The following is a 43708-nucleotide window of genomic DNA, read 5'->3' as shown; positions in this document are numbered from 1 at the left end:
CGGCGACAGAGACTTCAGACTAACAATGCAAACCTGCGTCGCTGCGCTCCGACTGCCCGGCCGGATGACCGTGGAATAGGTGGCCGGATGTTGGTGGACTGAGTGGCCGGATGGCGTGGAATGCCCATGCAAGACCGCAATTTGGGAAATTGCACACCACTTGACCAGGCATTTGCGTTCGACTTGACCACCCGCTTAGCGAGTTATTGGAGGACTACAGCAGCGCTACGGGGGTGGGCACTACCTGGGGTGTGCCATCAATGATGCACATCCATCCCCAAGTCCTGAGCGCCGACCCCAAGCCATCGCGGCGAGGGGGCTAACAAAATGTTCGCAATCATCTGGTGTACGCAAAAGCAGCCGACCCACGGGTCGAAAGATCGACGCCTCTACCCTCCACTACTGCCAGTGTCTCTACGTTCGTAGCGCTCAGGTCGCAGGTGGTTCGAAGCTGCCGAGGAAACGCGGTGTATTACCTGTGACGTACTCGCCCATCGTGCGGTTGATGAGGTTTTCAACATTAAGGATCTTGGCGGGATCCTCGGTGATGAAACCAAAGGGTATCGGCACTGGGGACAACGCCGGCAAAATTAAATGGTAAACCACGACCGCGCATTTGCCGTGAATGACGATTGCCTCAAGCGGCGCCAGTTGCTCTGACTCAACAAAGCCACAAAGCAGCAGTCTAGCCTTATTGCAATCTGCTTTTGCGCGCTTGATCGCCGGCCAATCGTCACTGGCAGAAACCGGGATAAGCATTTTGGCGTCGAATACAAGTTTTCCATCATTCGCGCCTCCCTTGCTTTTTGTTTTTGATAAATCAGAAAATGCACTGCACATCTGCTCATGCCTGGCCGAGCGTCCCCAGAGCTCATGTGAAGCCGGAGCCATCCAGGACAGGCTGATCGGAGCAGCGTGGGATTCACTCTGAACTGCTTTCTGATGTTTGCGCAGCACGGAAAAAACTCTGTCCCAGTTTTGCTGCAGCTGTAGCGATCCAAAAAGTCGCAGCCCGGAAGACTCTCTAACCTGTGCAACGGCACTCGCGCTGTAGTACAGGGCAGAAAGGTCCAGACCATTTGAAGACACGAAGTCGTAGGCGTCCGAATCGCCCAGGATGTCGGCGAGCTGCAGAACCTGATCGAGGTTTTCTCTGCCCAGCATTCGGCTCAACTGCTCCGTACGCTGACGCATGTAGATCTCGTTTTCCCGCAGCCCTTCCTTCGCGACAAAGCGTACCAGCCGAGAGTCGGCATCAAGGCTGACGCGCTCTTCTATTTTCTCCCAACCGTCTCTTACTTTTTGCACACCCGCAACTTTGTAGAGCTCCGGCGGCCCAGCATCCTGCGACTGCCCACCCAGGTGTCCAGCCCGATGAATGTCGTAGATTTGCCGCATGAAGGCACCGACGGCCTTCGTGCCTGACTCAGAGAGCGTATCGCTGGGTGCCTGCAATTCCAGGCACCTTTTAGAATCTGCATCCCCTAGACTTTTCCCCAGGCATGTAAACGTTAGGAGATCAAACACGAACATCTGCTCGCGCTCTTCCTTGCGTTTCACAATCGGTGACTCATGGTTGCCTGCGAACAAGCTACGGCCCTTATCCGTCAACTCTATTCGTCCATCCGGGCGCGTTTTAAGCTCGCCCGTTTGTAAAAAAGGTGTGATTGCAAAACTCAGCTCTTGAGCTGTAAACCCAAAATAATTGCCGATTTCAGCTGGCAGCAGCGCTGAAATCTTGAGCAGTCGCAGAAGAAATTCCGGTACAACCGGTAACCCCCCTTTGTCCACAAGGGTGTACTCGATACGGAACTGTTGCGCAGGGACCACGACGTCCAGCTCGAATAGAACAACTGGGTTAAGCTCCATCAGACAACCCTCCTGGCCGGCGTCACTGGTTTGATGCAATAGTTGATCGTGTCCTGTTTCGTCTGGATAAAGCTGGCTACGTGACCTAATGGAAGCCTCGCGTTCCTACCGCTCCACATTTTCAAACTGCCTACGATGACCAACCGCTCCATCGCGCGTGACATCGCGACGTTGATACGATTCGGGGTCGCCAGAAAGCCAGGTGATTGATCCGCTTTGGCCCGGGTCAGTGAGACGATGATTATGTTGTTTTCTTTACCCTGATAACTGTCGACGGTCTCGATTTTTACGAGCTTGCGGAACTCCTCCGACCAGTTTTTCTCGGCAAACCTCTTTCTCACCAGTTTCCTCTGGTCGAGATACATGCAGATGACCCCGATTGGGGGCTCTTGCGATTCGGCCATCTCCTTAGCCATGCCCGCACAAAATTCGGTGTCCTCTGCGATTTCTTCCAGCAGTCGGATGATCGCGTCCGCTTCAGCACTGTTGGACAGGCTCAGCGTGCCGCTGTCGTAGGCTTTTTTGCCTAACTCGCTGGTGTCGACCCAAGTGACCACATGTGACAGGCACTCGGGCACGTTTTGCGAAAAATAGGCAGGACTTGGTCTGTAGCCGTTCTCAAGGTCAATGTCGTAGAAGATCTCGTTAACTAGATCGCCAATCGCTGGGAGCATTCGATACTGCGTATTGAGCGTCGCCCGTGTGGCACGACCATACGGGGATTGGAACACTCGCTCGAAGTCGCTTCGCATGACCTGCTGGAATTCGGCTGAGCTCGTGGTGACACCCAGGGAACGGGCAATGGCTGCCTTATGTTCTTCCTCATACGTAGGGCGCAGCTGGTTGTGGTCGCCGACTAGCAGGACCCGAGAGCCCACCTGCATGGCGATCGCCAATTCACTCGGCGCCGATCGAGCAGCTTCGTCGATGATGACCCAGTCGAAGTGGGTTTCTGAAAGCTTGAGATGTTGCAGCCCAATACCCACGCACGTTCCGCAAACCAATGTCCTGGACCGCATCAGGAACTCATCATAATTGGCCCTGTTGCTCGACAGACGCTCAACGTACTCCTGAGAAAGCTGAATCAGGTCAAGGCAGTGTTTAAACTCTGGGGGCCTAACTCCATGAACGGTTTGGACATGGTCATAGACGCGCTCCAGTAATTCTTGGGGAGTGCTTTCGCCCTCAACCAGTTCGCCAAGAAACAAGGTGGCATTCAGATTCAGCTCGCCCATCAGAGAGGACTTCAGCGTCTGCAACGCCCTTCGATCTGCCCCGTTGCCCTTTTGTGCACGCTGAATTTCCTCGTCCAGCTTTTTCAACGACCGAACCAAGTGGAACACTCGCTGATTCACATCCACCATCGTCTGGACGAAAGCTTTGCCCAAACCCAACGACGAAGCCATGGAACCCACGCGTTCCTTCAGCTCAGCGCTAAACCCATTTCTCTGACGGTCGACAATGTTGCGAGAATAAACGTCCAGGAGCTCCTCAGAAACAACCTGGTCGCGGTTGCTGAAGCGTACAACGTTGAGCTCGGTGTTCAGTCGACGGCAGTGCGCGCGGATCCGTTCTGCTGCAGTATTCACAGCCTCATGAGACTGGCTGACAAGAAGGATGTTTCGCACTCCGACCTTGCTGATCAGGTAATGGATGAAGGCCGCGATGAACTCAGTTTTACCTGTCCCTGGAGGTCCCTGCAAAAGGCCTACTGGCCCTGTAGTGATGAGCTGCGTGAACGCGGCGCGCTGGGCTTCGTTCAGCCCGATGACCGTACCACTCGCTGTGGTGCGTTCGTACACTGCAAAGTCCGAAACGGTAGGCTCTTCAGCATACCCCCTTGGTGCCAGCTTGCATTTCTCGTCGAAGTAATCCATCAAATCAGGCAGCACTGACTGCCGGTTCAGGATCCGCTCCATCGCACCACGACGACGCGTCATTGATGTCTTGTTCTGCTGACTTTGGATGAACAACTGGGAGCCTGCCTGTACGCGTTTTGAACGACTGGAGGCAGGGACATAGACTGCATCACGCACGCTCATGCCCAGGTTGATCTCACCGATATCAATGTCCTTCTCCCCGTCCCGGAGGATCAGCCGGATGTTGTCTCCCGCTTCAAACCCCTCAAGGGCCTTTGCATCCATAGAGTAGGGAATCAAAAGGCCTACGCCATCCTTGTGAAAGTGCGGCTCTTCGGAAACACGGAAAGAAGGCTGGGCCTCAAGCTCGGTGGAGGTGATGGTTTTCCATATTTGACTGACAGGGAAACTGCGCAACTTTACAGCTTCTAGCTGCGCCTCATCTATGGCAAGCCCGTTGTCCTCGTCCTCACCGGTAATCGAGTCCGCAACACTTTCACCGTCCTCAATCGCCGCTTGCTTACGCACTTCGGCGTCATGCACCTGTGCGGCTAAGCTTAGAAATGCCTCGTCTTTGGCCAGAAGCTTGGTCAGCTCATAGACATTGACGCTGGTACCGCCCGAGACGCTGAACCGAGCCTCTATGTGGTGGTTTGCCTGACGCGCCAGATAAGCCGGAACGCGCATCTCCTGATTGGCTTTGAACGCATTTACAAAATGCCTGGAAGCAGGATCGAACTCAGCCGTCAATTGCCCTCCGACACCCGCGAACGTCACCTCAAGGGCTTTGGTGGGGGCTCTTTGGTAGGGCTTCACGACAACAAATACTTTCCCGTTGTCCGGCAGGATCTCAAATGCCTCGCCACTTCTGTTGCGTAGAACGACAGAGACGGTTTCGATCGTTTTTGCAGGTGCGAAAGCGGCCTCCAAAGCGTCCTTAAAACGGTCCAAAGAAAGAAAGCCCGATTCTGTATCCATTTCGTGCGCAACGGCTGCTCTCAGGACGGGAATATCCTTCTGCGACGGCGCGTCCCAGTCCATGTCCAGGAGCTCAAACACCATTCGCATCACAGCGAAGTTGTCTCGCTCTGCTGGTGTGCAGTTTTCCAATACGGGGCTGTAGCGGGTGTTGACCGGTGATGTACCTGAAGCCGAGAAATCTGGACAGTCGAGCAGGTAGACCTGGGTGTTTTCAGGGGCCGAACCGACATTTACTTTAACGTTGTGTGGATGCAGATCGCCGTGACTCAATTGCTGGCCATGCAAACCATCAACTGCGTCGATTAGCCCATGGGCGACGACGATACGGGTCTCAACCGACAACCCCTTCAGCTCATCCCAGTGCTCACCGTCGATATGCTCCTGAGCCAGGAATGGGTTGCCGCTGCGATCGTAACCAAAGTGTTCAATTTTTGGCAAAAAGGTAAAACCGCTGCCCTTCAGTTGCTCCAGGACTTCGAAGAAAGCCATCAACATCGGCCCTTGACCGTCCTTGGGATCCCGGGCGTTGATTGACGGCCACGATTTCACGACCAAGGGGCCCGATCGGTAGATCAGTTTCTCAGCCGTGTCGGTGATAGGCTCGTCGTCCTCCCGGTACGCGGAGCTCAGTCGTAGATCGGTAGAGAAAACGTCAAGTCGCCGGTTATCAAATTCAAAGCTTGCGGAGTTATCCGGTGTGGAGTCGCTCAATGCCTGCTGAAATGCGCTGGCGTGATCGAATCGCTCCTTCGGATCATTCTGCAACGCTTGTACGAGCACCTTGGCAGGCCAGTCTTCTGATGACTCAACCTGAGCTTGAACACCCGCAACGTAGGCGACGTCGAGCTTCAGAGGCATTGGCCTGGCCTGAAGCAGATGCCAACCCATCAGCCCGAGCGCGAAGACATCACGACGAAATGGCGTGCTGCCTTCCATCGCGGTGTTCTGGTCTTCAGGGAGCGCGATAGCACCGATGCTCAGCAAAGTACGCAAATCGCCGAGAGTACCTACAGGCTGATAGTAGGCGCTGATGAAGTTGGAAAGAGCGATCGATGACGATGGAGAGAACCACACGCTGTGGTCACCCAGATCACGGTGAGCAATTTTGAATCCATGCAGCCCAGCAAATTGAGCCAGAAGGATTTTAAAAAGCTGGACGCGCTCATGCGCAGTCATCCGCTCTACAAAACGGTTTATGAACTCGTTTAGACGGTAATGCCCGTCGGGCATTTCAAGCAACTCGGCATATTGCTCGGTGACACTGTCGGGGCTGGTATTACGCTTCGGGCGAGCGCAGCGATTCATCAATTCCTGATCTCGCCGACGCAGGTGGACCATTACATCCCTCTCGCGCGAGAGGATTCGGTATCGTCCTTCAGCCGTTCGAGCACGGGTGTCATCGAGCTTCGAAAAGTCCCATAGACGGACCATCGCACGGTCATCCTTGTTGTGGATATTGACCGCGTCGTACTCTCGGTAGACGTCTGTTGGGTGCGTGAATACCGCTTGCGACTGCGCACGGTAGTCGTCGACAACAAGCTCTTTGGGCTTTACCGTTCCTTCATTGATGATGCCGTCGAAGAAGCCGAAATGCTCGTTCAAGCCGATATTCGAGCGCGCGTTGAATCGGTCTTTAAACCGCTTAGGATCGGCCATTTCCAGAAAGTCGTCCAGCACCATGACGTGCTGCATCTCGACCTCGGGAAGATTCAAAGTGCATTTTCCGGTGAGCACAACGCAGAAGTCGATCCAAGGCTCTTTCCCGCCAGGCAGCCGAGACTTGAGACCCTTGATTCGTTTCCTCAACTCATATGTTTTCCTACGGGTTTTGTCTACCGGGGATACTTCTGTTTCCTTCCCGTCCTGGTGCCATTTACCGCCGTGGTTGGTGATCTCACCGCGCCAGTGCTTAAGTTCGACAACAAGAACGAGGCTGTGGGTAACGATGACGAGGTCGAACTCCCCGTCTGCCCCCCGCGAGTTCGCGAAACGAAAACCTGCGTAGCCGCGCCAAGGCCATACGCCATGGCCTGCCTCAGGCTTCTTCAATTGTTTCAGAACGTCAAACGACTTCCCTTTCGTAGAGCCTGCCACCGGTTCCGGAGGAAGCTCTTTGGGCCCAAATGCTTTGGCCATCTTGTCGATAGCGTCGATCTCAAAAGAAAGGAGACCTCCTTCCCAATAGCGTACGTCCATGCAATCCCCGAAACGTTTTTATGATGGAGTCAATCTGCCATACGTTAATGGAAATGGCGGCGCACTGAAATGTAAGATCGGGTGATTTAGCGATTTGGGATCCGTTTTTTTGGGATCCGCCCAACCTACAGTCTTCGCTTTCTTGCGACTCACTTCAACTTAACCCGCGCTCAAAGCTCGGCGTCTTGACGATGTCAACGGCTAACTGCGCCACGATCCCTTCACTCCCCACTGACGGGCTAAGCGATCGCTAGATCCGGCAACTGACCATCCCTAGGGCCGTCTGCTCTTGGCTGACTTTTGCCTTTCGCCACCGTTTGCTTTGGGTCGATTCCAGCCAGTAAGGAGATCATGCGCACTGGTCAAGTCGAATGCAAAAGGGTGGTCAAGTCCATGCAATTACCCACAATTCCGACCGCGCAGATATTTAGTAACAATCAATCAATGACGCAACTGATATAAGTCGGCCACTCTCCCCCCTGATGCATATGCGCATTTGAATATTTTTCAATCATCTGCCTGGCCTGTTCGTGGTGTGAGGTACCGAAGTCGAAATTCATTTGATCCCTATATGGCATGCGGCCTCTCCAGTAGCCCATACCCTGATCCAGCAAAATCTTGCTGACCCTACCCGACGCCCAGCTCACCGTGATAACCCGGCAGTGAAGCAAGTCACGGGGGCTGCTCATGATGTTGATGTTGATGTTCGGGACGATATCAAACTGGCTCTTGAGCCAGAGCTCGAGAATGGCCTGCTGATTATCCGCCCGCATCCAATCATGGCTGAGCAGATAACTTGGCTGGTTACCGCTCGGCGCCAGAGTTTGTACTGATAACGATTGCAGATAATCACTACGGAACAGTTCCAGGAAGCCGCTTAGCAGCATCAGAGACCACGGCGACTTCAGGTAGCGATCCGAGTAGCTGATGGACACTGCCTGATCATTGGTAATCAGGGTGGCCAGCTCCGGCATCTGGGCGTCGATCAGGGTAGTTAGGCGTCTTCTCAGAGTGTTGACTGGGCCATCGAGCTGCGAGGTGATTTCAACAATGCGCGCTCCCTGCTTGCGTTGGTTCCAGCCACTGCTGTCGATGGTATTTCCTGGCACTGCTGCCATCAGTCTGCTGGTGACCCAGACCACATCAGAATGACCTTGTAGCCAATCGCCCCCGGGAACTCCAACACTGTTCATGCTGCTATACAGGCTTCTGACGCCTGCTTGAGATGACAACTGGGCAATCAGGTGGGGAGCTTGCAGATTTGTAGCATCCAGCTCGAGTAGCTCAACGCCCAAACGTGCAAGCAATGCTAGGGTTTCCTTTTGCTCGGCACTCAACAAAGCGGAATCGGTAATGCCGATCCTGACTTTGAGCCGCTCGGCGATTGCCCAGGTAAGCACCTGCTCCCTAAAACGTGGATGGTCGAGATCCCAGTTCACATGGTCGCCGTGTAGACACACTAGGATCGATCCTGTTTGATCACGGCGATCCAACGAACTAACGGCGAAACTCAGCTCACGCAGCGGGCCAACGGAGCAGTGGCGAGCGCCATGGATGTTTACGAATACATCTGGAAGCCCAAGGTGTTCAACCAGTTGAGACTCACTCAGCCATTGCAGCGCCAGTTTGCGGTCCAGTTCCTCGCGCTCGACACGGCTATCTTGGCTGGCTAGGCAATGCGAGCAGACATTCTCGCAGTCGACTGGGCAGCGCAGGCGCTCCAGCGCCTTATTCAGTAGCAGAGCGAGATCGCTCAGGCCGGCCAGAACGAAACCGGCACCACCGCTGACTTCATCGAACAACTGGATGACGGAGCGCCCTTGCCTGCTGTCTCTGTCGCGATCCAAACGATAGCTGAAACCCATCTCTCCGCTGGCAATACCGAGTCGGTCGGCGATCACATCGCGCATGGCGACGCCGATAGTCGCGGCGATCAGACGCCCCTTGATTGAGTCAAGTAGCCATTCTCCAGTGAGTGGGTTCCTGAGGAATATTTCCAATACATCGGTGCGAATCTGATAACCAAGATGCAGACCAGCCTTGACCGCTTCGCCCGAACAATCTCTCTCCTTGCGGCTGCCGGCAACTCCGCCAACCGGGCGGTGGGCTTTATCGGGCTGCAAATCCTTAGGCACTTCGCCCGAGGCGAGGATGGACTCGGCACGTCCACAGGTCATGCAGACGGCATAACCTTTTTCATGTTCGCCGGATGAGTGATGGAAAACACTGCCTTCATGACCAAAGCGCACAAAGCCGCAGCGTTCATCAGGCAGCGCAATGCTTTCTCCAATCAGCTGGATGCGCGGTCGCTCGACGCGGATGAACTTTTGCGAAGTGACGTCGTTGGTGGTTTCCTCGTAAAAGTCGGTTACGAAGCCGCCCGGACGAAGCACCATGCGGCGCTCGCTGGATGGAATCGGCGTCGTGCAATGCGAGCAGCACAGCCCTGCGTCGTTTGCATAGGCGTTTTCGATCACCCCAGTGCTACCGCACTCCGAGCAGCGCCAGGCGATATCGAACTTTTGTGCCTCGTTGACCTGTCCATCAGCATGCCACTGCAGGCTGACACCGGCGGAACGATAGACGCGTCCATCGATCACTACCTGTGCGCCGGGAGCATATTCACGAATTGCGATATTCAAGCTGCGTGATGGCATTTCCTTGTTGTCGAAGATGCTGTCTTCGCGACTAGCATCCTCTTTTCTATGTTGATGCAAGAAGTCTTCGACATTGTAAGTTTTGAGGCTCACTACATCCGTAGGAAAGCCATATCCAGGCAGGAATGCAGAGGACGCCAGATAGCGAAGCAGGTACTCATTCTCGTGGCGCTGTTTTTCCAGTGCCAGTGCCTTCTTGTAAGGCCCGTCGCTGGCGGCCTGAAGCTTCTGATTAATATTACGATACTCACCTAACCAGCGTTCCTCGAGATCGTGCAACGCCAGTCGGGCTCCACCAGTGATTGAGCTGAGCGAGCGGCCCTCCAAACAGGTGCCACGCACCAGTTGCTTCACCGGACTACCATATTCCTCGGCGCTCGCCGTTAGCCAGGCCTTGAAGTGTTGGCAGGGCGAGTCGTCCGGGGCGAAAAACCAGTGCAGGGTAAGCTTGGTACGATCGCCATCATTGCTGCTGTGCATGCGCAGGAATAACGCCAGCAACATAGAGTTGACATGCCGCTGCACAATACGCGCTGAGCTGAGCGTAATGATTGGGGCCGGAATGGCGGTTACGAACGGCCACTTAGGATTGGCGAAGGCTCGCTGATTATGTGGGTCGGCCTTGCAAAGCGTATAGGCAATAGCCCGCGCTTCCTTGCGTCGTCCGGCCCGGCCGGCGCGCTGCAGATAGTTGGCTGGATGTGGCGGTAGGTTATTCATCACCACGGCGGAAATGCCGCCGATATCCACCCCCATCTCCATGGTGGTGGAGCAATTCAGCGCGTTGATGTCGCCACGCTTGAACTCCTCAACATAGTTATCCAGCCGTTTTGCCGACTGTTGGGCCGAGTGTTCAGCTGTCCGATAGTAAAAACCACCCTCGACTGTACGGTCGCTGATATCAGTCCACAGTGACTCCTGACGTAACTGGGCAATTATTGGATCTTTTGCGACCAATTGACGGATCTGCATTTGCTTGCGCAATGGGCTGCCATCGTCCTTGAGACTACTAAAAGCTGGTAGCTGGATCTTTTGGCAACGGTAATCCTGGCTCTGTATTTTTTGCGGCAGATAGGGCGTCAGACCACGGAAGGTGGTGTCGAAGATACGCCGAGTCAGCGGGCAGACCCAGCCCTCGGTAGGCAGCGAGAAGGTAAGAGTTTCCAGGCGCAGACGATGGCCAGTATCGGAGGCCTCCAGAATGCCTGCACTGACTAGTGCCGTCCATGCCGCCTCTAGCCAGCTGTTGATCTTGTCGGCATCCGCACTCAGGTTGCGATCAAGGCCGGTTGCCAGCTCGAGCAGCTTGATCAGACGATTCGGCGTCCCAGGCTTGATCTGTGGCCATTTTCTGATGGTGTTGCTTTCCTGCACGTCCTCCCTCTTAGGCGAATAGAGCGCCTTTGGGCTGAAGCGGCTGCCCATCCAGCGACGCATTTTGGTTTCCATTGGGATGAACGTGTTTTCCCGGACGTAGAAATCGAGGGCCACTTTCAGGAAATCGCGCCAGTCTTCCGGTGTCAGAGAGCTTCTGGGATCATTAGCATCGCCTTCTGCGAGAGTGGCCCGAGTATCGACCCACAGCGGCGGAGGCGCCGAAACCTTGTTCAACCCCTGGTAGCCAACCTTGACTAGCCCCAGCGTTTCTGTACTGTTTTGATTCTTGGGCCGCCGGGCGTATTCGCGCGCCAGCAGTAAACGCGCCATAGTCAGACCGCCTTCATAGCCATCAAATAACGCCGGATTGGCATAGCGGTTGTAGCGCAAAATGAATTGGTCAATATCCTTCGCTGCTGCAATGGTTTGGGCCATCTGCTGCCAGGGAATAACTCTGGCCGGGCTTACCAGAGAGGCGCCGCTCTGCAAAAGCTCAGCTTTTTTACGCAGATCTGCCGCCGTACCGGCCAAGCCCTGTTTTTCCAGGCTGTCTGCTAGAACGAGCATTTCTGCAGGACTGCCGCTAGGAGTGTCTTTGGGAGCGGCGTCGACCTTGGCTTGCTCATTTCGCAGACTTTCGAACACCAGCCCCCGTAGCCGTGAACGCTCTGCCTCCTGCTGCATTCTGACTGCCATTCGCGCCGTGCCCTGGCGGCTGTCAGTGAAGGTGATCAGCTTGCGTCCGCGCCCCGGCAGTTCCTCGGGGGAACGGCCATTGCAATCTTCCTTGTCAGGATCGGGGCAGAATTCCAGAACCGTCGGTACGGCGTTGGCAACATAGAAGGGCGCACCGAGGTATGCCTTGCGTATAAAATCGTTGGTGCCAAATGATGAGTGATCGCAATTGCTGCAGCAGGAGTTTGCCTCCTCTACCAACACGATGCCGATATTGCGGGTAGCGTTCACGCCACCCAACTTCTGACTTTCGAGGTCCAAGTTGTACGAGAAATAGGGGTCGTGTGCTGCCTGCATCCCAGCAATGATCAGCCCCTTACTGCCGGCGTCGATTCTTGCCACTTCGGCAGGTGAGTCCTCGCCGCCCTGTTCGTGGTTGAGAGCGAACTCGTCACCCGCATAGGGACTAGGCTGGTGCAACTCACCGTTGCGATCCTCGGCCAGAAGGTGAGGTGTCTTGCAGTCATCACAGAAACCCAACTCATACACCGGGGCATGGCACTCGCAGCGTGCTCGCTGGTTCACATATACGTTACCGAACAACCAGTCCTGCAGATGACTGGATTTCGCTCTGCACTGTGGGTCGACACAAGCCCAGAGGCCATGAAGCATGCGCTGGAACAGGTGAACCCGAAGCTTGAGAAACGGAGGCTGGCTTTTATCCGGGTGAGTACCGGTCATGGTGTCGAGCCAGTCGAGCACCTCCCGCTGCTGTTCGAGCCGGGTGCCTCCCTGCAAATGCCCAGCAACCTCAGCTATCAGGTCGTTAAGGTCAAGTGGCGTGAGAGCGGTGATCACGACGTGACGCAGGCGCCGAGCAATGTTGCTCTGGCACAATGCCTCAAAGCGCGTAGGAGATACTTCGGCGTCCGGCTCGATATCGCAGATGGTCGTAAGGGCGATGTCTTCGCCTGGCGAGTCGAACGCAAGATCTGGCCAAACGCGCGAGCCGCCTATGACCTCAACCTGATCAAGTGCAACACCTGCAAGGTTTGCCAGATAGTGTTTCAGTCGCTCTTCGGCATCAGCGCCAGCTATAGTGGCCGAGGTAGCGATGAAACGAATTTGCTCGGACTGCATTCCAAAAGCCTGGACTACCCGGCGAAGCAATAGGGACAGTTCGGCTGCTTGGGAACCCACGTAGGTATGAGCCTCGTCGAGGACGATCCAGCGTAGTGACTGTTGCTGCTTCGAGATCTCCAGAATCGGGCTGTCGACCTGGCGTACCAGCATGTACTCCAGCATAGTGGCGTTGGTCATCAGGATGGGAGCGGGCTCCCTGCGTAGCAGTTCCCGCGACAGGATCTGATTGGGCTTCTGTTGCTGTTCCTTGCGGACTTTGTCGGCGCGCTCTTCGGTCTTGCCGTTGTAAAGGCAGAAGCGGATGTTATCGCTGTACTTGCGAGTCCAGGCGTCAAGGCGCTCCTGCTGGGAGTTGATCAGGGCATTGAGTGGGTAGAGGAATAGAGCGCGGACGCCCACCAGGGCTGCCGCACTGCACTCATGCTCGCGAACCAGATCTTCTAGGATCGGCACCATGAAACATTCGGTCTTGCCCGAGCCGGTGCCGGTAGTGATGACGGCCGAGCGCGGTTTTTCGTCGCGCAGGGTACGCCAAGCCTGCACTTGGTGAACGTAGGGATGTGCAGTTCTCGGGAACTGGTAAGCCGGCGCATTCTCCAATGTATCAAGCAGGCAGGATGACAGTAGCTGCTCATCCTGCAGATCCTGCAGGCGCAGCTTGGACTCCTTCCAGCCAAAAGTGTGCTCGAACACTGGTGGGGCCAGGAAACAACCGTCGGCCCCAAGCTCGTTCACCATACTTTGACTCAGATGCTGACGAAGGCCCGGATGATTGATGCCCAGAACACCCAGCGTCGCCTCGCGGGTACGTTCAAGGCTTTGCTGAATCAAATCCCTAAAAAAATGCATTGCAACTCCTTATGCCTCGTTCTGCGAGGCGAGTAAATAGGACACCACCAAGGCATGTACCGGTATGAACCAGCCTTGGCGGTCGAAGTCGGCAACCAGACGGATAGCAAATTTCAAATAGGCCGGCGTTGCTGGCAAGTCGGTGATTTTGGCCCGTCCAGCGGTGACAAAAGCCATGAAGATCGGTAGATAGGCCACTGCATCGGTGAACTCCGCCAGCGAAAGAGCTTTCACCAGAGGCGGCAGCAACTGCCTGTCAATCCAGCTGGAAAGTTCGCTGCCCAGCAAGGTAGGCCAGTTCCGATTGGCTTCATGCAGGTGCCTTAGGCCCTGATACCAAGCCGGCAGAACCTGCTCCAGAGGTAGCTTCTTTAATGAGCTGCAATTGCCAGTGCTTAGGTAGTCCCCAAGGTAATCGAAGCCGGAAACGATGCAACGCAGTGCCTCGGCGCGCTTCGAGACGAGAGTATTGACCAGTGCGTCAGGAAGTCCGGTCAGTCGCATATAGTCGTGGAACAGTCGATAGGCCTGTGCCCACAGTGGAAGCGGGATGGTTTCCCAGATGACGGAGAGTTCATCGCGGATGCGTGCGCAGAACGACTCATCCATCTCAAGGCGAAACACCGAGAAACTCAACGCCTCTTGATTGCGCGAAAGAGCCTTCCAGGTTTCGAAGGAAGAGAGTGGCAGGTGGCGGTAGTTCTGCTTCAAGTCAGCCAAGTACTGCCAGCCGCTGTGGTTGAAATCGTACGCCATGGCTGCAATCTGTTGGTCGATGGCATGCGGATTGTGCTCAGGGTGAAAAACCTCTGCAGCACGGTGCAGTGAGCATATTTCAGCGGCGGTATCCAAGCCATTGACAGGTACCACGTATAAAGCCGGGCGAAAGCGAATGCTTGAGGATTCTGCCGGGTAGATCAGCCACGGTCCACGGGGCTGCATGGCTTGCGGTATCTCAAAGCTGCCGATGCCAACGGCTTCGCTGGTCCTCTCGGTCAATTGCAACGGGGTACGCTTGGGGTCGGATAGGAGCATGGCTTCAGCCTGCACGCCATCCAGTACGGAGGTATTAGAAACGCCACTCACGTAGAAGGCATGCCGTCCCTCCCACTGCAGCTGGCCACCATAGCGGCGTATATCGAGCTTCAGCAGCGGTTGTTCAGTTTCCAGAGAAAATCTGATGTAGGCATCCTGTTCATCCACTGCCCCCAACATGTTCTGCATGTCGCCTAAGTAGCTGAACAGGTTGAGCATTACAGGTGCTGAGCCAACCCGGATGCTGTATGTCCGCTGCGGATGCGGCTGTTCCGCGCATATCAGCTCCAGCTGCATATGGAAGTTCTGTCCCTGGGTAAGACCTGAGGTCAGTGAAATGCGATGGCCCATCAGATCGGCCAATATCAACTCCCTGGCTCGCGACGGATTGCCATATTGATCCAGCAGGCGTGCCCCCTGGTAAGGATAGGGCAGGTGAAGCTGGAGAGACGGCAGTCCTTGGCCTAATTCGAGAACAAAGGTCGAAGGGGGGGCCTCACCTTGGTGGCGCATGTAAAGTGAATTTTCGTCCCGTTCCACTACCAGAGCATTGCTGACGACGTGTAAATCTAGTTGTGCAACCCCTTTGATCTGGAGACGTGCAGGCTGTTCTCGTACTCCCGGGAATAGCGAAAGATTGAAATCTCTGGGTAGGACACCGAAACGGCGCTGCAATAGTGTCTTGCCCGAGCGGGTGCGTAAGGTATAACGAGCTGAGCCACAACGGCTGCTACGTTGACGGTCCAGTAGCTCGCCATTGACGAACTCAAGCAAGTCCTCTCTGGCATGAGGGTAGCCTTCAGGCAGTTCTAGGTTGGGCCAGCCAAGGTAGACCATCGCAGGAGAGCTTTCGTAAAGTGCAAATATACCCGTGAGAGTTGGTTTAGCGTCATCGTTGTCTGCCTGATTCAGCTCGACCTGATAGTGGTCATCCCCCCTTACCAGAGATAGGTTGACGTTTGCCTCCAGCCAGAGGCCGTTCTCCTGATCCTCGAGCAGAAAATTTGCAGCGCCACCTTCGCAATTGGTGGCAAAGCCCGGGGGGACTCGGAGTCGAACCAATCCGGATGACAGCGAGCAACTGGACGAAGCGACCAGTTGCCAGCGTTCGGAGCGATTCTCGAAAATCAAGGGTATGTCGTGGTAGTCGAGGGCACTACCATCGAAGAACTGGCAATGAACCATTCGCCCGTTATCCAGCAACCGAAGGCTCAGCGGCTCGTCAAGTCTGCGACGTTCGAGTGTGACCTGAGGGTTGGAGAAGCGGACCTTGAAGCCTTGTTCAGTGAGCTGGCCGTAAACGGCGGGACCTCTGGCCAAGAGCCTTTCACCTTCGTAATAAGCCAACTCAAGGCGGGTACTGCCCAGACTCGTCGGATCGACTACGAATGTTGCCTCCTGAGGCAGGATCAATTCGGTGCGGATCAACCACTGAGGCAATGTGCCATACAGAAAATGCTCGCAAGTGAAGACCCTGGCCTTCTCTAAGGCCTCCTTGCGCTCCTGACGTTTCTGTCCTGCATCGCGTAGCCAATCATTGAGCAGCGTGCGGGAGTTGCTTTCATCCAGCGGAATTGGGAAGGCATCCGTCCAGCCTGGTGCGACCTTATCTAGGTAGTTGGCTGGATCCTGTTGATCCTTCAAGGGGTAGTGCTCGACCAGATACATGAGCTGATCAACGATGCCCGCCAGCAGCCGTCGCGTTTCCAAGTTGCGGAAGATGAGCGGTAGCTCATTTTCGAAGTCCGCCATCAAATCCGCTGTTGTTCTGCGGTTACCTTCAGTGCGATAGAAGTGCTTGATCCCCCTGCGCACAGCCCGTCCAAATCCGTGCGACTCACTTTGCACCAGTGGCCAAGGAAGGCCGCCTTCGGCAAATAGAGAGCCGAGCCAGTCGCGACTATTCTCACGAAAGCGTATCGGTCTACTCCAGTACGCCAGCCCGCTACTTGTCAGGCTGGCATGCTGCTGCGGGGACAAGGAGATCCCAAGTATTGTTTCCGGCCCCGACCATGACCATGAGCTGTTGTAGTCGCGCCGATACTGCTCACTGACAAACAGGCAAAAGCAAGCAGCCAGGTGAGTTGAGTAGTTTTGTACTGAGCCTCTTCTAAAGTAGCTGCTCAACATTTCAATTAGTGACCGATACTCAGACTCAGTAACGTGATAGCTGTAGAGTGGCTTACCGTCAGGACCTTTAAACATAGTCCGGATGAACAGGAGTTCACTTAGCCATGCCTTAGCAGCAGTGGTGGCAGGTGCGTTCAATTCCATCGAAAACTCCTTTTATGTTCTCTGGCTCTACGCAGACTGCATGCCAGGTCCTGCCATAACTTTTTTGGTTAAATGCTCGTTCTAGTCGAGCTCAACAACTCTATTCCCGCATCCTTCTTCAGCAGCTCATACACGACCGTCAGGAACACATCTCGCGTGGATTCGTCGCTCAGCAGCTTGGTCGCCATGCTAGTGTGACTGCTCATTGCACTGGCAATGGCCTGGATGGCTTTGCTCGGCAGGTCAGCCTTCATCGCCTGGTCCATGGTGTTGTTCTGCACCTGAGCCATGACCACGGTATCGCCACGCAGCTTTTCGGACACATGCACCGCGAATGCCACTTGATCTGTATCGGTGATGTCTTTGCCGAAAGCGTTATTGAGCTTTTCGATCAGCTCGGTGAGGTATTTTTTCTCCCGGTCGCGGGCGTCGCGCAAGCCGTTATCGGTGATGCCATATAGCTCAGGTGCCTCACCCACGGCTGAAAGCCCTGCCAGCCCCTCTCCTTTTTTGATCTTGTAGTGGCTGAGTTTGAGATCATCCAGATCCACCTGTTCGGCGCTGACGCCCTTCAAGCGTTTACGCAGCAGCCGAGCGTAGCTGGCGAAAGCTTCCAGCGCAGGGTCGCCGAACTCCACCAGTTGAGCAATGTACTCATAGGTGCGGACGAACTTGGTCAGGCTCTCGCTGAAGATCATCAATTCATCACGACCCATGCAGTACTCCGCCCGTTGTACGTCGGAGTACTCCATCCCCTTTTCGTCACCGTTGTCGTGAGCGGCCTCCCAGGCCTTTTCCCACTGGTCGATGCCATCGTTGAGGGTCTTTAGCTTGCCATTGAAACGGTCGGTGGCTGATTGAGTCAGCGAATAAAGCTTCTGGTGAGTGACATTGCGATTCACGATGGCTTCGCCAAACGCCTCGACCTCAGCGGCTTCATAGATGAACATGCCATCCAAGCGCTGCTTGATGTCGTAGACAATGTTCGGGTCCTGAATATCTGCCACTTGAGCATCACGGTAGAAGGTCTTGAACGCTGCCAGGATCTCTTCTGCCTCGTTAGCAAAGTCGATGACGTAGGTCTTGTCCTTGCCGGGGAAGGTTCGATTCAACCGCGACAGCGTCTGCACTGCCTCCACACCCGAGATTTTTTTGTCCAGGTACATTGCCACCAGCTTGGGTTGGTCGAAGCCGGTCTGGTACTTGTTGGCAACGATCATCACCCGGTAATCCGGGGTGTCGAACACCTTTCGCATATCGCGGCCATTGAGGCCGGGGTTTAAGTTGGTCTCGCTGAACTGGTGATCCGCAGGCAGGCCGGTTTCCTGCACATCGCTATTGGGCACCTCACCGGAGAACGCCACCATCGCCTGCACGTTGTCGTAGCCCTTGCGCTGGCAGTAGTCCAGCAGCGCCAAGTGGTACTTCACCGCAGCGGCACGCGAGCTGGTCACCACCATGGCCTTGGCCTGACCACCGAGCAAGTGTGCAACGTTCTTGCGGAAGTGCTCGACGATCAGCTCGACCTTCTGCCCCACGTTCACCGGATTCAGTGACAGCCACTTGGCCAGCTTGCGCCGGGCACTCTTCTCGTCCACACGTTTGTCGTCGACAAACTCGCTGCCGATTTTGAACGCCACGTTATAGCCGGTGTAGTTCTTCAGCACATCAAGGATAAAGCCTTCCTCGATGGCCTGCTGCATGGTGTAAAGGTGAAACGGTGCCGGAGGATTTTCCTGGTTCACCGGCTGCGCCGCATTTCGCGGGCGGCCAAACAAACTTAGAGTCGAATGCTTGGGCGTGGCGGTAAAGGCAAAGTAGCTGGCATTGCCCGGTCGGCTACGCGATGACTGCCATACCGATAAACGCTCCTCTTTGCTCAGTCTGTCCCACTCGTCCTCACTCTGCCCGGTCAGCACATAGCGCAGGTCATCGGCGGTACTGCCGCCAGTGGAGCTGTGCGCCTCGTCGATAATGATGGCGAAACGACGGTCACGCAGGCTGGTTTCACCTAGAATGGCCTTCTGTGCATAGGGAAAAGTCTGCAGGGTACAGACGATGATCGGCACGCCGTCTAGCATTGCCTTGGCCAACTGCTGGCTCTTGGGGAGGCTGGATTGCTGACGGTCGATGGCGCACACCACCCCTGCCTGGTGCTCGATCTGCTGGATGGCATCCTGCAACTGCTGATCCAGCACCTGGCGGTCAGTGACCACGATCACGCTATGGAAATACGGCTCGCCATCCGGGCGACGCACGCGGATCAACGAATGCGCCGTCCAGGCAATGGTATTGGTCTTGCCCGAGCCAGCGCTGTGTTGGATCAGATAAGGCTGCCCGGCACCCTCGATGCGCACCGCGTCGATCATCTTGGTTACGCCTTCCCACTGATGGAAGCGCGGGAAAATCAAACCTTCCTTGAAGTAGGTCTTGCCGTTCAAATCCTGGGCTTCCTTGCGCTCCTGAAGCACGTAGCGATGGAAGATGTGCAGCCAATTATCCTTCTGCAGCACCCGCTTCCAAAGGTAGCTCACCGGGTAGCTGTCATTGTCGCCGGGTGGATTACCCGCCGCGCCATCGTTTCCCCGGTTAAACGGCAGAAAGAAAGTCGAATCCCCGGCCAGTTTGGTGGTCATGCGGATATCGCTGTCGCTCATGGCGAAGTGCACCACTGCACCACGCTTGAAGGTCAGCAGCGGTTCAAACCCGCCACTCTTGCGCTCCGGCTTGCGGTCCATCCGGTACTGCTGCATGGCAGCCTGCACCGACTGGGTGAAGTCGGTCTTAAGCTCCACCGTAGCCACGGGAATACCATTGATAAAGAAGGCCAGGTCGATCTCGTCGGTCTTGTCCAACGAGAAACGCAGCTGCGGTACCACGCGCAGGCGGTTGCTCGCATAGCGCTGAATCACCGTCTCGTTGCGATCATCCTCCGGTAACCCCTGGCTCATGGCTAAGGTGCCGCCACCGGCCACGGCGAAGCCGTAACGCAGCACATTCACCGTTCCGCCATCGACCTTGTTTTCCAGTTGTTTAACCAGCCGATCCAGCACCACATCGCGAGTGCCAGTACCGTTCATGGCATGCAACTTGGCCATGGCCTGCGGCTGGCTTTCCTCCAGCCAACCGAGCACATCATCAGGGAACAGCGCCCGCGCCGCGTCATAGTCGGCGGACTTGCCGACCAACCAACCAGCAGCAGCCAGTTGCTCGACGATATGGCGTTCGAGTTCGCATTCGTGGTGGATGTGGCTCATGGGGCGATCCTTCGTCTGGCCCGCCCCTATCTGAGAGAGGCAGTTTGTCTAAAGTTGGTCTTGAGTTCGTCTAATGCTCGGTGCCGACAAGCTGAGCCACCAGTCAAATACCCATCAAATACAAAAAACATCAGGCTAACGCCGCAAGCGTAATGATTTAGAGGCTTTAGCCTTGAAAATATGCCGCCCAACAGACGACGAATCAAATACCCGTCAAATACAACGCCACTCAAGCCCAGTAGGGCAGATAGCGTGAGTTTTTGTTGGACTGTCCCTCTTCATAGGGCTTGATAACCTGTACCTCTTTTGCGTCCCGAATAATCCGCGATGCCATCGCACTGTTTTTGGCATCGATTCCAAAGCGTTCACGCAGCGTCGTATTAGTCATCGGGTCACGCAGCACATAACGCAGGCAAGCATGCAGATAGCAGGCATATACCCGCTCCTGCTTGTCCATGTCCTTGAGTGCTCGGTGAGCGAACAGTACGACCCGTAGAGAGCCATCAGGGCGCTCCCAGCGCGGCGGTGGTAATTGATAGAGTTCCGTATCGGAAACCACCTTGTCCACGCCGCTACCCCGTTCTTCACAGATGCCGACGCGTCGCATAAAAGAGGCCAGCGCCTCATTGCGTGAGCGAGGCGGACTATCGAGAAAACGATCAACATCGACCAGAGGCTCACCGGGATTGGTGATCTCAAGGCGGTCATCAAAAATCTCCACCATAGGGCCTGCACCCGACACAGAGAAATCCTGATGGATCAGGGCATTGGCAATCAGCTCACGCACTGCCAAGTCCGGGTACATCGGCACATCCTTGCGCAGGGCCTTTCCAATTACCTCATTTCGAGGTAGCAGTGCACTGAGAAAATCAATCAACCCCTCGAAACCGCTGGCATAGCCCTTGTGCCCCTGCTGCTCACGTACGGTTTTCAGACGCCCCTTGCCTTCATAAACAATCAGCCGCACCGCCTTGCGCGCTAGCCCTTTGAATTTCTGCAACTCACGGGCAAACAAAATCGCGCCGAGGTTGGTGATCTCCCAGCGCTTGGCCGCATCACAACGCAGCATGCCATCTTCTTGCAGACGGCTGAGAATACCGCTCTGATCCGTAGGCAGTGGAAGCCCCAGCAATTGGAAATAAGCAGGGTAATCAAGTAAGGCCAAAGCCTCAGAAGCATCCAGATTGCTTGCCGCCGACAGCTCCTCGAAGGGGGTTCGGTCGAATACTCGCCAGAGCGCACGCTCTTGTTCAGGGAAGTCTTTCAACGGTTTCTTGTTCGAGCCAATCCGGATTAGCTCACGCCCCTCAAAGGTCGTCGGCTTACTGTGTGCGCTGGGGATTTCCAACAAAACCAAAGGTTTGCCGTCGACTTCGAAGGCATGAAAACGAAAATGCAGCCGAGGACTCAGCAGTCGCAGCAGCCAGCTTTCGAGCTCCTCGTTACCTTTCTTCGCGCTGTGCGGTTTGAAAGTAGTACCGACAATCTCATGGGTCTTGTCACTCACACCCCAGACCAGATAGGCATTGCTCTTGCCGTCCAGAGCTGCCGCATTGGATAAAGCAGCTAGGTACTCACCAATTTCCTGTGGATCGGCGTTGTTGTGTTTGAACTCCAGCCACGGGGTTTCGGCCGGGAGCTTACACAGCTCCCTGACCAAGCTGATCAGGTAATCGGCATTACGTTCCAAGGTCATGACGCCCTCCTAAAATTATGGGTGCCCGACAACTGACTCGCTGAGCTGCACAGAAAAGTGTCTGGCTTGCTCATTCTGCCTCCGGTTCGGGGGTAACGCTGTTTAACTGCTGATCCTGCCAGGCTGCGTAGGTTTGCCCCGTGCCCTCAACCACCCAGGAGGTGCGCCCATTGGCGGAACGGCCACACACCACGGCGGCGGCAGCGCTGGGGCTGCTGAAGGCATAGTCGTCGCTAAACACCAGGTTATTGCTGCCTTGTGCGACCATGACGCCTTCGCCGACCAGTTGCTTGAATAATCCCTGGTAGCCACGCTCGGTACCCACCCACTCGGCGCGGGCCTTAGAGCCCTTGAGCACAAAGAACTCGCCGTCGATTTCCTGCCCTTGCGCGCTGATGCTGTAACGCGGCACCTCCAGATTGAAGCGCGGCGAGTGGCTGACTGGAATGGCCGGGCTGGTACTGACGGCAGCGGAAGGCTTGGTCAGCTCACGCAGAAAGTCGAAGCCCAGCACCGGCAGCACGGTACGGATCTGCTCTAGGAAGAAGGCCATATCAGCGCGGTCGGACTCCGGCAGACTGCCATAATCATGCGCAGTGCCATTAAGCAGCTCGCAGCGGCCGACTTGGTTAGCGATGCTGATCAGCAGGCTTTCCAGATACTTCACATGGGTCTTGGTCAAGTTCTGGTCCTTGCTGGTGACCAGACAAACCTTTTCCCAGAAGTCTTTGCCGCCCGCCGTACCCTCGGAGGCCTCCGGGCGGTTGTGCTGTTTGAGGCGCTTGGCCACGTCATCCGACTCGCCGATATACACCTTGGAGCGCAGATTGTTATCCGGGTCGGGGCCGACCAGAAAATACACGCCGGTTCGCCCGCACTCGGGACGCTGCACCAGCTCGGCCAGCTTGCTGCGCGGGCCGGTGAGAACATGGCCGGTCCAGTTCATGATCTCGGCAGTAAGAAGTCCATTGGGCGTACCGTCCACCAGAAACAAACGGATGCTGCGGCCTGGGTTCATGTGGCCTCCCGCAGGTCGATTTGGCCGGTGACGGCGGCCGTGATTAGGGCGGAGCGGCGTTCTTTGAGTAGAGCAATGCTGCGCGCGGTTTTAGTTAGCAAAACATCAAGGCTATCGGACTCAATGCGAACATGATCTGCAATTTCTCGCTGCTCACGCTTTGGCGGAAAAGCAAACCGGTATTGGCGAAACTTCTCAGCTGGCAGATGCGCAATAGTTGCCTTGGAATCCGATTCCTCAAAAACCCCGCGCTTTTTTGCGGTAAGAAGTGAAAAGAAGAAAAATTCTGCCGTATCCGTGTTTTGTAAGCGCGGACGCAAACGATGTAGAGCTTTCTGGTAGCCGAAAACAGAGCTTTCACCCCTCCAGATAGCTGCACGCCCTACATCCCCACCTTCGCAGACCATCAAATCCCCATCCATGACGGTATAACGTTCAATCTCCGCCGGATGAATATCCATTTCAGGAAGATTTTGGATATTGATGGCCCCCCATTGCACATCCTGATTTCTAAGGTAAGGAACCAGGCTAGTCTTGGTGAGCTTTTTCTCGTCGAGCATTTTCCCTAGCTCAACTGAGTATCGGAAACTCAGCTTGCAGACGGCCCAATGCTCAGGCACCTCTCCCAGCCACTCTACGCCGGAGTCTTTCATCTTCACATTCGGATCGAGACCCTTCGTGACGGCATGGGTGATCAGCGCCTGGCGCTTTTCGCGCAGCAGTTCGATAAAGCGGGCTTTCTTCTCCACCAACGCGTCGATGCGGACGGTTTCGCGATCGAGGTGGGAAAGAATTGCGCATTGCTCCTCGCTGGGTGGAATTGTGAGCTGCATGGATGTCCATGCCTCCATACGGAGAGCCTTTGTTCCATGCCCGGCCTCCTCAAGACGGCACAGCGACTCATCTGCCAAGCCTCTGAGCAAATGAGCCAGAAATCTCCCATCCAGCTTCGACGACGCATGCAGAGCCTTCAAATCTTGATTGATTGCCATCGGCACCATGGCTTCAGCCACCGGAAATATCCGCGCCAGAATCATTCCCCTGACCACAACCAAAACGCTTCCTGCAGGAACCAGAGATGCAGCACCAGATGTAACCGCCAGCTCTGTCAGATGATCTTGCGTGTCCTCAAGCTGTTCCTTTTTGAGGTCTTTGGCCGAGGCCCAAGGGATATCGCCATCCCAAAATTCCTGCTTGTCTTTGCTGGGAGTGCCTCCGCTACGGAAAGTCACGACGTACTTGAGTGGCGAGACAGCCCAATGCCCCGGCACCTGCCCCAACCACTCCACCCCGGAATCCTTGTACACCGGGTACGGCTTGTAATGACTCACGCCGTCACCTCACCCAGCAGCGCGGCAATCTCCGCCTCCACTGCCTTCAAGTCGGCATCGATCTCAGCCAGCGCACGCGGTGGCTGGTAGACGTAGAAGTAGCGGTTGAAGTTGATCTCGTAGCCGACGATGCCGACCTGGCCGTCCTTCGCATCAAGCTTGCCGGTATCGATCCAGGCATCCGACACGTGCGGCAGCACTTCACGGGCGAAGTATTCGTCGATGGACTGGTTGAGCGGCACGTTCTCGAACTCGCGTAGGTCGCTGTCCGCCTGCATATTGCCTTTGTCGTCCAGTACCGGTTGGGCTTCGGCAGCACGCTCGCCGAAGCAGGCCAATGCGGCTTTCAGCGCGCCTTTGCTGAGTTTCTTGATGCCAGCGGCGTTGAGGAAGGCCGGCAAGTTATCGAAGCTGCCGGAAACGTTAGCGAACTCTTCAACCTGATCGGCACCCTTGGTGGCCTGGTAAGCGGCGAGCTTGTCCGGCGTGACCGAGAAGCGCAGGCGCAGCGGGCGCTCGACGGTGATGCGCCGGTAGCCGAAGTCGGTGGTGGCAAACACCTTGCTGTTCGAACCGTTCTTACCGGCCTCATGCAGCTTGGCAATTTCTGCGATCTGCTCCTCAGCGAGAAACTTACGCTTGCTGCCCAGGCTTTTACGCATGGGCGCGTGCATGGCGGTGGCGTCGATCAGTTGCACCTGGCCTTTGCGCGCGGCTTCCTTATGGTTGGACAGCACCCAGATATAGGTGCCGATGCCTGTGTTGTAGAACAGGTCGTTGGGCAGGGCGATGATCGCCTCCAGCCAGTCATTCTCCAGAATCCAGCGACGGATCTCCGATTCGCCGGAGCCCGCACCGCCATTGAACAGCGGAGAGCCGGACAAGACGATACCGATCCGTGTGCCACCCTGCTCTGCCGGCTTGCGCTTGGACAGTAGGTGCATAAGGAACAGCAGTGAGCCATCGCCCACTCGTGGCAGGCCGGCACCGAAGCGCCCGGCGAAACCAAGACTGGCCTGCTCGTCCTGCACCTGCTTCTGCACCTTCTCCCACTTCACGCCGAACGGCGGGTTAGCCAGGCAGTAGTCGAACTGCTCATGGGGCAACAGGTCGCTGGAAAGGGTGTTACCTAGCTTGATGTTCTTGGTGTCATAACCCTGAATCAACTTGTCCGCCACCGAGATGGCGTAGGTTTCCGGGTTCAATTCCTGAGCGTAAGGCACCAGGCGGGCATTGGGGTTCCACTCAGCCACCTGCTCGATGGCTGAGGAGAGGAAGCCGCCCGTACCAGCAGCGCAGTCATACACGGTGCGCACCACGCCTTCGCCATTCAGCGCCTGATGGTCGGGTGCGAAGATCAACGTAGTTGCAAGACGCACCACGTCACGCGGGGTGAAGAACTCTCCGGCGGTGTCGTTGGCGGACTCAGCGAACTTTCGGATCAGATGCTCGAACACCAGACCCATTTCGTGGTTGCTGATAACGCTGGGATGCAAATCGATGCTAGCGAACTTCTGCGTCAATAGGTACAGCAGGTTGGCGGTTTCCAGTCGGCTAAGCCAATCAGCAAAATTGAAGTGCTGAAATACCTGATGGGCATTGGCCGAAAATTTGGCGATGTAATTTTCCAGATTGGCGCGGGTGCTGGTGGAGCCGACGCTTTCCAAAGCAAACTGCGAGACGTTATAGAAGGTAGCCCCGGCGGTGGTAGGCAGAATCAAATCCATATCCACGCCGCTGGCGTGCATTGCCAGAAACTGGCTGCGCACCTTGTCGCGGGTAGGTTCCAGCACGCACTCCAGACGACGCAGCACAGTAAAAGGCAGGATGATGCGACCGAACTCGGACTGCCTGAAATCGCCACGTAGCACATCGGCCACGTTCCAGATGAAATCGGCGAGATTTTGCTGTTGCTGGTTCACGCAGGAATCCTTTAAACGGGTGAACGCAGGGAGGTTTGTCAGGCGATGATCGCCCCGGAGCCTCCTTGCGGTGGTGGTGTTGCTGATGGCAGAACCTTAACCGGTCAGGGAGCTGAGAACCAGCACGAGGGCTGCGACTTGTAAAGATTTCAGGTAGATAGCTACCGTCGCAATCCTTTGCGCAGGCACTTGCCACGGAGCGGCTTCAACCGTAATTGCTGAGCGTCCTTGACCAGGTAACGCACCGTTTTATGAACATTGCGCCGAATCGTTCGATCGCTCCGCAGGATCATGCCGATACCACACTTGTCTCCGTACTTTTCCTTGTCGTGATTGCAGCTATTGAAGTAGCCCTGCCCCCGCGTAATCCGCTCCCACAGCTCACCAATCTGCTTGGCTTTATAGATGTCTCCGCGCACTTCATTACCGTTGAAGAAGAAAGCCGCATGGATGTGGTATCCCCGGTCTTCACCCTGTTCAACACTGCAGATGTAACCAGTCTCAAGGTCGAAGATCGGATTGCGCTCACGCTCAGCAATCAGCCGATCCAGGTCGTCGAATACATGCTCGACACGTAACCTTGCCTGCGCTTCCGAGAGGTAGTACAGATTGACCCTGACTATTGTGGTGCGAGAGTAACGATCAAGCACAGCATCAACGTAATCGGTGACGCTTCCCTCCTGCTTCTTAGCCTGGAGGCGGAGGTCATCCTTCCTGCGGAGATACCATCGCTCACGAGTCAACTGACGGATCCGAGCAACCAAGACGTTCATGCTGTGGTGGTGGTCGAGCCAAGCCGTACCCCTTTCATTCAAGCAGACAGGACCATCAGGATGACGCTCCAGTCCAATGTCCTGGCATGCTTCCCAAAACGCTCGCAGGTGCTCGCTGTAGCGGTATTCAACTCGGTCATCGAACAGATCCATCATCTGCCGGATGTGAGTGAAGTATCTGGAGAGCCTGGTCTCCTCAACTCGCTCATAACCTGTGCGGGTTTGCCTGAACCGAAAGGCTGGGCTGTCATGCTGCTCGATGGCCTGGACGAGTCGTTCAATCTGAATGGCGATGTCGGACTGGGAAAGGTAGGTGTAGGTGTTGCGCTTGGTCATGGTGGTGTACCTGATTGGTTGTTCGCATATCAGGTACGTGCTCTGTGTACTTTTTAACCGAAGACGTATCGCTAGTCTGAGCAGTAGGTGCTGTGTAGCTGGATCATACTGCCTATTGAATTTTATGTATCGATAGTTAATAACTATATAACTAGAAGCAGCACCGTCTCAGATGGCTCCTCACGGCCAGACGGGGAGATGAGGAGCAACATTCCCAAGCCTACCAAGAGATTTTCCAAACCACCTTTTGGGGGAGTTAGCTGAGAAGACAGGCTTTCCCAAAGCGGCATAAACGCCATGACCAGCTACAGGCCGGTCATGGCGCAGTGATTAATTTTTAGCTGGCCACATTCAGACGACCAGATCGGGCTGAAGAGCTCTCTGCTAGGCCGCGCTCTTCAATTCTTGCCAGTATCCAGTCGTGCACCTCGCGTTCATCGACCGTGAAACCCTCAAGCGCATCGTGCCAGATCGTAAGCTTCGGCTAATGGTCGCCACCGATGCAGCCTGTGAGGGACTGCACCTGCAGACGCTGGGCGTGCTAATCAACGTTGACCATCCATGGAACCCGACCAAGCTTAAGCAACGCATACCAGTCTCCTGCCAATTACGCCCTGATCACGAGACAACTCAGCCGTTTCGCACCGGCGTGAGTATGGCCGTGGGAGAGCACACAACTACTTGCCTTGCGCCCCGTGTGAGGGCGACATAAAGGTTTTGGGCTGTCATCAACTCAGGATACAGAACCACCGAGACGTCCGCCTCCAGGCCCTTGAGAAGTAAAGTGCTGCCAACCGAACGTCGTGCAATCGGTCGACCAAGATGTCGATTGCGTTCGCGAGCTTGAATCGCTGCAGTCAGAAAGTCGGATGCCCCTCCTGCCACTGCTTGCATGGCAGAGCGACAGCAGTGCAGGACTTCTGGTCGGAACACGCGTGAGTCAGGCTGGTCAGCGAGGGCATTGAGCACACGATGCGCTCTGTCAAGCGTTGGCTCCGCGACGAATGCAACGGCCTCGGCCTCAGCCGGGGTCGGAGGCGTTCGGGCCCGTCCTCCACGAAGAGACTCGACACGCGTTCGTAGGTTTGCGGCACCAACCCCGGTCATCACGTTTGAAGCGAATTCGGCGAGCTGAGCCAGAGGATTGACGCCTTGCAGGTCGAACTGCCTTGCGAAGTTGACTAGATCTCGTAGGTCGACAGCTTCGACGGCCATGGCCCCTGGTGTCTGGCTCGTGAGCTGATGGCGGCCTTGCACGTTCATAGCGTCCCCGATGATGAGGACGCTGCCCTGAGCGTTGGGGGCCTCAGTTCTCGCGGCCACTAGGCGCTGCTGGACTTCGGTTCCAGCGTTCAGCTGAGCCCAACGTACTTCTGCCGGAGCCGTGCGTAGGTCCACCGGCTGGCCAGCCTGAAGTTGTTGCCGGATGGCGAGTAACCACTGCCCAAGGTTTTCAGCACCGGCCAGTCGCCAGCGCCACGGAATCCTCAGTTCACCCGCCGCCGGGAATTGGGGCTGAACTTCGTTCGCCCAATGCACCAGTCGATTGCCACGGAAACCGAAGATGGCTTGCATGGGGTCACCAAGCACGCAGGTCGGAAGCACCTGGGCCAAACCTGACACGATGGCATGCTGGACGACATTGCAGTCTTGGTACTCGTCGACAAGCAACCGTGCGTAGCTGGCACGGAGAGGCTGGGCAAGGTGGCCAGCGTGCAACAACTGCCCGGCGGCCTCTCGAATTGCAGGGTAGTCCGCGTTGGGCTGATGGAGCTCCAAGATTTGCGGGTTGTGGCCGCTTCGCGCCGGGAACCTGGCGATGAGACGCATCGAGAACCCGTCGATGGTGGAGACCCGATACGCGGAGCTAGGAACGCCTGCACGTCTCAGGCGTGCGCGCAAAGCCGCAACACCAGCGTTCGTGTGCGTTAGGACAAGGATGGGCTTGCTCTGCGTATGCGCGATGAGCGTGTCAGCAATCAGCTGCGTCTTCCCACAACCTGCGGGGGCTGTTATTGAGCCACGCTCGATGGCGAAGATGTCGATTTCAAGGGGCACTTGTGAACGTCCAGAGCTGGTTCGTGACGGCCATGAAGCCCGCTTCGGCCGTCTGCAGAGACGGGCCAACGATGTCCCTCGCGACTTCCTGGTAGGTTGTCAACGACTTGAACCACCCGCTGTTGCGGATACGGGATGCGGTACCCAGTAGCTCTCGCTTCGCGGGTGAGTAGCCATCCACGAGTCTTTCACCCTGGATGTCGTTCAGCGTCACGCGCCCTTGGGACCTAGTCTGAATATGCTCGTTCATCAGTTCGACACCCACTATCGCTTCGGCTTTCGCCAGAAGGGCATCAAGTGCTTGGTCACTGAGATGGCGGAAGATCTCATCCTCCAAAGTAAGACCCGGACGCCAGGTAAGAATTTGCCCACCTGCGGCCAAGAATGCTTCCGCAAGTCCTGCGGTAGACGGCTTGTCGGCGTCCACAAAAACCAACACGCGATAGCCTAGGTTCCGAAGTGCGGTTCCGCGGATAAGGCTATTATCAGGACTTCCCCCGCCAGCGTTCACGTAAGCACCTCCATGAGCCAGAAACGAGGTGGCCCCAAGGCTGACCCACCATTGGTCAAGGCCACGCGCGAAACCTACCTCACTAGCCCCCTCGCAGACGATGATGGATTTGGCGAGGAACGCCTCCGGGTCGGTCCGAAGAGTGCTCTGTACTTCATTGGCTCCCCCTGCCGTCATAACGCTGTGGCGTTCAGGCCCTGATCGAACAACGAACAGCTGGCTGCCGGACAGCTCGCGAAGCGCGACCGGCGAATGCGTCGTCATGAAGACCTGCAGCGGAGCTACAGCGTCCTTCGCGCCGAGAGAATCTAGGAAACGCATTAGCCGATGAGGTTCGAGTCCATATTCCACCTCATCGACTAGAGCAATTGGCGCGGCGCTGGCCGCAGCCCTCTGAAGCCCAGCCACTAGCAGGCGTGACGAACCCGTACCAAGGGAGCGTAGCGGAATGCCTGTCTCGCTGTGCAACGCGATGGCCCCCTCGCCAATCGACACAGAGTGTGCATCAAGGAGTGCCAGTGGCATCGCCCCGACCGAAACGCCGAGATGCTGCGCTGTCTGCTGCACGACCTCAAGCGTCTGGATTAGATGTGAGGCCGCTTGATTGCCAAAGTTCGCTCTTGCCTGCCTGGCGGCGCGCGCTAGTTCGGCACCAAGCTCCGCTCGTTCATCAGTAAGTCGATTGAGCACCGAACCACGACTCCATGACAGGTTCGAACTCGCAAAGCTACCAATGCGGGCGGGAGCTATTGCCGCTCGCTCTTTCCAGGGAAGGGTGCGCTCAAGCTGCTGCAGTTCCGCGCGCTCAGAGAAAAGCGTCCAAGAAGGCTCCAAATCGGCACCAACCTGCAGAAGCAATGTGATGACAGTCTCAATACCCACCCGCGGTTCATCTTCGACCGCTCCCGTTTCGGGATTGAATCCACGCAGGAAGTCGCCGTACAGGTCAATGTCCATCAGCGATGTAGGGAGATCGCCAAGCGTCACGCTGATGGTGATGGGCACTTCGACGTTCAGAGCGAAGAAATCCATATCGCCGAATGAGCTGCTTCGGCGAGCGCCAAGGCAGAGGTCAATCGCGTCGAGGATGGTGGATTTTCCGCTGTCGCCAGGGCCTATGAGGCAGTTAATGCCGGGGGAAGGCACCCAATCCAGCGCTTGGATAGACCTGAAGTTGCTGATTTTCAGTCGGCGAATGCGTGCCACAGTGACTCCTCAAAGGTTAACGGCGGTCAGTGCTCTAGCGACAGAGCCATAGCCATAGCCATAGCCATAGCCATAGCCATAGCCATAGCCATAGTCGATAGTATGCCGCCTCTTCATCAAGGTGCAGGGTACTTCAATCAAGTGGTGACTGTTTTTTTGACCACCACTATCATCCTGGGCTGGAACTTGAAAAAACCCAAGCAGCCGTTTAAGCAACTACCCTTGAACGGTGCTCTTGGCCGATTTTTGCCTAAAGCGTATGGCAGAGATCATTGAAGCTGCATCCAGGCTCATCTGACCGAGAGAAGCCTATGTCCGTTTGCGACCACGAGCCAAAGCTTGAGCATTCAATGTCACGCGTCGCAGGCATGGGGGGACAGATGAGGGGACAAACAAAATAAAAAATAAAAATACTATACAAATTAATAACTTAACAAACATAAAAAGCCGCCCACAAGCCGGCTTTTTAATGCCTGCAAAAAACCTATCCCCCTTCAAAACCCCATCCGCCGCCTCGTTTTTTCAGCGGTGAGGCTTTCGTTTATCCCATGGCCTCCAACGCCTACGGCTCCGGACATTTAGGCAACGTGAAGTTGGTTCTGCAATGCGAGCCACTCCAGGGAAAAAGTCACCAACGTTCGGGGGCGCAGAGGCACATCGCGGTGGCCGGGCCACCAGATAACCATCCTGATGTTGAACAGAGCGAAAGCCGACATCGAAAGCATCGGCCACAAGGTCACGCGCAAGCGCAAGCTGATCTCCCCTCCCTGCGCCTCTGCACCTGCACCTGCACCTGCACCGATGACCAAAACTTCGAGCCCAAACTATAGGATATGCCTATATAAAGAATTGCATATCGGTCTTGGACGCTATCAATCAAACGACAGAAGATAGCTCCACACACAGCAACACCGACCTGCAAACCAGAGGAGAACCACCATGCAACAGTCCCACGCCTACAACGATATGAGCCTCGCACTGACCACCGGCATCCTCGATGCCAAGGCGCGTAAGAACCTGTCCTGGCAGGATCTGACGGATGGCACCGGTCTTGGCTTGGCGTATGTCACCGCGGCGCTGCTGGGCCAGCATCCATTGCCAGAAAGCGCGGCCAAGGTGATCGGCGAAAAACTCGAGCTGGACGCCGATTCGGTGGCCCGCCTGCAAGTCATCCCGTTGCGCGGCAGCCTCTCGGGCGTGCCGACCGACCCGACCATCTATCGCTTCTACGAGATGATCCAGATCTACGGCACCACCCTCAAAGCCCTGGTGCATGAGCAGTTCGGCGACGGCATCATCAGCGCGATCAACTTCAAGCTGGACATGAAGAAAGTTGCAGACCCGGAAGGCGGTCACCGCGCCGTGATCACCCTCGACGGTAAGTTCTTGCCGCTGCGTCCTTTCTAACGGCGCACCTCGACCTGTCACCGGCCCGCAGTTGCTGCGGGCCCGCTGCAAACCCTGACGCACGCCTCTTCTTTCCCACCACCAATTTTGACTGGAGGACTGATCATGCAAAAAAATCTGCTTTTCGCTTTGGCCCTGACGACCTCGCTCTGCGCCTATGCGCAGGCATCTGCGGCACCTGCGGACGTGGTTGCCTACACCTACGGCATGCACCTGGACATCGCCCAAGTGCTGAGCATGTCGCCTGTGCCAGATGTGTGCGGCCCGGCGCCAATGCACATGACGTACCGCGACTCCCAAGGCCAGACCCACGTCCTGGAGTACAGCGTGCTCGGCAACGGCTGCTCCAATTGAGCGTCACCCTTCCCCCTGCTACTGCGAGCTATCTCTATGAAAGCGCTAATTGACGGTTTCCTGAAGTTTCAAAGCGAAGCGTTTCCTCAGCGCTCCGACCTGTTCAAGCACCTGGCGACCACCCAGCACCCCGGCACGTTGTTTATCACCTGCTCCGACAGCCGTGTGGTGCCGGAACTGCTGACCCAGCAAGAACCCGGTGAAATGTTCGTAGTGCGCAACGCCGGCAACATCGTGCCGTCTTACAGCCCGCACCCGGGCGGTGTGTCGGCGACGGTGGAGTACGCCGTGGCGGTGCTCGGTGTGACAGATATTGTGATTTGCGGCCATTCCGATTGCGGTGCCATGACGGCCGTCGCCAAGTGCAAATGCATGGATCACCTGCCCGCTGTCGCCGGTTGGTTGCAGCATGCCGAGTCGGCGAAGGTGATCAACGAGTCGCGCTCCCACGCAAGCGAAGCGGCGAAGGTGAGTTCGATGGTTCGGGAGAATGTCATCGCCCAGCTGGCCAATATCCAGACCCATCCCAGCGTGCGCCTGGCTCAGGAAAAAGGCCTGTTGAGTTTGCATGGCTGGGTCTACGACATCGAGACCGGTTCGGTGGATGCCCTGGACGCCGATCATCGCAGCTTCAAGCCCTTGGCCAAGCACCCCGATACCTGCGCCGTGCAGAGCCGCATCGGCAAAGCGGCAGCGTGAGGCATTGGCCGCCAACCCTTGGATAACGGCGCGAGCTAGTTGAGCGCCGCCGTTTCCAGCATCAGGTCCTTAAACGCGACGGACGCCACGCTGTGGTAGTTGTTTTTACGCCTGAGGATCGAGACGCCACGCTGGGGCACCTTATCCTGCAACAGCAGCTTGTGCAGGCCACGATCCTGGGTGGCGATGGACTCAGGAAGAATGGTGGCGACGCCGGTGTGGCGAATCACTTCCAGCAGGGTGTTGACCGAGTTGACCTCAATCACCACCTTGGGCGTGATCTGCGCCGTGGCGAAATACTCGTCGATGCACAAACGGGTGGCGAAATCGGCGGTCAGCAGTGCGAAATCCAGTTGCGCAACCTGCTCGACACTCAACGCGATCTGGCAGTCGTAGAGCGGGTGATCGCGCCCGACCATCAAGCCCAGGGTTTCGATAAACGCCGGGATCGATTCGATGTCGGTGTTTCTGACCTGCTCAAACGCAATCGCGATATCCAGCGAATCATCTGCCAGCCCGATTTCGATGTCGTCCATCGATAACTCGAAGACCTCCAGATGGATATGCGGGTAGCGCTTGATGTAATCCCGGACCAGCGGCCCCACCAGGTACGGCATAAAGGTCGGAGTCATGGCCAGCCTCAAGCTGCCACGGGACAAGTCCTTAACGTCGTGCAACGCCCGCTTGCCCGCTTCCAGCTCCACCAGTACCCGACGCGCGGACGCGATGTAGGCCAGGCCGGCATCGGTCGGCTTGACCGTACGCGAGGTGCGGTCGAACAGGCTGACGCCGAGGCTGTCTTCCAGTTGCCGGATCTGTTGGGAAAGGGTCGGCTGGGAAACGTGCAGCACCTCCGCGGCGCGGGTGAAGCCGCCATTGTCGGCGACCGCCAGCAAGTACCGCAGATGTCGTAGCAGCATCGGAATAACCCTCTATGAGGAGAACACGGCCGTGGCATTGTATATCGCACTGGATGCCAGATCGGGGGTACGCAACTGCAGGCCCAGCGACCAAGCCTCTGCGCACAAGGCAAAAAAAGCTGGCCGCCCTCCAATGCACGCTCACTCCGGCATTGTCCGCCTCACCAAAAGCGCAGCTCACCACCGGTCATGAGAAACACCAGGGCCATCCCGAACGACCCTAAAAACAGCGGGGCCACGCTGATCACGATTTGCAGGATAACCGCAGCCTTGCAAGCGCCAGACAGGCCGTAGCGCATCCAGTACAGGACGTGGAAGATCATCGTCAGGCCGTTGGCAACCCAGGCCGCGCCGATGGCCAGCATGTAGTTTTGCTGGGCGATGCGCAGCAACATGATCAGCACACCGAAAATGGCGACCAGTGACGAGGCCACAAGCAGGCGTGACGGGCCCGAAGACACAGGTTGTGGGGCAGGTGTGGGCATTGGGTTTCCATCCGTGTGAATGTGAGCAGATTCCTTCCCCACGCAGCTCGCCACAGCAGGAGCATGCCGACTGGACATTGGCCACGGGGTATTTCCGGGCGCGTATTTAACACCACATCCGGCTGTGGCGCCCAAGCTATTGCGCTTGCCCGGCCACAGAGGCGCCAACCTGCAGCCATTGCACGGCTGACTGTAAAGAAGATGCGAAGTCGCTCGAAAAACACCACGGGCCCCGTATGATTGCCCACCGCTTCAGCGCAACGCACGACCGCGGGCTGATGCTCCTTCCTCTTCCAGGCTTGTCATGACAAAAATTTCTGTTTCAGCATTCCTTGCCTTGAGCCTGACGGGCTGTGTGGGTGCCTGGGTCGACACCACCAGTAAAACCACGAGCAAATCCAGCGCCCACGATCAGCTCACCTCTTACAACGAAAAACCGCTGATTACCCGTTCGGAAAAATCGCCCTCGACCCGCGAATGGTGCGGCACCACCTTGTTGGTCGTGATTATTCCGATCCCGCTCAAGTTACCGGTCTGTGAGTCCTACAGCGAAATTGCCTATGGCAAGAACGTCTATGGCGTAGAAAAACCGCTGCTTTACACCAGCCAGAGCATGACCTCGACGTTCTACGCCTGCGGCCCCTTCATGTTTATGGCGCCGCTGATGCACAGATACCAGGGCAATGCCTTGTGTGGGACATTTCCTTGAAGGGGCGAAATCGAATCACCGCCCACACTCGAGTAGTCGAAAAGGATCAACCACTACTGCCGGCAGCCCAAAGGCTTATAGCCGGATCTGAATCAATTTTTTTCAACTCACTCATGCAAGCTTCAAGTTAATCGGAGGCTCTCATCTCGAAATAATCCGCCTCTAGGTCAACCCTCTCACAATGATCAAAAACTTTATTAGGCTGACAGGCGAGGATATAAAGTGACGACACTCAATTCAAAATATTTTCCGATTTGAACATATCTACTTTTTCTCGTAACAGTGACTCACTAGTGGCAATCATCTCGGTGTATTGGCTGTTCTGAAACCCCCATAACGTCGACATAAGCTCCTCTTTGTGACCGACAAGAAAAGGTGATGTAGTCACAATATCGATGCCATATTGATTCTCAATAAATCGATCAATAGTATTCTTATAAGGATCTCGATAATTCTCGTCCCACCTCATCACCTTATCGAACACCCTTGAACTATAGGTATTAAGCACAGTACTAGTCATCTTATCGATATAAACCAACTCTAATCCGCCAATCGACTCGATCTTTCTAACACTAGTCTCAGCATGCAAGTTAGCAATCAGGCCAGAGACTATATCCCAACTATCTCCTTGATCTTCGAGATGCTGGTGAATTCGGTCAAGCTTTTCTTTCCAGCCATCACAAAACTCAACATCGTCCTCGCAAATAGTAATTTTCTTCAGTGCCTGCTCATAAGCTTTGCGCAAAATAAACTTATAGCTGAGCCCGCACCCGACCCACCCCATATTATGTCGCAATCCGGGAAAGTACTGAAACCCTACCCTGTTATCTTTTTCAAAGTCCGCTCTTCGCTCTGTTGACTCAGGAAGACCAAGGCACACAAACTCAGAATAAAACTCTACATTATGACCAGCAATATCGTAAAACTTATCAAAACAAATACTATCGGTGGCCAATAAAAACCTATGGAAATAATACTCAAAATAATCAGGAGCCAATAGCAGCGCCTGCTTATTTTTAGCAATTTTTTCTTCCCGGCGAGTTTCGCTGGACAACCAATAATCGATTCGCCGCACCATATCATCGATATCGCCAATCTTAGAAAACTCTACAACACCCTCAAGATTACTATGCTCAGTAATATCCGAACTGCGCTCCGAAACAACCAAGGCATGCCTTGAAAGACATTCATAAATACGAGTCGTTTCGAGAAGTGCGTCTTCATAGTAGTGAATATTGACAACTATTTTTGCCTTTTCGATCTCCCGATAAAGAGACTCGCCAAATACGTTATCAATGACCTTTACCGTATATTTTCCCTGGAGTGCAGCAAGGTATCTTTGACGCCGCTCGTTGTTTGTATCGCCATAAAAAAGGACATCATATTCCTTACTCAGACAAGTAGATTCTGAAACGTACGGATTATATGAGATCGGAACATAATATATTTGCTTTAAACTTAAGCCTTTTTCCTGAAGAAATTTAATATTTAGGAGAGAGTAGTCCAAGATCGCATACGAATTTTCAAGCAGTTTTATGTAGCTTTCTTCAAACCAACGAGAGCTGACTGACTGTTCCATTTGAAATGCCACATAATTACCCGGTAGCACCGTGAAAACTTGTGGGCAAATGACAAAATGAAGAGAGGAGTCAAAACCGCATAAAGGTGCCTCAAAAATTATGTCCGTTAGAAAACCTGCCTTTTCCATATTTCGCTTGATTAGTTCAGCAACGAAAACACAGTGCTTTGTTGTTAACACATGAGTGACAGCTTGATGCTTAAAGCCACTTAAAGACGTTTCCACTGAATATTTAATATTGAGAAGATCATCTACCCGGCTAGAGGACGCCGTAAATCCGTTATTAAAAATATAGCGAATTGCACGTAAAAGAATCTGCGGCTCGGACTTTATCACTCTGAGTGCATGTCCTGCCTTTACAGCCTTTACTTTTAAAGCACATATCAGCGAATACCATAATCGCCTGCTTTTTCGTAAGGGTGCAGTGACCTTCCATGAAGAGCTGGCCAAAATTTCATCCAGAAACCTACCTCTTTCAAACTGCTCAGTAATAGTACGGGTAAGGTTCTCTCTTTCGCTGGCAAGATCTTGATTAGATTCGGCTAAGAGCTGATTAGACAAAGACAATTCTTCATTCATTTTCAGCAATTCCTGCTGCCTTTGTAAAAGTTCTTGCTTCTCGGCGCCAAGTCTACCGATGTCCTCGGTTATACGGCTATTTAACTGCTTCAATTTTTCCATATTACAATACACTACCCCACGCTTCATAATACCTATGAGAGAGCTCTTTTCTTCAAAAATATATCCATACGCACGCATGTGCCACTTGAGTATCTCTAGCGCTGAAGGGCTCTGCAGTCGAAATCGAATATAGTTAGGATCAAATGCAGAATTGAACGGTATTAGATAACAAAACATATAAAATGCTAGACGCTTGACGTTACCCTCGCATGAACTCCCTTGAGTTAAAAATGCAAAAGAGCTGTCCCCCAAAAGGGTGACCTTACGTTCAAACAATAAAGCCTCCAGACCGACACTGGAGTTTATAGTGATAATTTCTTTGCACGCTGATATAAATTCAAGACTATTAGGTGATTCGTCTATTTCGAAGCCACCTTTATTAATAGTAAAAATGCTATTTGGATGCACCCGCACAAGAATATCTTTTTTACGAAAGCAATTGGAATATGCAATCAGCGAGCTATTATCGTAGCTGCTGCCAAAGGCGACTAAGTTTGAATCATCTTCAACTTGCAAAGGAACGCCGACGCTAGTTCCAGATGAGCAAGGAGAAAAATCATAATCAGCAGAAATGAAGAACGCTCTAAGCTCCTCAACGGTGATCTCCTCTTCACCCATTTCGTCCACAGCGTCGAGATAACGTCTTTCAGCCTCCGTGTTCCCGTTAACACCAGTAAAATCAAAATAGGCAGTCCCGCGATAATTTGGCGGTCGAAGTGGACCTAATTCAATATGAATGACGGGAATCTTATATGTCTCGGCAACAGCTTCTAGTGAAGGACAATTCAAGCAGGATAGTATTACCTCGCAACCTAGCAATTCAGGGGCAGATAATATCCGTTTAAATTCGACCTCGAGAAAAGGTATACGCTCTGTCACTAATCTTTTAAAGGCAAGAATAGGATTATCACCACACATAGATAACAACTGCATAAAGATGTTATCTTGGATATGGCTAAAACGGTGCCTTGCCAATACCGTTTCGCTGGGAAACTCATAACCCAAGCTTTCAAAAGACGCAGTTTCAACTTCCCAGCGCTGGGCCTCCGAAAAGTGCTGTTCACCTTGAAGATAAGAAGGTGACATTATAAAGTGCAGGGATTCTTTGGACTCTTGCAAATACTTGTAAAACATCCAGAGATAAGGAGCATCCGAGCCGCGAAACGGAAAGGGAGATAAAAATATAGTCAGCATTATAAATCTATTATATTAATAGTAATTGGAGAATAAACCACACCTACTTGCTCACGAGGAGTCCAAAACCGTAAGCGCTGCATAGGTCTACGCTGGTCAAGCTCTTCCCGCTTTCCAAAAGATGTGCACGAAAGTCCACAGTGGACCAGATACTCACTGGCGCTAAGAGGAAGGCAAACCGTGTACTCAATCTGGCATTGTCCTTCACGTAGTTTTATCGCCGTGCCTGCACTTAGATTATTATCTCCCCAGACATCACCGCCTTGAGCTTTGCTGAGCGACAAGCCCAAGACTACTTCTTCAATATTTTCTGAAGACCAGATAAGAAATGAAAAACGTAAAACCTCACCCGACTTAACAATAGGCCGCTCTAATATGCTACTACCATCAGCCCTATACACCTCCATGCTTTTAATGATGGCCCGTGCAGATCCAAATCTTTTCTCACTGGTCTCAATATTAAGCTCCGACGCCTGAAACCTTTTCAACTGTTCCAAAGAACAGTCATCTGAAAACTTATACCGCGAAATTAAATCATTCGGCTTCGACTGAGAATCAACCATGCCTTTTTCATACGTTAACACTGCCGACAAAACGTCGTTCGTATCTTTTATCACTTGTCCATTCGCAATGACCAGGCAGCGGTTGGCATATTCCAAAATGCTACCAGTAGAATGAGTAACCATTAAAATGGTGGTACCCATATCCCTCAGTCTTTCAATACGCTTGAAACATTTATATTGAAAACCTATATCACCTACTGCCAATGCCTCATCAACAATCAAAATATCGGGTTCAATACAAGCCTGAACTGCAAAAGCGAGACGGACATACATTCCGCTCGAATAGGTTTTTACTGGCTGCTCAATAAAAGATCCGATGTCAGCAAAGTCAATTATTTCATTGTATCGAGCATCAATTTCTTGCTTGCTCAACCCAAGAATACTTCCATTCAGATATATATTTTCCCGCCCACTAAATTCCGGATTAAAACCAGCTCCCAGCTCCAGTAACGCTGCAACCCTGCCATTGACCTGGGTAGTGCCTGAAGTACTATCGAGGGTACCGCAGATTACTTGCAAGAGCGTTGATTTACCTGCGCCGTTACCACCAATCACCCCAATGATTTCGCCTTTCCGGATTTCGAAAGAAACATCTTTCAGCGCCCAAAACTCACGGTAATATTTTTTCTTATTTAGTCGCAGAAAACTTCGAACAAGCGGAAGTATGAACTGTTTGAGTCGATCCCTCGGCGCGTCATATACGTGAAAGCATTTGCTAATATTTTCTACTTTAATCGCGAATTCACAGGACATCGGCAAATCCTTTGCGAGTTCTTTGAAACCAAGCAAAACCAATCATGGAAAAAACAAGGCTTTCAAAAAAATAAAATCCGAATTTTTCAAAGTCAGGAAGCTGCCCTTGAACCATCACCTCTCTCATAAATTCGATAGATAGAGTAAGGGGATTGAAATAAAGAAGTGTCTGATATCCTTCTGGCAACGCTGATACCGGGAAAAAAACCGGAGACATAAAAAGCAGCATCGTGATAGTGACCCCAATAACCTGCGATACATCTCTGAAAAACACCCCAAGAGATGATAGCAACCAGCTAGCCCCTAACGAGATAAACACGATCGGCATGAGTATAAGAGGGACTAAGAATATAGTAAGCGGCGGCCTAGTTATAAAAATGCTATAGAATGCCATCCAAACAAGCAGACTGACCAAAGAATGGAAAACTGCAACTCCCAAAGAAACGATTGAAAGAACCTCTAACGGAAATATTACTTTTTTCACATAGTTCGCATTTGACAAAACCAACGAGGGTGCCCGGCTGACAATTTCTGAAAACAGATTAAAAACGATTAGCCCTGCAAACAAAACCAGTGCAAATTCGGCCTTTGAGTCGCCACCTCCATTCCAGCGCGCCTTGAACACTACGCTAAAAACAAAGGTATAAATCCCCAGGACCAATATTGGATTGAACAGAGACCAAAGCAATCCAAACATTGAACCTTGATACCTACCAAGAATTTCCCTCTTTGTTAAGACACCAATTAGTCGACGATTCCCCCACGCAGATTTGAAAGCTTCCACTGGAGAAGCGGAATAATCTTTCATAAGAAAACTGCCTCACTAGTTCAAACATTAATTGCATACTTGCGAACAACAACGTGTATCAATCCTCCTGCAACCAAAATCAGGAAACACACGTATTTGGACACTCAAAAAATCACATTGAACAGATATCAATTCTCGCTCACTTCAGCAGTTATTTGCTTAAACTCTATTTAGCAAAATAGCGAAAACCAGCCCCAAATTCCCATACAGTGTCTGACGATACAACCTCGCTTGTCGCATCATAAAAAACCTTAAAAAGAATCTTTGCTTTCTTGCGGACTTGAAACAAGCCAACGTGTACTTACTTTCTTTAGTCAATCGATGCTCTAATGCTTCAAGAGCTTGGATATTTTGGTCGTTCCACTCACAAAAACTTCCTTTTAGAACCATAAACATTCTTTTTAAGCGCGCGAAAAAGCTCGAGTTGCTCCCCACTAAATTTCCATCATGCTGACGGTATAAAACCATGGGTTCAGGGTCATAAAAAACTGAACCTCCAGCTCCAGAAATAAGCTGATATGCCCACCAATCATGAGACGGTACAACAAGATTATCACCTGCCTCTTGGAGGAGAATGCGTGCAGCCTGGTTAAAAACCATAGTATTACCACCCGCAATGTTCTGAACCAATGCGTTACAGAAGTGCGGAGGAAGGCCGAACTCTGGAGAAAAACCGCATACGTCTCCAGACGCTCCAATCAACTTTGTTCGTCCGCAATAGATCGCAGGAATATGACTTGGTACTTTACCGAGCCAATCAAGAGCTTTCTGGAGCTTTTCCTCTCGCCAGATGTTATCCTGATCCGACCACGCATAAAAGTCCGCCTCAATATCAGCGTGACATGTCAAAAAGAGAAAGTTGGCAGCAAAACCTCGCCGAGGCCCATTAAAAGTTTGAATTAAACCTGTCTGCCACTGCTTCGTAGATTCCCGCAGCAAATCCAGCGTCCCATCTTTCGAACCATCGTCAGAGATATAAAGAATCCAATTACGATAAGTTTGATCTTCAAAAGATCGAATCTGATCAGTCAGAAATGATGAGCCATTATATGTACACATAAGTATAGCGACCTTCGCATCTTTAACTGCACAAGCCACCTCATTACTATGTGATTCTAAGCTCATACGCACATTTAGGCCCGCAAAACACTCTTGCATATTAAGTTTCCTTCAACGTAAAGCGCGCCTCATCCTTTGCCATAAATGGCTAAAGCCAATCAACTTTCGTTTACTATTTTGAAGGCTAACTGATGGATCAACTGCTAAATAGAGCAACGTCCGACCTGACATAAGCATCTCGTAAAAGCACACAAAATTTTCTTTTCAAGATGATTGATAATACCCCCCATACACACCCGAAAAATAAGACAAGTCTGAAATAGACCCTCTAAAGCCAGTAAAAACTTGAATAATTAGCATTTCAACCCTTCGGCTTACCAAAGGCTATAGCGCTTACACATATACGTTTTAACTTCCCCCTATTACTTAAGCCCGACCTCACCCATCTATAGAACACACCGTACAAGCTATGACTCCCGAGTACATAGCACACATCTCAATAAAAAAGCCGACTTATTCCAACAAATCATTACATCAGTGGCCTTTTTTAGTTTTCATTGAGGGCACACGAAACCAAACCGCTTCAAATTTTATGTAGTTTCTTTGTTGATCGATGTAGCACTTTCTAAAAATATTCAAAACAGGGTTAAAGTTCTTATGAGGCCTTATTTAATACAGAAGTAGCTTTTAGAACCACTGACGCGCTCTTTATGGCTTCGTTGCTACGGGCAATGTGATATTGCGTACGCAGCGTTGTCGATCAGGCATTCCCACTGGACCAGGCGCTTACCGGCGATGGCGAAGGGGTGCCGTTTTTCTCGTTCATGCTGTTCGAGTCGATGCTGTATGTGATCGGCATTGCCTACGTGACCCTGGCCATGGTCAAGGAGCGGATCGAACTCAAGTTCAAGGCCGCCGCCCTGCGTGATGCCCTGACCGGTATCGGCAACCGCCGCGCGTTTATGCTCGGTGCCGAGCGCGCCCTGCTCGACTGTCAGCAGCGTCAGGTGCCGGTCGCGTTGTTGCTGTGCGACCTGGACCACTTCAAGCGCCTGAACGACAACTTTGGCCACCAGACAGGCGACCTGGCCTTGATCGCCTTCAGCCAAGTGCTGGCGCAGCAACTGCGTGCCAAGGATGTGTTTGCCCGTATTGGCGGCGAAGAATTCGCCTGTCTGCTGGCAGATACCGATCAAGCCAGCGCACTTTCGGTGGCCGAGGGCATTCGCAACGGCTTCGCACAGCTGACAATGCTCGAACCTGGCTTGCTCAGCGTCAGCATCGGCGTGGTGACCAGTGAGGAGGCCGGGTACGAGCTGCCACGCCTGCTCTCGCAGGCGGATCAGGCGTTGTATGGTGCCAAGGGGCAGGGTCGCAATCGGGTGCAGGCGGTGCCGCGGGGGGTAGCGGAGGCCCAATCAGGCTGAGTCAGGTGACCGTTGCGCCCATCCCCCTGAGAGCGCGACCTGCCTGA

At 53.9% G+C, this 43708-nt stretch carries 23 protein-coding genes and 2 pseudogenes; 6 read left to right on the top strand and 19 right to left on the bottom strand.

Annotation, left to right across the window (positions count from 1 at the left end; all coding sequences use genetic code 11):
• Positions 1–429: 429 nt before the first annotated feature.
• The 11 genes and pseudogenes from AC19YX_RS31060 to AC19YX_RS31010 all read right to left on the bottom strand — a co-directional run.
• Positions 430–1869: a hypothetical protein gene (locus AC19YX_RS31060; protein WP_010562364.1), complete on the bottom strand. Its 1440-nt coding sequence runs from the start codon at positions 1867–1869 to the stop codon at positions 430–432.
• Positions 1869–6905, bottom strand: a complete 5037-nt coding sequence (locus tag AC19YX_RS31055; RefSeq protein WP_010562363.1) for an AAA domain-containing protein — start codon at positions 6903–6905, stop codon at positions 1869–1871. Before AC19YX_RS31055 ends, AC19YX_RS31060 begins: the two co-directional genes overlap by 1 nt.
• A gap of 437 nt (positions 6906–7342) precedes the next feature.
• Positions 7343–13606, bottom strand: coding sequence for a DEAD/DEAH box helicase (locus AC19YX_RS31050; protein WP_500607751.1), 6264 nt, complete (start codon positions 13604–13606; stop codon positions 7343–7345).
• 9 nt (positions 13607–13615) lie between these two features.
• Positions 13616–16915 carry an STY4851/ECs_5259 family protein gene (locus tag AC19YX_RS31045; RefSeq protein WP_010562361.1) on the bottom strand — a complete coding sequence of 1100 codons (3300 nt, stop codon included), beginning with the start codon at positions 16913–16915 and terminating at the stop codon, positions 13616–13618.
• 68 nt (positions 16916–16983) lie between these two features.
• Complete coding sequence (locus AC19YX_RS31040; RefSeq protein ID WP_010562360.1) at positions 16984–20172, bottom strand: type I restriction endonuclease subunit R; 3189 nt, start codon at positions 20170–20172, stop codon at positions 16984–16986.
• 229 nt (positions 20173–20401) lie between these two features.
• Positions 20402–21868, bottom strand: a complete 1467-nt coding sequence (locus tag AC19YX_RS31035) for an ATP-binding protein (RefSeq protein ID WP_010562359.1) — start codon at positions 21866–21868, stop codon at positions 20402–20404.
• Positions 21869–21938: 70 nt separating this feature from the next.
• Positions 21939–22886, bottom strand: a complete 948-nt coding sequence (locus AC19YX_RS31030) for a GIY-YIG nuclease family protein (RefSeq protein ID WP_010562358.1) — start codon at positions 22884–22886, stop codon at positions 21939–21941.
• Complete coding sequence (locus AC19YX_RS31025; protein WP_236202538.1) at positions 22883–24217, bottom strand: restriction endonuclease subunit S; 1335 nt, start codon at positions 24215–24217, stop codon at positions 22883–22885. The genes AC19YX_RS31030 and AC19YX_RS31025 overlap by 4 nt, the downstream gene beginning before the upstream one ends.
• Positions 24214–26139, bottom strand: coding sequence for a type I restriction-modification system subunit M (locus AC19YX_RS31020; RefSeq protein WP_010562356.1), 1926 nt, complete (start codon positions 26137–26139; stop codon positions 24214–24216). Before AC19YX_RS31020 ends, AC19YX_RS31025 begins: the two co-directional genes overlap by 4 nt.
• Positions 26140–26300: 161 nt before the next feature.
• The gene (locus AC19YX_RS31015) at positions 26301–27248 is read right to left on the bottom strand and encodes a YagK/YfjJ domain-containing protein (RefSeq protein ID WP_010562355.1); all 948 of its coding nucleotides are present in this window, start codon (positions 27246–27248) and stop codon (positions 26301–26303) included.
• 337 nt (positions 27249–27585) lie between these two features.
• Positions 27586–27684, bottom strand: a pseudogene (locus AC19YX_RS31010) (AlpA family transcriptional regulator); the annotation flags it as partial.
• Here AC19YX_RS31010 and AC19YX_RS31005 point away from each other — a divergent pair.
• Positions 27670–27960 (top strand): helicase-related protein, encoded by a 291-nt coding sequence (locus tag AC19YX_RS31005; protein ID WP_258170888.1) that lies wholly within the window; start codon positions 27670–27672, stop codon positions 27958–27960. The pseudogene AC19YX_RS31010 and the gene AC19YX_RS31005 overlap by 15 nt on opposite strands.
• On the opposite strand, the gene AC19YX_RS31000 is transcribed toward AC19YX_RS31005, so the two are convergent.
• Positions 27879–29306: a UvrD-helicase domain-containing protein gene (locus tag AC19YX_RS31000; RefSeq protein WP_010562354.1), complete on the bottom strand. Its 1428-nt coding sequence runs from the start codon at positions 29304–29306 to the stop codon at positions 27879–27881. The two genes, AC19YX_RS31005 and AC19YX_RS31000, sit on opposite strands and share 82 nt — an antisense overlap.
• Complete coding sequence (locus AC19YX_RS30995; RefSeq protein ID WP_010562353.1) at positions 29296–31023, bottom strand: ATP-dependent nuclease; 1728 nt, start codon at positions 31021–31023, stop codon at positions 29296–29298. The genes AC19YX_RS31000 and AC19YX_RS30995 overlap by 11 nt, the downstream gene beginning before the upstream one ends.
• Before the next feature lie 939 nt (positions 31024–31962).
• Between AC19YX_RS30995 and cynS the strand changes: the two genes are divergently transcribed.
• From cynS to AC19YX_RS30980, 3 genes are all read left to right on the top strand, one after another.
• Positions 31963–32430: a cyanase gene (cynS, locus tag AC19YX_RS30990; RefSeq protein ID WP_500607750.1), complete on the top strand. Its 468-nt coding sequence runs from the start codon at positions 31963–31965 to the stop codon at positions 32428–32430.
• Positions 32431–32535: 105 nt separating this feature from the next.
• Positions 32536–32784, top strand: a complete 249-nt coding sequence (locus tag AC19YX_RS30985; protein WP_078471627.1) for a DUF2790 domain-containing protein — start codon at positions 32536–32538, stop codon at positions 32782–32784.
• Positions 32785–32820: 36 nt separating this feature from the next.
• A complete protein-coding gene (locus tag AC19YX_RS30980; protein ID WP_078471626.1) occupies positions 32821–33483 on the top strand; it encodes a carbonic anhydrase in 663 nt (220 codons plus the stop codon).
• Between the two features lie 35 nt (positions 33484–33518).
• Here AC19YX_RS30980 and cynR read toward each other — a convergent pair whose 3' ends face one another.
• Both cynR and AC19YX_RS30970 read right to left on the bottom strand, forming a co-directional pair.
• Complete coding sequence (cynR, locus tag AC19YX_RS30975; protein WP_078471625.1) at positions 33519–34403, bottom strand: transcriptional regulator CynR; 885 nt, start codon at positions 34401–34403, stop codon at positions 33519–33521.
• Positions 34404–34564: 161 nt separating this feature from the next.
• Entirely contained in the window at positions 34565–34798 is a 234-nt protein-coding gene (locus AC19YX_RS30970) for a hypothetical protein (RefSeq protein ID WP_238596165.1), read from the bottom strand.
• Between the two features lie 394 nt (positions 34799–35192).
• Between AC19YX_RS30970 and AC19YX_RS30965 the strand changes: the two genes are divergently transcribed.
• Positions 35193–35597, top strand: a complete 405-nt coding sequence (locus tag AC19YX_RS30965) for a hypothetical protein (RefSeq protein WP_500607749.1) — start codon at positions 35193–35195, stop codon at positions 35595–35597.
• A gap of 232 nt (positions 35598–35829) precedes the next feature.
• Here the strand turns inward: AC19YX_RS30965 and AC19YX_RS30960 are convergent, their stop codons facing one another.
• The 4 genes from AC19YX_RS30960 to AC19YX_RS30945 all read right to left on the bottom strand — a co-directional run bounded on the left by AC19YX_RS30960 (position 35830) and on the right by AC19YX_RS30945 (position 42333).
• Positions 35830–39051, bottom strand: a complete 3222-nt coding sequence (locus tag AC19YX_RS30960) for a GT99 family glycosyltransferase N-terminal domain-containing protein (protein WP_500607748.1) — start codon at positions 39049–39051, stop codon at positions 35830–35832.
• The gene (locus AC19YX_RS30955) at positions 39051–40367 is read right to left on the bottom strand and encodes an ABC transporter ATP-binding protein (protein WP_078471621.1); all 1317 of its coding nucleotides are present in this window, start codon (positions 40365–40367) and stop codon (positions 39051–39053) included. The genes AC19YX_RS30960 and AC19YX_RS30955 overlap by 1 nt, the downstream gene beginning before the upstream one ends.
• The gene (locus tag AC19YX_RS30950; RefSeq protein ID WP_078471620.1) at positions 40357–41175 is read right to left on the bottom strand and encodes an ABC transporter permease; all 819 of its coding nucleotides are present in this window, start codon (positions 41173–41175) and stop codon (positions 40357–40359) included. The genes AC19YX_RS30955 and AC19YX_RS30950 overlap by 11 nt, the downstream gene beginning before the upstream one ends.
• A gap of 159 nt (positions 41176–41334) precedes the next feature.
• The gene (locus AC19YX_RS30945; protein WP_500607747.1) at positions 41335–42333 is read right to left on the bottom strand and encodes a glycosyltransferase family 2 protein; all 999 of its coding nucleotides are present in this window, start codon (positions 42331–42333) and stop codon (positions 41335–41337) included.
• 638 nt (positions 42334–42971) lie between these two features.
• Between AC19YX_RS30945 and AC19YX_RS30940 the strand changes: the two are divergent.
• Positions 42972–43661, top strand: a pseudogene (locus AC19YX_RS30940) (GGDEF domain-containing protein); the annotation flags it as partial.
• Positions 43662–43708: the final 47 nt, after the last annotated feature.

The organism is Pseudomonas sp. MF09150, from assembly GCF_059862355.1.
Note: the sequence above shows the minus strand (reverse complement) of the source record. Positions and strands in the feature narration are given on the sequence as shown.

Excerpts from the sequence above, each read along its gene's own strand:
- AC19YX_RS31050 (WP_500607751.1), bottom strand. The coding sequence starts at position 13,606 with ATGCATTTTTTTAGGGATTTGATTCAGCAAAGCCTTGAACGTACCCGC.
- AC19YX_RS30945 (WP_500607747.1), bottom strand. The coding sequence starts at position 42,333 with ATGCAAGAGTGTTTTGCGGGCCTAAATGTGCGTATGAGCTTAGAATCA.
- AC19YX_RS31060 (WP_010562364.1), bottom strand. The coding sequence starts at position 1,869 with ATGGAGCTTAACCCAGTTGTTCTATTCGAGCTGGACGTCGTGGTCCCT.
- AC19YX_RS30970 (WP_238596165.1), bottom strand. The coding sequence starts at position 34,798 with ATGTTGCTGCGCATCGCCCAGCAAAACTACATGCTGGCCATCGGCGCG.
- AC19YX_RS31055 (WP_010562363.1), bottom strand. The coding sequence starts at position 6,905 with ATGGACGTACGCTATTGGGAAGGAGGTCTCCTTTCTTTTGAGATCGAC.
- AC19YX_RS30985 (WP_078471627.1), top strand. The coding sequence starts at position 32,536 with ATGCAAAAAAATCTGCTTTTCGCTTTGGCCCTGACGACCTCGCTCTGC.
- AC19YX_RS30955 (WP_078471621.1), bottom strand. The coding sequence starts at position 40,367 with ATGTCCTGTGAATTCGCGATTAAAGTAGAAAATATTAGCAAATGCTTT.
- AC19YX_RS31040 (WP_010562360.1), bottom strand. The coding sequence starts at position 20,172 with ATGAGCCACATCCACCACGAATGCGAACTCGAACGCCATATCGTCGAG.
- AC19YX_RS31030 (WP_010562358.1), bottom strand. The coding sequence starts at position 22,886 with ATGAACCCAGGCCGCAGCATCCGTTTGTTTCTGGTGGACGGTACGCCC.
- cynR (WP_078471625.1), bottom strand. The coding sequence starts at position 34,403 with ATGCTGCTACGACATCTGCGGTACTTGCTGGCGGTCGCCGACAATGGC.
- AC19YX_RS31035 (WP_010562359.1), bottom strand. The coding sequence starts at position 21,868 with ATGACCTTGGAACGTAATGCCGATTACCTGATCAGCTTGGTCAGGGAG.
- cynS (WP_500607750.1), top strand. The coding sequence starts at position 31,963 with ATGCAACAGTCCCACGCCTACAACGATATGAGCCTCGCACTGACCACC.
- AC19YX_RS30980 (WP_078471626.1), top strand. The coding sequence starts at position 32,821 with ATGAAAGCGCTAATTGACGGTTTCCTGAAGTTTCAAAGCGAAGCGTTT.
- AC19YX_RS30960 (WP_500607748.1), bottom strand. The coding sequence starts at position 39,051 with ATGCTGACTATATTTTTATCTCCCTTTCCGTTTCGCGGCTCGGATGCT.
- AC19YX_RS30950 (WP_078471620.1), bottom strand. The coding sequence starts at position 41,175 with ATGAAAGATTATTCCGCTTCTCCAGTGGAAGCTTTCAAATCTGCGTGG.
- AC19YX_RS30965 (WP_500607749.1), top strand. The coding sequence starts at position 35,193 with ATGACAAAAATTTCTGTTTCAGCATTCCTTGCCTTGAGCCTGACGGGC.
- AC19YX_RS31045 (WP_010562361.1), bottom strand. The coding sequence starts at position 16,915 with ATGGAATTGAACGCACCTGCCACCACTGCTGCTAAGGCATGGCTAAGT.
- AC19YX_RS31015 (WP_010562355.1), bottom strand. The coding sequence starts at position 27,248 with ATGACCAAGCGCAACACCTACACCTACCTTTCCCAGTCCGACATCGCC.